Genomic DNA, 56,903 nt, shown 5'->3' with positions numbered 1-56,903 from the left:
CAGTACAACTACAAGTCGCATGACGAACTGCGCCGTGATGGGTGGACCGAGGCGGATCTGCGCGGCGACTGGCCGGGTGCCAGCGTCTTCCTGCGCCGCGATGACGAGGTATTCCACACCTACTCCACCTATGCGCGCGGTCTCGACCACACGTCGGTGGGCTATCCGTTCCTGGACCTGACCCCGTACGGCAGGCAGGAGCCGTGGGAGGACTCGCCGGCGGGTTGGCCGCAGCGCGGCGTGGCCGCCGGCATGCCCCATCAGTAGCGAACGGGTTCTGCCGTTCCCACATGTCAAGACACGTGTCGAGAGTGCCCGGATTGTCCGTTTTCGGCACACGTTGTCCATGTTCGGTTGTAGGACAACCGTCCGCCGGTGGCCGTCCCGCTACGGAATTTGCTGAAACAACAAATCTGGTACTCAGGTGTTCCGCTGTGGTTGGGGTCAACCCCTGGTGTGCCTGAGGCGATTGGTATCCAACTGGACTATTGCGATGTCAGTGACGGATGAAACGTATGTCGCGCCATCGGTGAATGGCACTCAAAAGATTTGCCACATCCGCAATTTCGGGAGCATTTTCTAAAATGCCAAGCTCGTAAATTATTTGCTGGAAACCGACCAGCTACGGTTTGCTGAGACCTTCAAATATTACTTCCGGGTAAGTTAGGCAAATTCCCGACGCTTCGGCTAATTTCCTTGCATTGTCGATCCCAGCAGGGTCGACGCCGAAACTCGAGAACTGGGTGGTCTTATGTGGAGTCTTGCTCCTCGGTCGGTGCGTGGTTTTGGCAACCGGATTGTTATTGGTCTGACATCGGCGGCTTTGGTGGCGGCAACCGGAAGTCAGTTCGCTATGCCGGAAATGAAACTGGTGGTGACCCAGGAAGTGGTCAATGTCGCTGCAATCGATGAATCGCCGTCCACCATCGGTATCGCTGATTCGAATATCTACTTCACCGACAGTCTCGACGAGGTCATCGAACATCTGAATTTGATCGAGTCGCTCGGCGTCAAGAATGTCCGTCTGCTGGTGCCGTGGATCTTCACGCAGCCCAACGATCCGATGGGTGGACCGGTCGACTGGGATCTGGACCTGAATTGGGCCAAGCTCGACCAGATCGTCGCCGAGGCCGATCGCCGGGGCATGGGCATCCTGGGTGTGCTGCAGTGGTCGCCGGCCTGGGCCACCGACGGGCCGGTCGGCAGCGGGCACCCCTCTGACGTACAGGATTTCGCCGACTTCGCCGCCGCCGTGGCCGATCGCTACCGTGACGAGATCACCGCCTACGAGGTGTGGAACGAGCCGAACGCCTCGTTCTTCTGGAATCCCGTCGACCCGGTCGAGTACACCAACCTGCTGAAGGCGACCTACAACTCGCTCAAGGCCGTCAACCCGGACATTACCGTGGTAGGTGCCGTCGTCAGTGCCACCCTGACCTGGGGTGACACCACCATGAATGCCGTCGATTTCGTCGAAGCCATGTACGCCGCCGGCGCCGACGGATTCTTCGACGCGCTGTCGTTTCACCCGTACAACTTCGACACCAAGTTCTCCGAGCAGGATGACCTCGACTGGCGCGAACTGATGCCGCTCTACCAGGTGTCCAAGATCCGCGAGTTGATGGACCTGCATCAGCAGCCGGGTGAGGAACAGCTCAAGATCTGGATCAGTGAGTACGGGTTGCCCACCAGTGTGGTGAGCCCGGAAAAGCAGCTGTCATTCATCACGGATCTGCTCACCGCGTGGCAGTCCTTTTCCGGTGGTGGTCCGATCTTCATGTACACCACGAAAGACGACTGGGCTGCCATTGGTGATGAACGATTCTTCGGCCTTTTTGATAAGGACGGGAATTTCAAAGGTAGCGAGCAGGCATTCAAGGATTTTGTGCGATTGATCGACTGCCTTGATGGTTGCTCACCGGTCAACCCGACCAACCCGCTGGCTTCGCTGGTGCAGCTGATCGGCCAGCTCGTCACCCAGGTGCTGAGCTTTGTACCGAACCTGATTGCCTCGGTGGTGTCCGCGGTGGCCGGTCTACTGGGCAACATCCTCGGTGGGTTGAGCGGCGCGACGTCACCGACCGTGGCCGGCGCCTCGCTGCGGGCGGCGGCGGTGGTCGATGACGAGGCTCCGACCGCCACGGTCGAGGAAACGGACCCGGCCACAGCGCTCGGCGCCGACGGGGTGCCGGCCGAGGGTGCGGACACCGGCGAGGTGCCGGCCGACGAGCTCGCCGAGGTGGTCGCCGAAGCTCCGGTGGAGGTGCCGGTGGATGCCGCGGTCGAGGAGCCGGTGGTGGAGCCTGTCGTCGAAGAGGTCCCCGTGCCGGTCGACGAGGTCGTCGATCCGGTGGTTGATCCGGTTGTCGAAGAACCGGTCGTGGAAGAGCCCGTCGTTGTTGAGGAGCCCGTCGTCGAAGAACCAGTCGTCGACCCGGCCGCACCCGTGGTCGTCGACGACACCGTCACCGAGGACGAGACGGTCACCGGTGAAGAAACGGTGACCGAGGAGCCCGTCAGCACGGATCCCGCGCCTGCTGCCCCGGAAGTGACCGAGTCCGAGGATGATTCGGCCAAGCCGGCGGTGGGAGCCGCGACCAAGGATGACAAGGAAGAGGCCTCCACACCGGCGCCGAAGCGCAGCGCGACCAGCGTCACCAAGTCGGGACCGCGCAAGGCCGAGCGGCCGGCGCCGAAGAAGGACCGCGTCAGCGCTTCCGGATAAAGATCGTCGCGATCGCAATGGTGTCCACCGGCCGCACCCGCTGACAGAGTGTGTTCTGCTGCGGGTGTGGCTGAGTGGCTAGGCACCGGCCTGCAAAGCCGTTTACACGGGTTCGAATCCCGTCACTCGCTCCAGCAGTCGCGTCAGGCTTGACGCGGCGACTTCCCGGGCGCACCGTGATACACATCACAACGGTGCGATACCGGGAGGGCTCATGTCGACCAGGGACAGGTACACCGAAATACCCGCACCGTTCTCGTGGCAGGTGCCCAGCGTCGGTGATGCACGCTTCACCTGGGAGTACGACGACGGTCGGGCTCGGCTGCTCTCGCTCTATCAAAAGGGCAAGGACAAGCAGTGGGACGCCCAGTCGCGCATCGACTGGAGCCAGGACGTCGATCCGCTGAATCCGATCGGCCTGCCCGACGAGTTCCACCCGTTGTTCGGCAGCCCGATGTGGGAGGCCGCCGACGACTCCCGCCGCGCCGAATTCCGCAGGCACTCGCAGTCCTGGCAGTTCTCCCAGTTCCTGCACGGCGAACAGGGCGCCATGGTGTGCGCGGCCAAGATCGTCGAAGTGGTGCCCGATATGGACGCCAAGTTCTACGCGGCCACCCAGACCATGGACGAGGCCCGGCACGTGGAGACCTTCGCGAAGTTCCTGCAGGACAAGGTCGGCATGGTCTACCCGGTAAACACCAACCTGACCGCCCTGCTGGAGGACACCCTGCGCGATTCCCGTTGGGACATGCCCTATCTGGGCATGCAGGTCCTCATCGAAGGCCTCGCGCTGGCCGCCTTCGGGGTGCTCCGCGACCTGACGCCGCCGGAATCGCTGGCCAAACAACTGCTCGCCTATGTCATGCAGGACGAGGCCCGGCACGTCGCCTTCGGTCGAATCTCGTTGAAGGACTACTACGCCGCGCTCACCACCGCCGAACGCGACGAGCGCGAGGAATTCGTCGTAGAGGCGTGTTATCTGATGCGTGACCGGTTCCGCGGCGAAGAGGTCTTCGAAACACTGGGACTGGACGTCAAGGAATGCTCCGAATGGGTCGAACACTCACCGCTGATGATCCAGTTCCGCTCGCATCTGTTCAGCCGCATCGTGCCGATCGTCAAGGACATCGGACTGTGGGGTGACAAGGTGCAGAAGGCGTTCGCCGATATGGGTGTACTCGATATGGCCACCTTCGACATCGACGCGTTGATGAAGGCCGACGAGGATCAGGCGGATGCGTTGGAGCAGGTGCACGCCGAGATGACCGCTCGGGTGGACGAGGTCGATCAGGCGATCGCGGCGGGCGCCAACTGAGCGGAAGCCCGTGTATCGGGCGATCATTGCGGTATGGCGGCGCCCATCTTGGAACTACGGCATATCGAGTGTGAGCCGACCGGCTCCTACCTGCCGACCCTGCAGAAGTACGGGCCGGTGCAGACGGTGCGACTGTGGCGGGAACCGATTCCGGCGCGAGTCTCCGATTTCGCGGCGATCGTGGTGATGGGTGGGCCGATGGGCGCCGACGACGGTCACCGGCTGCGCTGGATCGATGACGAGATCGCCTTCCTGCGCCGTGCCGTCGATGCCGGCATCGGGGTCTGGGGTGTCTGCCTGGGTGCCCAGTTGTTGGCGGCGGCACTGGGAGCGCGGGTGTACACCGGTGCGGTTCCGGAAGTCGGGATCACCGCGGTCGACTTCGCCCCGGCGGCCGCAACGGATCCGGTATGGGATATCGCCGAATCGGAAATATCGGTGCTGCAATGGCATTCGGATACCTTCGAGCTGCCTGCCGGTGCGACGCTGCTGGCGAGTTCGGCGGCATACCGGCACCAGGTGTTCCGGCACGGCAGCTCCTACGGTGTGCAATTCCACCTCGAAGCCGATCTGACGCTGGCGCAAGTTTGGTTGGCGGTACCCGAGTACCGTGCGGCGCTGGAGGCGGCCATCGGTGCCGGTGCGGTGCCTGACTTGATGGCGGCGATCGCAGCCGGTGAGGACGCCGCCAGGACCATCGCCGAGACCGTGATGGACCGGTGGTTGAGCATCGTCACCGCATGATCCCCGTTACGTGTCGCGCGTCACGTGTAACCCCGCGATGCGATGCGCCTTCCGTGCCCGTGTTGCCGTCTGTTGCATCACGACCGGGTATCCGGGACTGCCATTCCGGCTAACATCGTTACCTGAAGCAAGCCGGCGGGGCATGGCCCGACAACGCGGGTGTGGTGATTCGCACCCTCGGCCGTCGAGCAACGGGTTAGGGTTCCGGTTGGCCTTGGAAAAAGCTGGAAAATAGCTATCGATTCTGCAATCGACACTGGGAGGGCATGAATGAGCGCCTATCAGACCGTGGTGGTCGGCACGGACGGATCGGATTCGTCCTTGCGCGCGGTGGACCGCGCCGGAGAGATCGCCGCCGGGTCCGGGGCCAAGGTGGTCATCGCGACCGCGTATTTCCCGCAGAGCGAGGATCATCACGCCGCTGACGTCCTGAAGGACGAGGGTTACAAGACCACCGGTAACGCGCCGATCTACGCCATCCTGCGGGAGGCCACCGATCGGGCCAAGGCAGCCGGTGCCACCGAGGTCATCGAAAAGGCCGTCGTCGGCGCTCCCGTCGACGCCCTGGTCGACCTCGCCGAAGAGGTCAAGGCCGACCTGTTGGTGGTCGGCAACGTGGGGCTGAGCACCATCGCCGGCCGCCTGCTCGGATCGGTGCCCGCCAACGTGGCGCGCCGCTCCAAGGTGGACGTGCTGATCGTGCACACCTCCTGAGTCACCCCGCTTGATGCCGAGGCCCGGTGTTCGCCATCTTCGGCGGCGCAGGGCCTCGGCTTTTCCACGGCGCGATGCGCTTTACAAATAGTCGCTTGAATGTCACGGTACTCGAGTGGACTTCGCGCACGTGGACCTATCGGACGACGACCGGGCGTTCCGGGACGAGCTCCGGGCCTTCCTGGCCGGTATCGTCACCGAAGAGGTGCTGCGCCGGGATCGTGAAACCGGTGAGAACTTCGACGAGTCAGTGCATTTGGCCCTCGGCGCGGCAGGCTACCTGGCCGCCGACTACCGGTCGGCGGCCGACGGCGGATTCACCGCCGTGCGGCGCCGGATCTGGGAGCTGGAGATCGGCCGCGCTCGCACCCCGTGGTTCCATTGGGGCACAACCGCGATGGTCGCCAAGTCGGTCGAGTCGTTCGGTTCACCCGACCTGGCCGAGCGGATCATGCCCGGGGTGCTCAGCGGCCGGATCCGGCTGTGCCTCGGCTATACCGAGCCCGACGGTGGCTCCGATGTGGCAACCTGCAAGACCAGGGCCGTCCGGGAACCCGATTGCTCCGCGTGGATCATCAATGGCTCCAAGATGTTCACCTCCAACGCGCACAACGCGCAGTACGTCTTCCTGATCACCAACACCGACCCGGCGGCACCGAAACACCAGAGCCTCACCATGTTTCTGGTGCCGATGGACGCCCCCGGTGTGGAGATCCAGCCGATCCGCACCGTCGACGGCGACCGCACCAACATCACCTTCTACACCGACGTCCGCGTCGACGACGAGTACCGGATCGGAGCCGTCAACGGCGGCTGGGCGGTGCTGCGCGAGGCGCTGAACGCCGAGCACGGCACCTTCGAACGTGATGCCGGTGGCCTGCAGAAGATCGCGACCATGACCGAGCACATCCTGCTGACCGCCGAGGCTGTGGATGCAGTCGCCGGTGTTGCCGAACCCGACCAGCGGCTGGGCCGTGCGGTGGCACGTCTGGAGGCGGCGATGAGTGCCCCGGACATGTTCGGCCGGGTGTCGATTGCGCAGACGATGCGCGATATCGCACCGGATCTGATGGATCTGTTGGGCCCCGCGGGAGCGCTGCCGGTCGACACCGCGGGCAGCCCCGAATACATCTTCCGCCTCGCCGGGCCCACCGGGATCTACGGCGGAACGCTGGAAGTGTTCCGCAACATGATCGCCCAACACGCGCTCGGCCTGCCGCGGCCCACCTATGCCGCGCCGAAGGGAACCCGATGAAATTCGCCTTCACCCATCCGATGCACAGCCATCCCTACAACCCGGAGCTGGTCGGCGGGGCCGGGGTGGCAGCGGTGGCCGCGGCCGCGGAGGCCGCCGGATTCGCCGGTTTCGGGTTCACCGACCACCCGGCGCCCACCCAGAAATGGCTCGACGCGGGTGGCCACGATGCGCTGGATCCGTTCGTGGCCATGGGATTCGCGGCGGCCCACACCACCACGCTGCGGCTGATCCCGAACGTGGTGGTGCTGCCGTACCGCAACCCGTTCGTCGTCGCCAAGGCCGGCGCCACGCTGGACCTGTTGTCCGGCGGGCGCTTCACCCTGGCCGTCGGGGTGGGCTACCTCAAACGTGAATTCACGGCCCTCGGAGTCGATTTCGACGAGCGCGGCACGCTGGTCGAGGAGGCGCTGGCGGTCATCCGCAAGATTTGGGGTGGTGATGACATCAGCTTCGAGGGACGGTATTTCACCGCCGCCGGGATCACCGCGCACCCGCGGCCGACGGTTCCGCCGCCGATCTGGATCGGCGGGAACACCGCGGCGGCGCGGCGTCGCGTCGCCGAACACGGTGACGGATGGTGCCCGTTCCCGGCCGCCGGTGTGCTCGCCCAGACCGCGCGTACCGACCCGATGGACTCCCTGGACACCCTGGCGGCCGGTATCGCCGATCTGCGGCGCCGCCTCGATGAGGCCGACCGGGACCCGGCCGCGGTCGACATCACCTTCAGTAACCACACCCGCGGTGTGCCCGGAGAGCCGGATTTCGACGCCGCCGCCTACCTCGACGGGGTCGGGCGTCTCGCCGATCTGGGGGTCACCTGGATCCAGGTGCGGATCCCCGGCGACAGCCCGGCCCGTGCGACCGACGCCATCGCGCAGTTCGGCGAGCAGGTGATCAGCAAGGTCTGATCACCAGCCCATGGAACCCGGCACACCCTTGAACGGTCCCGCCACCGCGCCGGTGATCCAGCCGCCGTAGAAACCGCCGGGCTGCGGTACCACCGTCTCACCGTTGACGGTGCACCGGTCCACGGCGGCCGCCATCACCGCGACGGCCCCGGCGATCGGCTCGAAACCTCGGGTCGGTTCCGGATAGGTCCAGGCCGCACGCGCCGCGGTCGCCCCGTCGGTGACCAGATCGAAGTAGCTCGCCTGCCCCTTCCACTCGCACCAGGACGATCCGGTGGTGGGCCGCAGCACTGCGGGCGTGAACGCCTCGGTGGGCAGGTAGTACGTGGGCGGGTGGCTGGTCTCCAACACCCGCCACGCTCGGGTCGTCGTGGTGACCTCGGTCCCACCCAGTTCCACGGTGATCGAACCGCGGAACTCGTCGAGCCGGGGCGGGCGCGGGTAGTCCCACACCGACTCCTGACCGGGGCCGGGGGTCTCGGGTGTGGGGTGTCCGCTCACCAGCCGCGCTCGCGCCATTCGGCCAGGTGCGGGCGTTCGGCACCCAGCGAGGTGTCGTCGCCGTGGCCCGGATACACCACTGTCGAATCCGGATAGCGGTTGAACACCTTGGTCGACACATCGCCGAGCAACCGCTCGAAGTCGCCGTCCTTCCACGTCTTGCCCACCCCGCCCGGGAACAGGCAGTCACCGGTGAAAAGGTGCGTCGTCTGGCCGTCGGCGCCGGTCAGGGCCAACGCCACCGAACCCTCGGTGTGCCCCTGCAGATGGATGACGTCGAAGGTCAGCTCGCCGATCGTGATGGTGTCCCCGTCGGCGAGGATCCGGTCCGGCGTGACCGGCAGCGGATCGGCGTCCAGCGCGTGCGCGGCGGTGGGGGCGCCGGTGACCTTCGCCACCTGCTCGAGGGCCTGCCAGTGGTCCTGGTGCTGGTGGCTGGTGACGATCAGAGCGATATCCGGGGCGTGCGCCCGCACGAGCTCGACCAGCCGGTCGGCGTCATTGGCGGCGTCGATCAGCAGTGTCTTCCCGGTCGAGGAACACGTGACCAGGTAGGCGTTGTTGTCCATCGGGCCGACCGATGCCTTGACGATCGTCGCGGCGGGCAGCGTGCGGCGGGCGGCGGCACCGGCGTCGACGTGGCCGGTATAGGTCTCGGCTAGGGCTGTCATACCGCCACGGTATCGGGCTTGTCGGTGGGTACACCTAGCATGGGCCGTGAATTCTGTCTTGGGAGGAAACCCCGTTGTCTGACCGTCTGATCGTCAAGGGCGCGCGCGAGCACAACCTGCGCGGAGTCGATCTTGATCTGCCGCGCGACGCCCTGATCGTCTTCACCGGCCTGTCGGGCTCGGGGAAGTCCTCACTGGCCTTCGACACCATCTTCGCCGAAGGCCAGCGCCGCTATGTCGAGTCGCTGTCGGCGTACGCGCGGCAGTTCCTCGGCCAGATGGACAAACCCGATGTCGACTTCATCGAGGGCCTGTCACCCGCGGTGTCCATCGACCAGAAGTCCACCAACCGCAACCCGCGCTCCACCGTAGGCACCATCACCGAGGTGTACGACTATCTGCGTCTGCTCTACGCCCGCGCCGGCACCCCGCACTGCCCGGTCTGCGGTGAGCGCATCGCCCGGCAGACCCCGCAACAGATCGTCGACCAAGTGCTGGCCATGGAGGACGGCACCAAATTCCAGGTGCTCGCCCCGGTGGTGCGCACCCGCAAGGGCGAGTTCGTCGACCTGTTCGACAAGCTCAACAGCCAGGGCTACAGCCGCGTCCGCGTCGACGGCGTGGTCTATCCGCTGACCGAGCCGCCCAAGCTGAAGAAGCAGGAGAAGCACGATATCGAGGTGGTCGTCGACCGCCTGACCGTGAAGGCGTCGTCGAAGCAGCGGCTGACCGATTCGGTCGAGACCGCACTCGGGCTGGCCGACGGGATCGTGGTGCTCGACTTCGTCGACCGTGCCGAAACCGACCCGCACCGCGAACAGCGCTTTTCCGAGAAGCTGGCCTGCCCCAACGGTCACCCGCTGGCCGTCGACGATCTGGAACCCCGGTCGTTCTCCTTCAATTCGCCCTACGGCGCCTGCCCGGAATGCACCGGTCTGGGCATCAAGAAGGAGGTCGACCCGGACCTGGTGGTGCCCGACCCCGAATTGACGCTGTCGGAGGGGGCGGTCGCACCGTGGTCGATGGGGCACACCTCGGAGTACTTCACCCGGATGATGTCCGGGCTCGGCGACGAGATGGGGTTCGACGTCGACACCCCGTGGAAGAAGCTGCCCGCCAAGGCGCGCAAGGCGATTCTGGAGGGCTCCGACCACCAGGTGCATGTCCGCTACAAGAACCGGTACGGCCGCACCCGGTCGTATTACGCCGATTTCGAGGGTGTGCTGGCCTTCCTACAGCGCCGGATGGAGCAGACCGACTCCGAGCAGATGAAGGAGCGCTACGAAGGGTTCATGCGGGACATCCCGTGCCCGGAATGCTCCGGAACCCGGCTCAAGCCCGAGATCCTCGCGGTCACGCTGGCCGCGGGTGAGTTCGGCGCCAAGTCCATCGCCCAGGTCGCCGAACTGTCGATCGCGGACTGCGCCGACTTCCTGAACGCGCTGACCCTCGGGGCCCGTGAACAGGCCATCGCCGGGCAGGTGCTCAAGGAGATCCAGTCCCGGCTCGGCTTCCTGCTCGACGTCGGCCTGGAGTACCTGTCACTGTCGCGGGCGGCGGCGACGCTGTCCGGCGGTGAGGCCCAACGGATTCGGCTGGCCACCCAGATCGGCTCCGGTCTGGTGGGTGTCCTCTATGTGCTCGACGAGCCGTCCATCGGCCTGCATCAGCGTGACAACCGCAAGCTCATCGACACCCTGGTGCGGCTGCGCAATCTCGGCAACACGCTGATCGTGGTCGAACATGACCTCGACACCATCGCGCACGCCGACTGGGTGGTCGACATCGGCCCCTATGCCGGTGAGCACGGTGGTCGGATCGTGCACAGCGGCTCCTATCAGGACCTGCTGAAGAACGCCGAATCACTCACCGGTGCTTACCTTTCCGGTAAAGAGACCATCGAGGTACCGGCGATCCGCCGACCGGTCGACCGCAAACGTCAGCTGACCGTGGTGGGGGCGCGCGAGCACAATCTCAAAGAGGTCGACGTCGCGTTCCCGCTCGGGGTGCTGACCTCGGTCACCGGGGTATCCGGCTCGGGCAAGTCGACCCTGGTCAACGACATCCTGGCCACGGTGCTGGCCAACAAGCTCAACGGCGCGCGGCAGGTACCGGGCCGGCACACCCGGATCAACGGTATCGACCAGCTCGACAAGCTGGTGCGCGTCGACCAGTCACCGATCGGGCGGACCCCGCGGTCCAACCCGGCCACCTATACCGGCGTGTTCGACAAGATCCGCACGCTGTTCGCCGCAACCACCGAGGCGAAGGTCCGTGGCTACCAGCCCGGCCGGTTCTCGTTCAACGTCAAGGGCGGCCGCTGCGAGGCGTGCTCCGGTGACGGCACGTTGAAGATCGAGATGAACTTCCTGCCCGATGTGTATGTCCCGTGCGAGGTGTGCCACGGCGCCCGGTACAACCGCGAGACCCTCGAGGTGCACTACAAGGGCAAGACCATCTCCGAGGTGCTGGACATGCCGATCGAGGAGGCCACCGAGTTCTTCGAACCGATCTCCTCGATCCACCGGTACCTGAAGACGCTGGTCGATGTCGGGCTGGGCTACGTGCGGCTGGGCCAGCCGGCGCCGACGCTGTCCGGCGGTGAGGCGCAGCGGGTGAAGCTGGCTGCCGAACTGCAGAAGCGCTCCACCGGCGGGACCGTGTACATCCTGGACGAGCCGACCACCGGGCTGCACTTCGAAGACATCCGCAAGTTGCTCAAGGTGATCAACGGCCTTGTGGACAAGGGTAATTCGGTCATCGTCATCGAGCACAACCTGGATGTCATCAAGACGTCGGACTGGATCGTCGACATGGGACCCGAGGGGGGAGCGGGCGGCGGCACCGTGGTCGCCTCCGGTACTCCCGAGGATGTCGCGGCCAACCCGGGTAGCTACACGGGGCAGTTCCTGGCCGAGATGCTGGAACCGCCCGCCGCCCCGAAGACGACCCGCAAGCGGCGGACCAAGGTCAGCGCCTGACGGCTGCCGCCGGCCTCGTCCTGGCACCAAATGTTCCGCTGACAGCGGCGGCACGCAGATATCGACGTGGCGCCGCTGTCAGCGGAACATTGCGATCGTGAACCGGCCCGAGCGGTAGTCGCGCCGCCGGGTGGACTGCTAGATCTTCGTCAGCGGTGATGGGAACCGTGGCTTGATCCGGGTGCCGTCCAGCCAGTCGGTGAGTTCGTCGGCCTTGCGCTTCAACGCCTTCCGGGCCGCGCGACTGACATCGCCGATCACCTGCACCTCGACCCGGCCGTCATCGGACTGCCGCCAGCCGCCGACCACCCGCCCGTCGACCCACGCGGTCGGCCCGGCGTTACCGCGGTTGTCGAAGACCTGCTCGCGATGCCCGTCCAGGTACCAGTCGCGTTCGGTCCAGCCCATCGTCGTGACATCCAGCCCGGGCAGCAGCGCGCACCACGGCTCGGCATCCGGCTCGACGTCCAGGTCGTCGGCCAGCGCCACACCGGGCGTACCGTGCACATCCACTGCGACGGCACCGATATCGGCCAGCGCGCGACGCACCCAGCCCAGGGTGTGGCCGAACCACCACTTGATATCCGCGACGGTGGCCGGCCCGAACGCCCGCAACCACACGGCCACCAATTCGGCCGCCGCGGCGTCCGGATCGGCCGCCTCGACCGCGCCCAACCACGACCCGGTCGACGCCCACACCGGGCGCGACGACGTCCATCCACCCTGATTGCGGCCCCGCACGATATCGCCACGCACGTCGAGCACCGTCAACACCCGAGGAGCCAGGTGCGTGTCACCGCCCCAGGGCTTTCCCGGTGCCGGGTCCCAGGTACCCGCCAATTCCGGCAGTGCCGCACGCAACTCCGCGGCACCGGTCGGGCCGTGCTCGTCCAGGTGGCTCAGGACCGCCGCGCTCGCCGTCGCCAGCCAACGGGTTCCGTCGGCGGCGACCCCGGCCTTCTCCACATCGGCGATCAGTTTCCGGCTCTCGGTGTCGGCCACCCGGTCGCTGGCCGCGACCTGTACCGCCGACAGCCGCTCGGCCGGCACCATCCACAGCGTGCGCCGCATCGCCACCTGCCGGACCACCGACCGCTGTGTGTACAGGGCCGAACTCAGATCATCGCGGTCGAAGCCCGGGACCCGCGCCCACAGCGAGAGATATGGCGTCGTCGGGTCGGTGGCATGCAAACCGACCAGCGCCGCCGCCACGGCCTCCGTCGTCGTTCCCGAGGCGGCCAGAAAGTGTCGCCGGCCGAGCCGGGCACGTCGTTCGGCGACGGTGAACGAGCGCATTCAGCCCTGGTCGGGCTTCATCGACTCGCGGATCTGCGCCAGTCGGTCGGCGGCGGCCCGCTGCCGGGCGTCGTACTGTTCGGCCACCGAGCGGCCCTCGGGGGTGTCCTCGGCCAGTTCGGCCGCTCCGATCGCGGTACCCCAGCGGTTCTCGACCTTCTCGCGGACGTAATCGAGTGTCGGCACCCCGGACTCGGTGTAGTCGGGGTTCACCTGGACGGGCGCCGGGTCCGCCGGAACGAACTCGGCGTCGAGCGGCTCCTCGGCAGAAGACTGCTGCTCATCGGGCATGACGCCACCGTACCCGCACCGAAGTTTGGGATCGGTAGCAATCGTCCGCAGATGTACTTGTCTCACGACGGAGCCACTGGGGCTGCGGGCGAATGAAGGGGATAACAATGACGAAGAATCGCGTTCTGGCCGCCGGGATCGGGATGCTCGCCACGGCGGCCGTCCTGGTCGGGTGCTCCAGCGAGAAGCCGGCCGAGAGCAGTGAGCCCGCCGCTTCGGGCAGCAGCACCGCGCAGGTCGCCTCCGGCGGCAGCACCGAGGTCAAGGTGGAGGGGCAGGATCTGGCCGGGCTGGACCTGAACTCGGTGACCTGCGTCAAGGCCGGCGGCAAGATCAACGTCGCCAGCGGCGCCGTCGGCGGCCAGCAGGGCCTCGGCGTGGTGATGACCGACGAGGCCACCCCCAAGGTCGAATCGGTTGGCCTGGTGGTGGACGGCAACGCGCTGGCCGTGGCCTCGATGGCCGGTGCCAGCACCGGTTCTGCAGAGGTCGCCGTCGACGGCGACACCTACACCATCACCGGTGAGGCGACCGGCGCCGATATGAAGAACCCGATGGCCGGGATGATCACCAAGAAGTTCGAGATCAAGGTCAGCTGCAGCTGATCGACATCCCGAGACTGCTGCGGCGGGGGGCGCGGGAACGCGTCCGCCGCCTGACGGCGTCCTATGATGACGCCGTGTCGATCATCGATGCCCTGGACGAGGCTCAACGGCTCTCGTGGGCCTCGGACGAGCAGACCGCCAAGGACCTGCTGCTGGCCCAACTTCCGCTGATCGAGGCGGCTGATCGTGACGACTGGGCGTTGGAGGTGTTCGCCCAACTCGGTGAGATCTACCTGGTGCGGACGGCCTATGACGGTGTCTCCGAAGCCCTCAAACGCATCGACGACTGCTTGCAGATCTACCGGGGAATACAAGCGGGCAACGGGCCCGATGCGGCGGAGACCACCAATATGACGGGCATCCAGATCGAGCACATGATCTGCCGATACACCCGACGTGCCCACTTTCTGCGGACCGGGCTGGCCGCCGCGCACGGTGAGCATGAGACAGCAGCCGGCGCTCTGCGACTACTCGTCGAGGACCGGGAGGTCATCGACGATCTGACCGATGAGCATGCCCACCTGGTGACCCATGCTCGTATCCTGTGCGCTGCCGCGCTGTGCGACGACGATCTGCATGTCCAGTCACTTCCTTTGTGGGAGATGGTATTCGACGCGCTTGACGGCCCGGGTGACGGTAGTGTCGGCGATGACAGTCTGCGGGTCCTCGCCGGCATCGGTTATGGCCGGTTCTGTGTGGAGACAGGCAGGCTGACCGAGGCCGAACCGTGGCTACGCAGGGCGGGTGCGCGGGCACAGGCGCGTGATTGGCGTCTCGCCAATGCCAGAACGGAATTGGAGCGTGCCACCGCCGCATGGGCAGCCGGTGACCGCGCCCGTGCGCAGGATTTGGTGCACGGCGCCTATCCGGTCATCGCCGAGAACGCTCGCGCCCACGACGTTTCGCGGAGCTGGCTCTACTTCGGGCTGATCAGCATCTCGGTGGGAGCACTCGAGGACGCCGATGAGCGCTTCGGTCACGCCGAACGGCACTGGCGTGAGGTCGAAAAGCCACTGCACATCCACCGAATTCTTCTGCAGCGCAGTTGGGTCGACATCATGCGCGGTGACTTTGCCGCCGCCCACGACCGGGTCGCCGCCGCGCGCCAACTGCTCGACAGCTGGCCCAGGCACAGCTGGCTGCAATACGCCAGGCTCGACGATCACCACGGTTCCATCCTTCGTGCCGAAGCGCTCGCCGACCCGGCGACCGCCGAAGAAAAGTTTGCGCAGGCGGCCGAGCTCAAGGTTCCCGCAGCGCTTGCCGTGGACACCGTGCGTCACACGATTGCCGATGCAGACGCCCGCATGCGGTGGGCGACCCACGTATCGGCGCGGTTGCTGGCCGGAGCATTTGCCGTCGCATGGGAGTGGGGAAACTCGAATCTGGTCAGCGAACTCATCGAATACCATTGCGCACGAGGGGCATTCATCGTTCCGCGGACGCCTCAGCCAGTGGCTTGGGCAGACGTCGCGACGGCGGCGGTCCCGGTCGACGATGCCGAGGAGTACGCGCTCGTCGCCGCGGGCCCGGTGTCGGTGGCGGGCGGATCGTTGACCAGGCTGGGTGCACTGCCGCCGCTGCGGATGGACCCGACCACGGCACCGGTGCTGTCGCGCTACCGCGACCTGGCACAGCAACGCTACGGAATGGCCGTCACGTCGGCCGAAGCCGAATGGGCCACCTGGCCGTGACAGAACCGCTCACCATGGTGTTGCGCTACGCCGATGTCGGCGTCGCGACCTACGCCAGCCTGCGGATCATCGGGCAACCCGAGCGCACCGTCACGTGGGTGGTGGCCGAGACTGTCCTACTTGCCGTACTCGACGAACTCGTTGCGGCGCTGCCGGATCCGCACGGGGACGAGACCCCGGTAGGCGGTTTGGCTCGAGCCCTCTCTGTCGGTGCGTTCACCGCACCGACGACCGAACAGGCGCTGGCCTATCGCCTCGGAGCGCTGCTCATCGACGAGCGCGGATGGCAATTGCTGGCCGACTGTGAGGACTCGCCGCGGGCCAGGCTCTTCGTTGCGCCGAGCGCACGCCTGGGTCGTGTGCCGTGGGGATTGCTCGCCAAGCCCACGGTGTTCCCGATGATCGCCGATCAGCCGATGGATTCCTCGCAAATAACTTGGCCACGTGCTGATCTCGATCGACTCACCAACGGCTACCGGCTGATGGAACACGTCGATGTGCTGATGGCGGTACCCACCAATATCGCCGCATCGCGACGGCCGGCGGAGTCGGGGACCGGCGGGGACACGCTGCTGATCCTCGATCCGCGTGTTCCGGGCCAACGCCCGGATTCGGCTCTGGGGTCAGTGCTGGGTCGGCCCGATCCCGGTACAGTCCTGGCACGCCACTATGACGAACTGCTGCAACAGCAACCTGTGCTCCCGCGCGTCGACTCGGCGCTGGAACTCTTTCGGCGCACGGACACCGACCGTGCCTGGCTGGCCGGCATGCTCGCGCGGCGGCCCGGACGATTGGTATACGTCGGGCATGCCAGCGCCGCCGACCGCGACCTGGGGCATGCCGACCGCGCGGCGCTGCACCTGGCATGTCGCGCGACGATGACGGGTCTGGGCAACCCGGTAGGGGACCACCGACCGCTCCTGGCGGCCGATCTGATGGCCGCCGATCTGGTGTTCCCTCCCAGAGTGGCGTTGCTGGCCTGCGCCTCGGGCGGGGACTACCGATTCGACGAGGCCACCGGTCTGGTCGCGGCTGTGGTCCTGGCGGGCGCCGAGCTGGTGACCGCCGCGTTGTGGTCACTGCCCACCACGGCGGGATACCGCAAGTTCACCGGTGTCGACTCCGGTGACCCCATGGGTGAGACGATCGCGGCGGTCGACACCGCACACCAGGCGGGCACCGACATCGGCGCCGCGATCGCGGTGAACACCTGGCAGCGCGAGCAGATGCGACGCTGGCGGTCCGGGGATGGCGGGGCGAACCCGGTGTACTGGGCTGCGCTGGTCAGCTACGCATGTCAGGCCGGTGGGACGGCCACCGCAACGGCTGACTCGTCGCCGCGCCGGTAGTAGGCGTCGATGACACTGCCAGGATTCACCCGGTCCAACGAGGTGGCCGGGATCAGCGTGGTCTCGTGAGCCGGGAACTGCCCGCCCTCGGGCCGGCGCACCATCAGATCGAGCACCACCTCGCGGTAGTCCTCCCGGGCCGTGCCGGTGGGGCGGGCGGCCGTGACCACCCCGACACCCTTGACACCATGCCGGATGAGGTCCAGCTGGGTGTCGGTCACCAGTCCCTTGCCTACCAACATCCGGTCGAACGCGGTGCGGATGGCCGCCATATCGTCGGCCAGCGAAAGATCCTCGCGGGCATCGGGATCGAAGGTCACCAGCAGCACGACACCCGGGCGGATGGCGGCGGCCACCGGATCATCCGCGGTGCTCAGCAGTCGGCCGGTGAACTTCTGCCCGCACACGCTCTGCACCTCGACGGTGATGCGGTCGGTGCCCGCGGACACGCTGGCGACGGTGCCGATCCCGACCGCGGGGTGCACGGCCGACGGAGAAGCGGCCCGAGTCCGGGTCAGCGCGACGAGCGTCACCGCGCCGGCGATGGCGGCGACGGCGAACAGGAAGATGAGCAGGCTGTGCGACATGAAGTACAGACTCGCTCCGGCACCGCGCTACCGAACCCAACTTTGTCCGGCGTCGCTGCCGGGTTGTATGCCTATCCTGATCGGATGAGCACCGTCCCGGAGGCCGCGACCCGCGCCGCCGACGCTGCGCCGATGCAGCCGCGGCGGGCCGTCATCGATAGTGCCTGGCGAGCGCTCGGGCCGGGGGTCGAGGTGCTCAGCGCCGACGACGGCGGCCCGTTGAGCCGGACGATCAAGCGCATCCTGGACCCGTTGGTGCTGCGGCTGCGGTCCAACCCGCATTTCTCCGCGCCGGTGGTGCCCGCCGAGGTGGCCGACCAGATGCATGCCGCGATCCTGGGTCAACGCACAGAACTGTGCGCGACGGCCGCCTGGTTCGCCGTCCTGAAGGCGCAGCGTCGCAAGCTGCGGTTGACCACCGGAAATGCCCAGGAACTGTACTTCCCGGTCTGTTTCGAGCTGGCAGTCACCAAAGGTGCTCCCGTACCCGGTGATTCGGATACCGCGGTGACGGTGCTGCGCGGCATCCACGACGATCGGGATCGCAACGCCATCGAGGTGCTCAACCGCTATGTCGCCGATGATCGTACGGTCGCCGGGCTGTCGGCCCAACTGTGTCGCAGCTGGGCCGATGTCGAGGCAGGCGATACCATCACCGATCCGTTCCTCGCCGGCCTGGAGACAGTGCTGGGTGCTGCCGCCACGCACGGGGAATCGACTGCCCGGCAACGGGTCTGGTCCGCCCTGGTGGCCGATGCGACGCCGTACAATCTCGGGGCCCGCGCCCGCCGCCCGCCGGTCGAATTGCCCTGGTCACTGACCGCTGTCGGGCTCAGTGCGGCCATCCCGCAGAAACCACCGCCGGTACACGGCGGCGACGGCGACCGACCGCTGGACCGCAGTGTCGTGGACCGGGTGCGGGCCACCCTGCGCCGTGCGTTGGATCGTGACGAGCTGCCCGACGTTCCGCTGCTGTGTGCCGAGGAGGTCGACCGGGCCTGCGCACCATGGGGTCTGCTGGCCGAGGACATCCAGGCCACCCTGGTCGCCGGTATCGCGGTCGCCGTCGAACTGGCCCCGCTGGACGAGACGGCAACCCCCACATACCGGCTGGCCGGCCAGATCCAGGCGCGGCTGCGCAAGGAGGCCTATGTGCTGCACGCGCGGCGCTACCTGGCGGCCGGTGCGGTACTGCATCCGCGCCAGCAGCAGGTGACCGATGAGCTGGCGACCTTTGCCCGGCCCTACCTGAGCCGACTGTGGGCGCGCCTGCACGGGCGTGATGTCTGGCAGGAGAGCTGCGCCGACGTCGACGAGATGCGTGCCTTGTTGGAGGGGGTGGCCCGGTCGGTGAGCCTGGATCACCGGCAGCGCATCAAGGCCATGCTCGAACTGGAGGCGGTGCGATGAGGCTGATCGCCGAGGCCGGGCTGTGGCGCACGGATACTCCGGTGCCGGACCCACCCGCCGTCGCGGTGCTGGAGGTAGCCGGCGCTGTGCTCGCCTGGACCGTCGACGATCCTTCGGCGCCGGTTCAACTCACCGTCACCGATATCGAGGCCGCGGACTGGTTGTGGCGGGTGACCGGCCCGGCCGGACATGTCGCGATGGTCGAGGCGGTGAGTGGCATACCCGTACACGGCAGCATCGACATCCCGGATCTGCAGCTGGATGTGCAGGCGCTGGCGCCACTGCGCCGACTGGCGGTCGGGCACTGGCTGCGGCGCTGGTGGCCGGCCAGCCTGGGGGACTCGATCGTCGATCTGGACGCAGCGGTACTCGACGCCGAGATCGCGATGCTGACGGCCGCGACGCAGGAATTCTTCGCCGAGGACACCCTGGACTCGGATATCGATTCCCTGTTGCAGCCGCACCGCGACACCCTGCTCGGCTACCGGCGTGACGGTGACCCCCGGGTGGCCGAACTCGCCGCGGCCTGCGCGGATTTGGCCGACTGGCCGACCGCGGCCGACGACGCCGTGCCCGCCCAGCGCCGGCGCGACGATTACGCGCTGGCCGCCGGCGCCGCCGAAACCGCGGCGACCGGCGCCATCGCCGGTGGTGCGACATCGATCAGCTGGAGCGCGGTGCCGCCCGCGGTGTTCGACGCCGCCGAGGACACGGTCGACTGGTCGGTGCGCACCGTTCCCGGCGGCAACGTGGTGGCGACGGTGCGCGCCGCGGTGAGCGCGCCCGCCGGCGGTATCGCAGTCCGGTTACGCAGCGGTGCCGTCGCCGCCGAGGGTGTCCTGGCCGCCGACGGCACCGCGACGCTGACGCTACCGGTCTCGGAATCGGCCGCCTGGAACCACGATTGGTCGAACACCACGGTGGCCATCGGTGCAGGCAAGGGGGAGGACCGCGCCGCGCGGGACCGGGTACGGGCGTTCGCTCGGGCACGGCTGGGCGGTACCGCGGATACGTTCCTGGCCGAGGTGCTGGCCGCCGAGTCGGACTACTGACCCTGTCGCCACTGCGCCACCGCCACTGTGGCAGGCCCGGTCGGGGCACCCGGTAGCGCGGCGGCCGGGACGTCGGGAGTGTGGATCCGCCCGGCCAGCCAGGGCAGCGCCTCGGCGAATGCCGTTCCGGCAAAGGGCCAGTCATGTTTCCCGGGTCTGCTGACCACCGCGCAGGCGATACCGTGGCCGGTCCCGAGGGCACACAGCGACCTGGCCGCGGCGGCCTGCGGCGGCGGTGGCGCCACCCCGGCGCCGTTGATGGCGAACCAACCGGCGATACCGTCGTAGTGGCCGTGCCGGTTGATGACGGTGCCTGGGTCGAAATCGGCGTAGGCGGCGGCGTTGCCACCGAACAACCGGTCGATGGTCTGGGCCGGTGTCCCGGTGTTCGGGGCCAGATCGCCGGCGATGTCCTCGAATGTCGAGAACTCTTGCGGGTGCATCACGGTCAGGTCGACGGCGCAGGTGCCGCCCATCGAGAAGCCGACCACTCCCCAGTTGTCCGGGCTGACGCCGAACCTGGAGACGATCGCGGGCACAACATCTTTGGTCAGATGGTCGGCGACCCGGCCACGTACGCCGTTCACACACTCGGTGTCATTGCTGAACGCCCCGGCCACATCGGCGAACACCAGCACCGGCGCATTGCCGTGATGTTCTGCGGCGAAGGCATCGGCCGCCTGCACCGCGCCGCCGGCCCTGGCCCAGTCCTGCGGCGTGTTGAGTTCCCCGCCGATCATCAGCAGGGCAGGCAGTCGTGGTGGCGGATCGGTGGCGAACCAGGCCGGCGGGAGATAGACCAGTTCGCCGCGGTGTTTGAAACCGGAGCCGGCATCGCCGGTGTCCACCGAGACCAGGGAACCGTTGCGCGGCAGGGCATGTCCCACCTGAAACGCAGTGACGGCGGCCATATCGGTCTGGTCCGGCAGCGGTCCGTCGGTGAACTGACCCCATGCCGAACCCATGGTGGGGAAGTAACCGGTCCACAGATTCAACGCCAACGCGGCGCACAGTGCGCACAACGGGACGGCGACGACGGCCGCGATCCTTGTCGTGCGTCGCCGGGCGGTCCGACCCGATACCATTGCGCAGCAGGCGAACCCGGTCAGTCCGATCCACACCCACAGTCCGGCCGGGGCGGGGTCACCGGCCAGGCCTTGGCTGTTCACATACCAGCGGGCGGCGGCCGCGACACCGATGCCGACGGCGGTCGCAGCGATCAGTCGGCGCACCCCGATCCTGCGCACCGCGAACAGCAGGACCGCTGCGGAGATCACCTGCACGGTCACCGGAACCCAGCCGTGGGTGAGCGACATCAGCGTTGGTGCGGTCACGCCACCATGGTGGCGCGACTTCCTGGTAAGCGGCTGTGACGGCTCAGCGCGGCTTGGCCAGCGGGAACGGCAGTGTCTCGCGGATGCTGCGCCCGGTGATCAGCATGACCACCCGGTCGACACCGACACCCAGACCGCCGGTCGGCGGCATTGCGTATTCCAGCGCCTGCAGGAAGTCCTCGTCGAGTTCCATCGCCTCCGGATCGCCTCCGGCGGCCAGCAGCGACTGCTCCTGCAGGCGTCGTCGTTGCTCCACCGGATCGGTGAGTTCGCTGTAGGCGGTGCCCAACTCGACACCCCAGGCCACCAGATCCCACCGCTCGGCCACACCGGCGATGCTGCGGTGTGGACGGGTCAGCGGTGACACCGAGGTCGGGAAGTCCTTGTAGAACGTCGGGTGCTCGGTCTGCCCCTCGACGAGGCGTTCGTACAGTTCGAGCACCACCGCGCCGGCGTCCCAGTGCGTCAGGTACGGCACACCGGCGCCGTCGCACAGCGCACGCAGGGTGGTCAGGCCGGTATCGGGGCCGATCTGTGTCCCCAGGGCCTCGGACACCGCACCGTGCACCGTCTTGACCGGCCACTGCCCGGAGATGTCCACGGCGACCAGCCCTTCGCCGTCCGGTCCGGGACGCATCACCACCTGTGCGCCGTTGGCGGCCTCGGCGGCGTTCTGGATCAGTTCCCGGCAACCATGCAGCCACACGTTGTAGTCGGCGTGCGCCTGGTAGGCCTCCAGCAGCGTGAATTCCGGGTTGTGACTGAAGTCCACACCCTCGTTGCGGAATGCCCGGCCCAGTTCGAAGACCCGCTCCACACCGCCCACACACAACCGCTTCAGATACAGTTCCGGCGCGATCCGCAGGTACAGGTCCAGGTCGTAGGCGTTGATATGGGTGACAAACGGGCGGGCGTTCGCCCCACCGTGGATCTGCTGCAGGATCGGGGTCTCCACCTCGAGGAAACCCTTGTCCACCAGGGTTTCCCGGATGGCGTGCAGAATGCGGCTGCGGGCGGTGATCAGGTCCCGGGCCTCGGTGTTGATCGCCAGGTCGACATACCGGGTGCGTACCTTCGCCTCCGGGTCGGTCAGCCCTTTCCACTTGTCGGGCAACGGGCGCAGGCACTTGCCGATCAGCCGCCACCGGGTCACCAGCAGCGACCGGGTGCCGGTGCGGCTCTGCCCCATGGTGCCGGTCACCTCGACCAGATCACCCAGATCGATGGATCCGGTGAAATCGGCGTTGCTGCCCTGGGTCAGTCGCGAATCATCGAACAGCAGTTGCACTTCGCCGGACCAGTCGCGCAGTTGGGCGAACAGCACCCCGCCGTAGTCGCGTAACCGCAGGATCCGGCCGGCCACCGTGACCGTCTCGTCGGCTGCGGTGACATCGAGGGCCTGTGCCACGGTGTGGCTGGGTGCCTCACCCACCGGATAGGCGTCGACCCCGTTGTCCTGCAGGGTTTTCAGCTTGGCCATCCGGACCCGAACCTGCTCGGGCAACCGGTTCTCATCGGCGCCGGGCAGGTCGTCGGCGAGTGCGCTGACATCGGGTGCGCTGCCGTCACCGTGCAGCAAGCCACTGTCCACCAATGCTTTCGGTGCCGCGACATGCTCGCCGGTATGTGCCTTGCGCCGCGAGAACGGCAGCACCAGGAAGCCCTCGGCGATCACCGAGGCCACCCCGACGCGGGGGATCTCGCGGGTCTCCTCGTAGCAGGCGTACCGCGGCACCCATTCCGGCTGGTATTTCATGTTCGAGCGGTACAGCGTCTCCAACTGCCACCACCGCGAGAAGAACACCAGCAGCGCCCGCCACAGCCGGGCCACCGGGCCGGCTCCGAGCGCCGCGCCCTGCTCGAAGGCCGACCGGAACATCGCGAAGTTCAGCGAGATCCGGCTGATGCCCAGATCCTCGGCCTGTAGGCACATCTCGCTGACCATCAGCTCGATCGTGCCGTTGGGTGATTGCGGCGAACGCCGCATCACATCCAGGGACGCTCCGTTGGCACCCCACGGCACCAGCGACAGCATGGCCACCACCTGCTCGTCACCGGACACGGCCTCCACCAGCAGGCAGTCGCCGTCGGCCGGATCGCCCAACCGGCCCAACGCCATCGAGAAACCGCGCTCGGTCTCGGTGTCGCGCCACTCGTCGGCCCGGGCGATCACCATCGCCATGGCATCGGTGGTCAGATCCCGATGCCTGCGGATGCGCACCGTCAGCCCCGCCCGCCGGGCCCGGGTGACCGCCTGACGCACCGGCTTCATGTCCGGGCCGGACAACTTGAACCGATCGGGGTACAGGATCGCCTCGTCGCCGAGTTCGATGGCGTTCAGGCCGGCATCCCGGAACGCTTCTGCGGCAGCGACGCTGGCACCCATCACCCCGGGTGCCCAGCCGTAGGTCTCGCACAGTTTGAGCCAGGCGCCGATCGCTGCCGGCCAGGCCTTGGGGTCGCCCACCGGGTCACCGCCGGCGAGGCACACGCCGACCTCGACCCGGTAGGTGATGGCGGCCCGGCCGCTCGGTGCGAACACCACGGACTTGTCCCGGCGGGTGGCGAAGTACCCCAGCGAGTCGTTCTTGCCGTACAGCTCGAGCAGGCCGCGGATGGCCGATTCGTCGGGGCCGGTCAGGGCGTTGGTGGCGCGCTGCGAGCGGAACAGCACGATGGCGGCCACCATCAGCGCCAGTGCGCCGAACAGGCCGAGCAGTGCGTTGACGAGGACACCGGGATGCTGACCGTCGAATACCGCGGCGTCGACGCCGGCGAAGGCGACGACCCGGTTGGCGGCATAGGCGAGCCGGTAGTCGCGCTCGAGGGTGCCCGGGAACAGTTCCAGCAGGCCCCAGCCGATCAGGATGCCGACCGCCATCGCGGCCAGCAGGGTGGCCACCGCCTTGAACAGGGCACCGCGACGCACCTTGGCCCAGAACTCACGCCGGGCCAGCAGCAGGAACCCGATCGCGGCCAGATGGAAGACCAGGCCGATGACCTCGCCGAACTCCTCGGCGATGGTCTCGTCGCCGGTGACCAGATCGGCGATGTTCACCGCCACCGCGGCCACCATGTAGAGCACCAGGATCCACCAGGCGATGCTCTTGCGGGCCGCCAGCGCCGCCGCCAGCAGCGCCAGCACGAAGGCCCAGGCGAAGCTGGTGTCGGGGAAGTTGAAGATGTAGTCGTTGACGAACTCGCGGGGTACCTTGATCGCCGACCGGACGAACGGCGAGATGCTGGCCACCAGGGACAGCGTCGCGATGACCCCGACGATCCAGCCCGCCGCGGTGGGCACCCACGCATAACCGGATGGGCGCCTCGGCTTCGAGGCGGGCGCCGTCGAGGGCTTCGAGGAGGACCCAGCGGTGGTGGCCGTCATGGGCCGGAGAATATGCCTTTACCGGCTCTGACGGGTGTTTCTGCGCTTCCCGCGCGGCGTGTGTCGGGCCCGGTTCACCAGACCGGGCCGGTGTATTTCTCGCCGGGCCCGTGGCCGGGTTCCTCGGGTGCGACGCTGGCCTCCCGGAACGCCAGTTGCAGGCTCTTGAGGCCGTCGCGCAGCGGGCCGGCGTGCAGGCCCAGGTACTCCGCAGAAGCCGTGACCAGCCCGGCGAGTGCGGTGATCAGGCGGCGTGCCTCGTCGAGGTCGCGGTGCGGGCTGTCGTCGGGGTCGGCGGCTCCCAGGCCGAGCTTTTCGGCGGCGGCGCTCATCAACATGACCGCCGATCGGGTGATCACCTCGACGGCCGGGATCTCGGCGAGGTCCCTTACCTGCGGGTCTGCATCGGCCGGCGTTTTCTGATCATCGGTCATGCCTGATAGAGTGGCACGATCGACCGTCCCGGCGAACGCCAGGGACAGTAAGTGGAGTCCCGCTCCCACCGCTGACCGTACCGGTCCAGCGGTCCGGTCACAGGTATCTGCGGATGCCCTGTTCTGCGCATGCGCAGGCGGCGAAAGCCGTGATCGGTCGGCATCGGGCCTCGCTATATGCGAGGCCTTTCTGTTCGGAAGAACAGAGCTGCTGATGGCGTTGGTATCCCTGCTGGCCCGGCCTTCCATACGGTCGTGGCACGAGCAGACAACGTAGGAGGCCCCATCAGCACTGAGACCCGCATCAACGAGCGTATCCGCGTACCTGAAGTTCGCCTGATCGGACCGAACGGCGAGCAGGTGGGCATCGTTCGCATCGAAGATGCTCTCCGCGTCGCCGTCGACGCCGATCTCGACCTTGTCGAAGTGGCCCCTGACGCCAAACCCCCGGTTTGCAAGATCATGGACTACGGCAAGTTCAAGTACGAGACGGCCCTCAAGGAGCGCGAGTCTCGCAAGAACCAGCAGCAGACCGTCGTCAAGGAGCAGAAGCTCCGGCCGAAGATCGACGATCACGACTACCAGACGAAGAAGGGCCACGTGGTCCGCTTCCTGGAGGCCGGGTCCAAGGTCAAGGTCACCATCATGTTCCGCGGTCGCGAGCAGTCCCGGCCCGAACTGGGTTACCGGCTGCTGCAGCGCCTCGGAGCCGACGTCGCTGACTACGGTTTCGTCGAGACCTCGGCCAAGCAGGACGGCCGCAACATGACGATGGTGCTGGCACCGCACCGCGGCGCGAAGACCCGCGCCAAGGCTGCGCACGACGCGGATGCCCCGACACCACGGTCCGGGGGAGAGGCGAAACCCGCCGAGCCCACCGAGACCCCGCAGAACTAGTTACTTCACACGAACTGAGGACATATGCCCAAGGCAAAGACCCACAGCGGCGCATCCAAGCGCTTCCGCGTCACCGGAAGCGGCAAGGTCGTCCGCCAGAAGGCCGGTAAGCGCCACCTGCTCGAGCACAAGCCGAGCAAGCAGACCCGTCGCCTCGACGGCCGCGCCGTGGTGGCCGCCAACGACACCAAGCGCGTCAAGAAGATGCTGAACGGTTAATTCCGTTCCCTACCGACTTTCACCCCGTTAGACAAGGAACACTCACATGGCACGCGTGAAGCGCGCAGTCAACGCCCAGAAGAAGCGGCGCACAGTTCTCAAGGCGTCCAAGGGCTACCGCGGACAGCGTTCGCGGCTCTACCGCAAGGCCAAGGAGCAGCAGCTCCACTCGCTCACCTACGCGTACCGCGATCGTCGCGCCCGCAAGGGTGAGTTCCGCAAGCTGTGGATCTCGCGTATCAACGCCGCGGCCCGCGCCAACGACATCACCTACAACCGTCTGATCCAGGGCCTCAAGGCCGCAGGCGTCGAGGTGGACCGCAAGAACCTGGCCGAGATCGCCGTCAGCGATGCCGCCGCGTTCACCGCGCTGGTCGAGGTCGCCAAGGCCGCGCTGCCCGAGGATGTCAATGCGCCGTCGGGTGAGGCCGCCTGAACACTCCGCTGACGGAGCGGGCAGACCGGGTAGCCGCAGCGATCAAGCTGCAGCGACCTGCCGAACGTCGCCGCGCCGCACGCTTTCTCGCAGAGGGACCCAACCTCGTCGAGTCAGCGCTGCGGCGCGGTCTCGTTTCCGAGGTGTTCGTCACCGAGGACGCATTGGTCCGGTTCGGCCCCCTGCTGGGTGACACACCGACCTACGTTGTCACCGACAAGGCCGCGAAGGCGTTGTCGGACACGGTGACCCCGGTCGGGCTGATTGCCGTCTGCCGGATTCCCGAGGTGACGCTGGCCGAGGTGTTGCAGAAGCCGCGGCTGGTCGCGGTGGCCGTGGAGACCTCCGATCCGGGCAATGCGGGCACCCTGATCCGGCTGGCCGACGCGATGGGCGCCGATGCGCTGATCCTGGCCGGGAACAGTGTCGACCCGTACAACGCGAAATGCCTACGGTCCTCGGCCGGGAGCATCTTCTCGGTACCGGTGCTTTCGGCTCCCGACACGCTCGAGCTGATCCGGGACCTGGTGTACGCCGAACTCGTGGTGACGGCCACAACTCTGGACGGCGAACGATCGCTGGCCGATCTGGACCTGGCGGTGCCGACCGCCTGGCTGTTCGGTTCCGAGGCGCACGGACTACCTGCCGAGGTGGCGGCAGCCGCCGACGTGCGGGTGACGATCCCGATGGCCGGCGGGGCGGAGAGTCTCAATGTGGCTGCCGCCGCGGCGATCTGCCTGTACCAGAGCTCCCGGGCGTTGCGGTCTAGCTGAGCAGCCCCCGTGCCACGTGGGTGATCTGCACCTCGTTGGAACCGGCGTAGATCATCAGCGACTTGGCATCCCGGGCGAGCTGCTCGACGCGGTACTCGGTCATGTAACCGTTACCGCCGAACAGCTGAACCGCCTCCATCGCCACATCGGTCGCGGCCTGCGAGCAATACCACTTCATCGCCGAGGCCTCGGCCAGGCTGATCGGAGCGCCCTGCTGCGCCGACTCGATGACGCGGAACAGCATGTTGCGCACGTTCATCCGTGCCACCTCCATATTGGCCAGCTTGAGCTGGATCAACTGGAACTGGCCGATCTCCTTGCCCCACAACACCCGGGTCTTGGCGTAGTCGACGCTCAACCGCAGGCATTCCTCGATGACGCCGAGCGCCATGGCCGCCACGCCGATGCGCTCGGCCGAGAAGCTGGACCGGGCGCTGTCCCGGCCATCGCCGGAGGCATTGTTCTCGGTTTCGCCGAGCAGCCGGTCCCGGCCGAGGCGGACGTTGTTGAAGAACAACTCACCGGTGCGGGAGGAATGAATCCCCATCTTGTGGAACGGTTTCGACTGGACGAACCCTTCCATCCCGCGGTCGAGCACAAACGTCAGCACCTTGCGATCGCGTTTCTCGACGCCGGGTTCGTCGAGCTTCGCGTACACCACCACGACGTCGGCGTCGGGTCCATTGGTGATGAACGTCTTCTGCCCGTTGAGGATGTAATCCTCGCCGTCGCGCGTGACGTAGGACTTCATGCCGCCGAACGCATCCGAACCCGAATCGGGCTCGGTGATCGCCCAGGCGCCGATCTTCTCGTAGGTCACCAGGCCCGGCAGCCAGCGTTCCTGCTGGGCCGGTGTGCCGCGGCCCTGGATGGTGGGCACCGTCAGACCCAGGCTGACGCCCATGCCGGTGACCAGCCCCATCGACACCCGGCACAGTTCGCTGATCAGGACAAAGCCCATCCCGGCCTGGTCGGGCCCGCCACCGAACATCCCGCCCGAGGACTTTGCCTCTTTCGGGGCGCCGCCGTCGCGCAGCCGGGACAGCCTGCGTTCCAACGATTCCCGTGCCATGACGTCGATACCGAAGGTGGCGAACAGCTTTCGGATGATCGGGTAGGGCTCCATATCGCCGCTTTCCAGCGCGTCGATATTCGGGCGGATCTCCTTGTCGATGAACTCGCGTACCGCATCACGAACGGCGATATCGACATCGGACCATTCCAGCATCGGGTCAGGCAGCCTTTCTGTTGGACCGGCCCACGCCGGCCAGTGAAAACGTGGTGTGCAGCAACGAGCCCGCGCGGTCCAACAGGGACTTGTGCGGGGGTTGGTAGTGCATGGGCAGCCCGCGCCGGTCGGCCGGTGGGGCCATGAAGCCCGGCGCCTCGACCAGGGGAGCGTCGACGGGCGTGCGGCCGGCGGCGCGCCGATAGGCCGATACCGCCCGCGGGTGCAGCCGGATCTCCTCGGGCACCGCGACGAAGGCGAGTTCGACGGCCTTGCCGAGCAGTCGCAGGATGATCTCGTCACCCGGGGTCCAGCGCATGCCGGCCTTTTCCCGTAACGCGGGGTCGAACACCCCGGCAGCCACCCAACGCTGGGCGCCGACGAGCGGGCGGAAGATCTGGTCCCAGACCGGGGTGGGCATCAGCACGAACCACGGCTTGGGAATGCGGATGGTGAAGATGTCCAGCGTGGCCCGGTTGATCTCCAGCTCGTCGCGGCACTTGTGCTCCCAGTACTCGCAGAACTCTTCCCAGGAGCCGGGAACCGGCCGCATGCTCATGCCGTACATCCGGTACCACTGCACGTGCTCGTCGAACAGTTGATGCTTCTCGGCTTCGGTGAGGCCACCGCAGAAATACTCGGCGGTCTTGATGATCAGCATGAAGAACGTCGCGTGTGCCCAGTAGAACGTCTCGGGGTTCAGCGCGTGATAGCGCCGTCCCTGACCGTCGACACCCTTGATGTCGTGGTGGAAACTCTTGATCTGCTCGCCGGTGTCCGCGGCGCGGTCACCGTCGTAGACCACTCCCATGATCGGGTACACCGATCGCGCCACCCGTTGCAGTGGTTCACGCAGCAGGATCGAATGGTTCTCGACGCCGGCGCCGAGCTCGGGGTACATGTTCTGGATCGAACCGATCCACACACCGAGCAGTCCGGTGCGCAGGTCGCCGAAGTATTTCCAGGTGAGCGAATCCGGGCCGAGCGGGATCGGCTTGGGCAGCGTGGTCGGGTCGGGGCCGGATGATGCAGCAGTCATGGCGTCCTCGTTGAGCCTTGAAAACTACGGGTGTCCGGCCACCCTATGCGTGACAACGGGTGTTGTCTACGTGCCCCGGCGGTGCGGCGCCAGGCTGTTATGTGTCGGCGATCAGTGCTCCACGTGGCTGTGACGCGTGGTCAGGCACGGTCACAAGCGGGCGTCACACTGCCCGCATACGACGGTGCGCCGCACGAGGAATCGTGCGGCGCACCGAGGCGTTCAGCCACCGGGTGTGGTCACCAATCGCCGATGGGCGCACCCGCGGTGAACTGCCCGTTGTGTTCGACGGCGAACGGAGCGGACGTGGTACCCGGCACGGCTTTGACGCTGTCGCGCCCCTCGCCCTGCGCGTGCACGATGCCGGATTCCGCCGAGCGGGTGTCCAGGAAGCCGCGCGCCTGGCCATAATCGGCCACTCGTAGGGCGTCGTCGGAGATCAGGATCGCCTGACGACTGGTGACGTAGGGCGCGGGTGCGGATTCCTGCACCTCCGCATGTGCGGCCCCGGCGCCGAGAAAGGCCAGTGCCGCCGGTGCCGCGAGCGCCAGGCCCGCCACTGTCGCCCGGTGGCGTGTCCCGCCAATCCGCTTCATTCATTCTCCATTCGTCGGACGCCGGCATCTTGCCGCGCGTGCGTTCTGTGACCGGCAGTGGGTCAGAACCGCACTGCCGGTGTGGGATTGGTGATTCGTGGAGTCTTCGGCTACGACGTGGTCATCGCCGGAATCGCGAGAAGTGCTCTGCCGCGAGTACATTGACTTCGGTTGTGGTCGGGCTCCAGCAAGGCGGACAGGACGGGTGCATGTTCACCGACCTCCCTACTTCTGTTGTGCCTGACCCGAATTCACGTGATGGTCGCCGCGCCTGCGAGGCGAGGATGTTGTCGGTCACCCTGCCGCAGCTGATCTTGATGTGTGAGGCTTCGGATCGCGCAGATTCTTTGTGCCGGCCAATGTCGCAGTAGGCGGTGCCGTCGGTTGGTATGACGTGTGTCACTACGGTCATCGGATGTGTCGCACCCGGTGCGGACCGGGGAATCGCGGCCTCGAATGGGTCTTCGTGGGTCGTCATTGCCGGTACCGGGAGTGCCGCATAAGGTGGCCGTGTGGAGGCCGAATCGTTCGAGGAGCGATCCGCACGCACCGGGCAGCGCCAACCCGCTGACGTCCCGCGCTCCGCCGGCCCACTCGGATGGCTGACGGCCACCAATCACAACGCCGACGTCGTCGCGATGATCCGCCGAGCGCGGCGCGCCCTGCCCGGGGATCCGGAATTCGGTGACCCGCTGTCGGCGGCCGGCGAGGGTGGCCCACGCGCCGCTGCCCGGGCCGCCGACCGCCTCCTGGAGCGCGAGGCGGCATCCCGTGAGATCAGCCTCGGCGCCCTGCAGGTCTGGCAGGCGCTCACCGAGCGGGTCTCGGGCAAGCCCGCCAACCGGGAGATGACGCTGGTCTTCACCGACCTCGTCGGCTTCTCGGCTTGGTCGTTGCGGGCCGGTGACGACGCCACCCTGCGGTTGCTGCGCCGCGTGGCCCAGGTGGCCGAGCCTCCTCTGCTGGCCCAGGGTGGCCATATCGTCAAACGCATGGGTGACGGCGCCATGGTGGTGTTCTCCGACCCCGCCACGGCCATCCGGGCGGTGCTCGCCGCCCTGGATGCCGTCAGCACGGTCGAGGTGGACGGCTACACACCACGGATGCGGGCCGGCATCCACACCGGGCACCCGCAGCGCATCGGTTCGGACTGGCTCGGTGTCGACGTCAACATCGCTGCCCGGGTGATGGAACGGGCCACCAAGGGCGGCCTGATCATCTCCCACACGACGCTGGAGGCGATCGACCCCGAGGACTTCGACGCGCTGGGGGTCAGCGCCAAACGGGTGCGCAAGCAGCTGTTCGCCACCAGGCCGAGCGGTGTGCCGGAGGACCTGCAGATGTACTGGGTGAAAGCGCTGCCCACCGTGCGGGACGCGGGGGCTGTCGCCGGCGGCGACGCGGGCGCCGCCGAGGGTGCGTGACGTCGCTCTCATCTGCGCATCACCTATGATCGCCGGGTGACGGAGCTCTCAGAAGACGCCCTGATCAGCGCAGTTGCCGCGGCCCGGCAGGCCTTTGATGAGGCCGCCGACCTGGATGCGCTGGCCCGGGCGAAGACCGAACACCTCGGTGACCGTTCCCCGATCGCGCTGGCGCGCCAGGCCCTGGGCACGTTGCCCAAGACCGAGCGCGCCGACGCGGGTAAGCGGGTGAACGTCGCGCGCACCGAGGCGCAGCAGAGCTACGACGATCGGCTGGTGGCGCTGCGCGCCGAGCGGGATGCCGCGGTGCTGGTGGCCGAACGTATCGATGTGACACTGCCCTCGACGCGGCAGCCCGTCGGCGCCCGACACCCCATCACCCTGCTCGCCGAGCGGATCGCGGACACCTTTGTCGCGATGGGCTGGGAACTGGCCGAGGGGCCCGAGGTCGAGACCGAGCAGTTCAACTTCGACGCGCTGAACTTCCCGCCGGACCATCCGGCCCGCAGCGAGCAGGACACCTTCCAGATCGCTCCGGACGGGTCGCGCCAGGTGTTGCGCACCCACACCTCGCCGGTGCAGATCCGTGCGCTGCTGGAGCGCGAGTTGCCGGTCTACATCATCTCGTTGGGGCGCACGTTCCGCACCGACGAGCTCGACGCCACCCATACGCCGGTCTTCCATCAGGTGGAGGGACTGGCGGTGGACAAGGGCCTGACGATGGCCAATCTGCGCGGCACGCTGGACGCGCTGGCCCGCGCCGAGTTCGGCGCGAGCGGCCGTACCCGGTTCCGGCCGCACTTCTTCCCGTTCACCGAACCGTCGGCCGAGGTCGACGTGTGGTTCGAGAACAAGAAGGGCGGTCCGGGCTGGGTGGAATGGGGTGGTTGCGGCATGGTGAATCCGAATGTGTTGCGCGCCTGCGGAATCGATCCCACCGAGTATTCCGGCTTCGCCTTCGGTATGGGATTGGAGCGAACTCTGCAGTTCCGCAACGGTATTCCGGATATGCGTGACATGGTCGAGGGTGACGTGCGGTTCTCCCTGCCGTTCGGGGTGGGTGCCTGATGCGTGTTCCCTACAGCTGGCTGCGGGATACCGTCCGGCTCGGCACGCCCGACTGGGATGTGTCGGCCGACGAACTCGAGCAGATCCTGATCCGCCTCGGCCACGAGGTCGAGGAGATCATCCCGGTGGGGCCGGTCACCGGACCGCTGACCGTCGGCCGGGTCACCGAGATCGAGGAACTCACCGAATTCAAGAAGCCCATCCGGGCCTGCAAGGTGGATGTCGGTGAGGCCAATGTTGACGGGCTGCCCCGCGACATCGTCTGCGGCGCCACCAACTTCGCCGTCGGCGACCTCGTGGTGGTGGCGCTTCCCGGCACGGTCCTGCCCGGCGATTTCACGATCGCCAAGCGCAAGACCTACGGCCGCACCTCCGACGGCATGATCTGCTCGGCCTCCGAATTGAACCTCGGCGGTGACCATTCCGGCATCATGGTGCTGCCGGCCGGTACCGCAGAGCCGGGTGCGTCGGCCATCGACGTCGTCGGTCTCGACGATGTGGTGTTCCACCTCGCGATCACCCCGGACCGGGGTTACTGCCTCTCGATTCGCGGTCTGGCCCGCGAGATCGCCTGTGCCACCGACCTGGAGTTCGTCGACCCGGCCGATATCGCGCCGCTGCCCGTCGAGGGTGAGGCGTGGCCGCTGACGATCCAGCCGGGCACCGGCGTGCAACGGTTCGGGCTGCGCCCGGTCACCGGGATCGACCCGGCCGCGGTGTCACCGTGGTGGCTGCAGCGACGGCTGCTGCTGTCCGGGATCCGGGCCATCTCACCGGCCGTCGATGTCACCAACTATGTGATGCTCGAGCTCGGCCATCCGATGCACGCGCACGACCGGTCGCTGATCACCGGCGCCTTCGACGTGCGGTTCGCCGGGGCGGGGGAGCAGGTCACCACCCTCGACGATGTCACCCGCACGCTCAACGACACCGATGTGCTGATCGTCGACGATGTGGCCACCGCGGCGATCGGCGGTGTGATGGGTGCCGGCACCACCGAGGTGCGCGCCTCGACCACCGATGTGCTGCTCGAAGCCGCGGTGTGGGATCCGGCCGCGGTATCACGGACCCAGCGCCGGCTGCGGCTGGTCAGTGAGGCGGGACGGCGCTACGAGCGCACCGTCGACCCGGCCATCTCGGTGGCTGCGCTGGACCGCTGCGCGACACTGCTCGCCGAGATCGCCGGTGGCACCGTCGATCCGACGCTGACCGACTGGCGGGGCGATCCGCCGCGCGAAGACTGGTCCCCGGCCGCGGTGAGCATGCCGTCGGATCTGCCCGACCGGGTCGCCGGTGTCACCTACCCGGCCGGTGTCGCGGCGCGTCGGCTCACCCAGATCGGGGCCGAGGTCACCGAGACCGAGGGCGTGTTGACTGCGACACCGCCGAGCTGGCGGACCGACCTGCGTGAGCCGGCCGATCTGGTCGAGGAGGTGCTGCGTCTGGAGGGGCTGGACGCCATCCCGTCGGTGCTGCCGCTCGCCCCGCCCGGGCGCGGTCTGACACCGGTACAGAAGCGTCGGCGTGCGCTCGGAAAGTCGTTGGCGCTGGACGGTTTTGTCGAGGTGCTGCCGACCCCGTTCCTACCGGCCGGGGTGTTCGATCAATGGGGCCTCGACCCGGAAGACCCGAGGCGATCCGTCGTCACGCTGCTCAACCCACTGGAGTCCGACCGGCCATTCATCGCCAGCACCTTGCTGCCCGGTCTGCTGGAGGCATTGGCCCGCAACGTCTCCCGTGGCGCGGTGGACACCTCGTTGTTCGCCATCTCGCATGTCGCCGTGCAGACATCGGAGACCAGGGCCGTGGACCGCATTCCGACCGACCGGCGGCCCACCGATGCCGAGATCGCCGGACTGGACACCTCACTGCCACGCCAGCCCGAACACGTCGGTGTGGTGCTGGCCGGGCTGCGTGAGCCCGCCGGACCGTGGGGTCCCGGCCGCAAGGTCGAGGCCGCCGACGCATTCGAGGCGGTCCGTGTTATCGGCCGCGCCGCCGGTATCGAGCTGACCTTGCGCACCGCCGCGCACCTGCCCTGGCATCCCGGACGATGCGCCGAGGTGCTCATCGGGGATGTCCCGGTGGGGTATGCCGGGCAGCTGCATCCGGCCGTGATCGAGCGTGCCGGGCTGCCTGCGGGCACCTGCGCCGTGGAGCTGAACCTCGATGACATCCCCATCGTCGATCGGCTGCCCGCACCCGCGGTGTCCCCGTTCCCGGCGGTGTTCCAGGACATCAGCCTGATCGTCGCCGATGATGTGGCGGCCGGCGCCGTCGTCGACGCCGTCCGGGATGGCGCCGGTGAGCTACTGGAGGATGTCCGGTTGTTCGACGTCTACACCGGCCCGCAGATCGGGGACGGCCGCAAATCGCTGACCCTGGCGCTGCGGTTCCGGGCCGCCGACCGGACGCTGACCGAAGACGAGGCCAGCGCTTCGCGTGATGCCGCCGTCGCTGCGGCAGCCGAGCGGGTGGGTGCAATCCAGCGGGCCTGAGCTGCTCCCATGGCGCGAGCGACCGTGTCTGTACACCGACACGCCGACCCGGCGGACGCTTTGCGGTCGCTCGCGACGAAGTCGTGATTAATGAGTTTGCGTATCGCTGCATAACAATGCAAAGATCGGTGTATGACTTCCGTAGCTGTCGCCGGCGCCAGCGGGTACGCGGGCGGGGAGATTCTGCGCCTGCTGCTCGGCCACCCCGCCTACGCGGACGGCCGACTGACCATCGGCGCGCTCACCGCCGCGGCCAGCGCCGGCACGACCCTGGCCGAGCATCATCCGCATCTGCTGCCGCTGGCCGACCGGGTGCTGCAGCCCACCGATGCCGCACTGCTCGCCGAGCACGACGTCGTATTCTTGGGCCTGCCGCACGGACATTCGGCCGAACTCGCCGCACAACTCGGCGACACCGTCATCATCGACTGCGGCGCCGACTTCCGGCTGACCGAGGCCGCCGACTGGGAGAAGTTCTACGGCAGCGCGCACGCCGGCACCTGGCCCTACGGCCTACCGGAGCTGCCCGGTGGCCGCGACGCGCTCAAGGGTGCCACCCGCATCGCCGTGCCAGGCTGCTACCCGACCTCGGCGCTGCTGGCCCTGCTGCCTGCCGTCGCCGCCGACCTGGTGGAACCGCAGGTCACCGTCGTCGCCGTCAGCGGTACCTCCGGCGCCGGCAAGTCGGCCAAGGTGGACCTGCTCGGCGCCGAGGTCATCGGATCGGCGCGCGCCTACAACGTCGGCGGCAAGCACCGGCACACCCCGGAGATCGCGCAGGGCCTGCGCAAGGTCACCGAGAAGCCGGTGACGGTGTCGTTCACGCCCGTGCTCATCCCGACCTCGCGTGGCATCCTGGCGACCTGCACCGCGCCGACGACGGCCACCGAACAAGAGGTCCGCGCGGCGTACGAGAAGTTCTATGCCGACGAACCCTTCATCCATGTGTTGCCCGAGGGGCAGTTGCCCAAGACCGGCTCGGTGATCGGCAGCAACGCGGCGCAGATCGCGGTGGCCGTCGACGCCGAGGCGAAAACCTTGGTGGCGCTGTGCGCCATCGACAACCTCACCAAGGGGACCGGCGGCGCCGCCGTGCAATCGATGAACCTGGCGCTGGGCTGGCCCGAGACCGAAGGACTTTCGACCGTGGGAGTGGCGCCGTGAGCGGAGCGAACCATCAGACCCCGAAACTCGTTCGGACGCAGGGCGTCACCGCCCCGGCGGGCTTCCGGGCCACCGGGATCCCGGCCGGCATCAAGGCCTCCGGCGCGCTCGACCTGGCACTGGTCTTCAACGAAGGCCCCGATCACCACGCCGCGGGCGTGTTCACCCGCAACCAGATCAAGGCCGCCCCGGTGCAGTGGTCGCAGCAGGTGCTCACCACCGGTCGACTGCGTGCCGTCGTCCTGAACTCCGGCGGCGCCAACGCCTGCACCGGCGCCGGCGGTTTCCAGGACACCCACGCGACCGCCGAAGCCGTCGCCGCCGCGCTGAGTGACTGGGGCACCGAGACCGGCGCCATCGAGGTCGCGGTGTGCTCGACCGGGCTGATCGGCGACCGGCTACCGATGGACAAGGTGCTGGCCGGCGTCACCGAGATCGTGCACGAGATGGCGGGTGGGCTGACCGGTGGGGAAGAGGCCGCGCGGGCCATCATGACCACCGATACCGTGCCCAAACAGGTTGCGCTGCACAATGACAACTGGACGGTCGGCGGGATGGCCAAGGGCGCGGGCATGTTGGCCCCGTCGTTGGCGACCATGCTGGTGGTCATCACCACCGACGCCGCCGCGGATGCGACCGCGTTGGACACCGCGCTGCGGCGGGCGACCGCCAAGACCTTCGACCGGCTCGACGTCGACGGCAGCAGTTCCACCAACGACACCGTCCTGCTGTTGTCCTCCGGCGCCAGCGAGGTCACCCCGAGCCAGGACGAACTGGATGCGGCGGTCTTCGCGGTCTGCGACGACCTGTGCGCCCAGTTGCAGGCCGACGCCGAGGGCGTTACCAAACGTGTAGTCATCACCGTCGAGGGCGCGGTCGACGAGGACGAGGCCCTGACCGCCGCACGCGTCGTTGCCCGGGACAGTCTGGTCAAGACGGCGCTGTTCGGATCCGATCCGAACTGGGGCCGGGTGCTCGCCGCCGTCGGGATCGCCCCGGTGACGCTGGACCCCCAGCGGATCAGTGTGTCGTTCAACGGTTTCCCAGTATGCGTCGACGGCGCCGGCGCCCCCGGTGCGCGCGAGGTCGATCTGTCTGGTGACGAGATCGCGGTGGTGATCGACCTGGCCTCCGGCGATGCCGCCGCCTCGATCCGCACCACCGATCTGTCGCATGCCTACGTCGAAGAGAACTCGGCCTACAGCTCATGACGATCACTGACACCAAGGCGGCAGTCCTGGCTGCGGCGCTGCCCTGGCTCAAACAACTGCACGGCAAGATCGTCGTCGTGAAGTACGGCGGCAACGCCATGACCGACGACCGGCTCAAGGCCGCCTTCGCCGCCGATATGGTGTTCCTGCGCAACTGCGGTATCCGACCCGTCGTCGTGCACGGCGGCGGCCCGCAGATCAGCGCCATGCTCAAGAAGCTGGGCATCGCAGGCGATTTCAAAGGTGGCTTCCGGGTCACCACACCCGAGGTGCTCGACGTCGCCCGCATGGTGTTGTTCGGCCAGGTCGGCCGCGAACTCGTCGGCCTGATCAACGCACACGGCCCGTACGCGGTCGGTGTCACCGGCGAGGATGCCGCCCTGTTCACCGCGGTACGGCGCAGCGTCACCGTCGACGGGGTGGCCACCGATATCGGCCTGGTCGGCGACGTCGAACACGTCAACGCCGGATCGCTGCTGGATCTGATTGCCGCCGGCCGTATCCCGGTGGTCTCGACCATCGCCCCCGACGTCGACGGGGTGGTGCACAACATCAACGCCGACACCGCCGCCGCCGCGCTGGCCGAGGCGCTCGGCGCCGAGAAGCTGTTGATGCTCACCGATGTCGAGGGCCTCTACACCGACTGGCCCGACCGCACCTCGCTGGTCAGCGAGATCGACAGTGCCGCACTGACCCAACTGCTGCCCCGGCTGGAATCGGGCATGGTGCCCAAGATCGAGGCCTGCCTGCGGGCCGTCGACGGCGGTGTGCCCAGCGCACATGTCATCGACGGTCGGGTCGAACACTGTGTGCTGGTCGAGCTTTTCACCGACGAAGGAACCGGAACCAAGGTGGTACCCGCATGACACTGCAGACCCGCTGGGAAGCGGTGATGATGAACAACTACGGCACCCCGCCGCTGGCCCTGGTCAGTGGGGACGGTGCGGTGGTCACCGACGAGTCCGGCAAGACCTACCTGGACCTGCTCGGCGGTATTGCGGTCAACCTGCTCGGCCACCGTCACCCGGCGATCATCGAGGCCGTCACCGCACAGCTCAACACGCTGGGGCACACCTCGAATCTGTATGCCACCGAACCCGGTATCGCGCTGGCCGAAAAACTGGTCGGGCAGCTCGGCTACCCCGCCAGGGCCTTCTTCTGCAGCTCCGGCACCGAGGCCAACGAGGTCGCGTTCAAGATCACGCGGCTCACCGGACGGACCAAAGTCATTGCCGCCGAAGGCGGTTTCCACGGCCGAACGATGGGCTCGCTGGCGCTCACCGGCCAGCCCGCCAAACGCGCCCCGTTCGAACCGCTGCCCGGCCAGGTCACCTTCGTGCCCTACGGCGACGTCGCAGCCCTCAAGGACGCCGTCGACGATCAGACTGCCGCGGTGTTCCTGGAACCGATCATGGGGGAGGGCGGCGTCGTCGTCCCACCACCGGGCTACCTGGCCGCCGCCCGTGAGATCACCACCGCCGCAGGCGCTCTGCTGGTGCTCGACGAGGTGCAGACCGGGATCGCCCGCACCGGTGCCTTCTACGCCCACCAGCACGACGGCATCACCCCCGATATCGTCACCCTGGCCAAGGGGCTGGGCGGCGGCCTGCCGATCGGCGCCTGCCTGGCCATCGGTGCCACCGCCGACCTGCTCACCCCGGGTATGCACGGCAGCACCTTCGGCGGCAACCCGATCAGCACCGCGGCCGCCAACGCGGTCCTGGACACCGTGGCCGCGCAGGACCTGGTCGCCCGGGCCGGGGCGGCCGGCAAGACCATCAGCACCGGTGTCGAGGCACTGGATCACCCACTGGTCGACCATGTCCGCGGCAAGGGTTTGCTGATCGGTATCGCGCTGAACCAGGACGCGGCCAAGTCCGTGGAGGACGCCGCCCGGGCCGCCGGCTTCCTGGTCAACGCCGCCGCGGCGAACCTGGTCCGGTTGGCGCCGCCGCTGATCATCACCGACGACCAGATCGATCACTTCCTCACCGCCCTGCCCGCGGTGCTGGACAAGGGAGCGCCATGACACTCAGGCATTTTCTGCGCGACGACGACCTCACCCCCGAGGAACAGGCCGAGGTGCTGGCGCTGGCCGCCCAACTCAAGTCCGCACCGTTCTCGCGACGGCCTCTGGAGGGTCCGCGCGGTGTCGCGGTGATCTTCGAGAAGAACTCGACCCGCACCCGGTTCTCCTTCGAGATGGGCATCGCCCAGCTCGGCGGGCACGCTGTCGTCGTGGACGGCCGCAGCACCCAACTAGGCCGTGAGGAAACCCTGGAGGACACCGGGGCGGTGCTGTCGCGCTATGTCGACGCCATCGTGTGGCGGACCTTCGCTCAGGAACGGCTGGCCGCCATGGCGTCCGGGTCGACGGTCCCAATTGTCAACGCACTGTCCGACGAGTTCCACCCGTGCCAGGTGCTGGCCGATCTGCAGACCCTGGCCGAGCGCAAACCGAAGCTGGCCGGTCTGAGGATGACCTACCTCGGCGACGGCGCCAACAACATGGCGCACTCGCTGATGCTGGGCGGGGTCACCGCGGGCATCAATGTCACGATCGCCGCGCCGAAGGGTTTCGAGCCGGACCCGCAGTTCGTCGACGCCGCCCGCCGGCGGGCCGCCGAGACCGGGGCAACGGTCACCCTCTCAGCCGACCCGAAGGCCGCCGTCGACGGGGTCGACGTGCTCGTCACCGACACCTGGACCTCGATGGGGCAGGAGAACGACGGCCTGGACCGGGTCCGCCCGTTCCGGCCGTTCCAGGTGAACAGCGATCTGCTCAAGCTCGCTGATCCGGAAGCCGTTGTGCTGCACTGTCTTCCAGCGCATCGCGGGCATGAGATCACCGACGAGGTGATCGACGGACCGCAGAGCGCGGTCTTCGACGAGGCCGAGAACCGGCTGCACGCCCAGAAGGCGATGCTGGTCTGGTTGCTGGAACGGGCATGAGTTCTCCCACCCGCGTCGGCCGCCAGGCCCGGATCGTCACGTTGCTGTCCGCAAAACAGATCAGCAGCCAGACCGAGCTGGCGACACTGCTGGCCGCCGAGGGCATCGAGGTCACCCAGGCCACCCTGTCGCGGGATCTGGAGGAGCTCGGTGCGGTGAAGCTACGCGGTGCCGACGGCGGTGTCGGGGTGTACGTCGTCCCCGAGGACGGCAGCCCGGTGCGCGGGGTGTCCGGTGGCACCGAGCGGCTGAGCCGGCTGCTCGGCGAGCTGCTGGTCTTGACCGATGCCAGCGGAAACCTCGCGGTCCTGCGCACCCCGCCGGGGGCTGCGCACTACCTGGCCAGCGCCATCGACCGGGCATCGTTGCCCCAGGTTGTCGGCACCATCGCCGGAGATGACACCATCTTCGTGATGGCACGTGAGCCGATGACGGGCGCCGAGCTGGCCGCCATGTTCGACAACTTGAAATAAGCAAGCACTAACAAGGAGAAGTACGAATGTCCGAGCGCGTCATCCTGGCGTATTCCGGCGGTCTGGACACCTCGGTGGCCATCAGCTGGATCGGCAAGGAAACCGGCAAAGAGGTCGTCGCCGTCGCCATCGACCTCGGCCAGGGCGGCGAAGACATGGATGTCGTCCGCCAGCGTGCCCTGGACTGCGGCGCCGTCGAGGCCGTCGTCGTCGACGCCCGCGACGAGTTCGCCGACGAGTACTGCCTGCCGACCATCCAGTCGAACGCGCTCTACATGGACCGCTACCCGCTGGTCTCGGCGATCAGCCGGCCGTTGATCGTCAAGCACCTGGTCAAGGCCGCGCGCGAGCACAAGGGTGGAATCGTCGCGCACGGCTGCACCGGCAAGGGCAACGACCAGGTCCGCTTCGAGGTCGGATTCGCCTCGCTGGCACCGGATCTGCAGGTGCTCGCCCCGGTCCGGGACTACGCCTGGACCCGGGAGAAGGCCATCGCGTTCGCCGAGGAGAACGACATCCCGATCAACGTCACCAAGCGCTCGCCGTTCTCCATCGACCAGAACGTGTGGGGCCGCGCCGTGGAGACCGGGTTCCTGGAGCACCTGTGGAACGCCCCAACCAAGGACGTCTACGACTACACCGAAGACCCCACCATCAACTGGAGCTCACCCGATGAGGTCATCGTCGGATTCGACAAGGGTGTGCCGGTGTCCATCGACGGTCGCCCGGTCACCGTGCTGCAGGCCATCGAGGAGCTGAACCGGCGCGCCGGCGCGCAGGGTGTCGGTCGGCTCGACGTCGTCGAGGACCGCCTGGTCGGTATCAAGAGCCGCGAGATCTATGAGGCGCCCGGCGCCATGGTGCTGATCACCGCGCACACCGAGCTCGAGCACGTCACCCTGGAGCGCGAGCTGGGCCGCTACAAGCGCGGCACCGACCAGAAGTGGGGCGAGCTGGTCTACGACGGCCTCTGGTACTCGCCGCTCAAGCGCGCGCTGGAGTCCTTCGTCGCGCACACCCAGGAGCACGTCACCGGTGAGATCCGCCTGGTGCTGCACGGCGGACACATCGCGGTCAACGGCCGGCGCAGCCCGACCAGCCTGTACGACTTCAACCTGGCCACCTACGACGAGGGCGACAGCTTCGACCAGTCCAGCGCCAAGGGCTTCGTGCACGTGCACGGCCTGAGCTCCAAGATCTCGGCCAAGCGCGACCTGGGTCTCTGAGGCCCATGAGCACCACCAACGAAGGATCGCTCTGGGGCGGCCGGTTCGCCGACGGGCCCTCCGATGCCCTTGCCGCGCTGAGCAAGTCCACCCATTTCGACTGGGTGCTGGCGCCCTATGACGTCACCGCGTCCAAGGCACATGCCCGGGTGCTGCACCGCGCCGGGCTGCTCACCGACGAGCAGCGCGACGGTCTGCTGGCCGGCCTGGACAGCCTCGGCTCAGACGTCGCCGACGGCAGCTTCGGTCCGCTGCCCAGCGACGAGGACGTGCACGGCGCGCTGGAACGCGGGCTGATCGACCGGGTCGGGCCCGAGCTGGGTGGCCGGTTGCGGGCCGGCCGGTCGCGCAACGACCAGGTGGCCACCCTGTTCCGGATGTGGCTGCGCGACGCGGTCCGCCGGGTCGCCGACGGTGTCCTGCAGGTTGTCACCGCCCTGGCCACCCAGGCCCAGACACACCCGACGGCGATCCTGCCGGGCAAGACGCACCTGCAGTCCGCACAGCCGGTGCTGCTGGCCCATCACTTGTTGGCCCACGCCCATCCGCTGCTGCGCGACGTCGACCGCCTCGTCGACTTCGACAAACGGGCGGCGGTGTCCCCGTACGGTTCCGGCGCACTGGCCGGATCCTCGCTGGGCCTGGATCCCGATGCCATCGCCGCCGAACTCGGATTCGCCGCGGCGGCGGACAATTCGATCGACGCCACCGCCGCGCGCGACTTCGCGGCCGAGGCCGGGTTCGTACTCGCGATGATCGGTGTCGACCTGTCCCGGCTCGCCGAGGACCTGATCCTGTGGAGCACCACCGAATTCGGGTACGCCACCTTGCACGACGCCTGGTCCACCGGCAGCTCGATCATGCCGCAGAAGAAGAATCCGGATATCGCCGAGCTGGCCCGCGGCAAGTCCGGCCGACTGATCGGCAACATCACCGGCCTGTTGGCCACCCTGAAGGCGCAGCCGCTGGCCTACAACCGGGACCTGCAGGAGGACAAGGAACCCGTCTTCGATTCGGTGGCGCAGCTGGAGCTGCTGCTGCCGGCGATGGCCGGGCTGGTGGGCACGCTGACCTTCGACACCGACCGGATGGTGGCGCTGGCTCCGCTGGGTTACACGCTGGCCACCGATATCGCCGAATGGATGGTCCGCCGCGGCGTACCGTTCCGGGTCGCCCACGAGGCCGCCGGTGCCGCGGTGCGCGCGGCCGAGGTCCGCGGCGTCGGCCTGGAGGATCTGACCGACGCGGAGTTCGCGCAGATCCATGACGAACTCACCCCCGAGGTGCGCGACATCCTCACCGTCGAGGGCTCGGTGAACTCCCGCGACGCCCGGGGCGGGACCGCACCCACCCAGGTTGCCAAGCAGCTCAACGTCGTCCGCGACACCACCGATCGACTCCGGATCGCGTTGCGCTAGGTACTATCCCCAGCATGGAACCGGCTCGGGGGAGCGCCGCCATCACCGTCACCGCACGCTTTCGTAACTGGCTGGCGGGCTGGGGATTCAAGGAGTGGCGCCGCGCCGGCCTGGTGGCGGTGCTGGTTGCCACCGCGGCGTTCGGCGGTCTGGACACCGTCGACAAGAAGGTAACCGACATCAAGGCCGGCGAACAGTTCGACACCGGACGGTTCGAGATGACGGTGCTGCGCGCCACCCTGGTCGACGAGGTCCGTGCCGGGCAGCGGCGATTGTTCGCACCGAAGCCGGGTCGCCGCTATCTCGGGCTGGTGGTGAAGGTGCACAACACCAGCACCCTGCCAGGCCCGGTGGCACAACCGGTGGAACTCGTCGACCAGTCCGACGCAATCGAACTGGCGGCAGTTCGACTGGCCGACGGCACCCTCTCGATGCGCCTCGGACCTGGCCTGACCGACGAGGTGGTGCTGCTGTGGGAGGTTCCGGCCGATGCGGTGGCGGTCGGCGCGCAACTGCCGCTGTGGATCAGCAAGGAAGTCCGCAAGATCAACGCGACCGTCGGGCAGGGCTGGGTGCCCAGCATGACCGACTATGCACAGCTGCGCGTTACGGTCGGCGGCAAGGGATGAGGCGCCCGCTGACGGCGTTGCTGACCGCCGCGGTCGTCGCGGCCGCTGCCTGGATGTGGCACAGCCTGCCCATTCCCGACGAAGTCTTCGCCCCCTTCGATGTCGAGGTCGCGATGGGGCAGCAGGCCACCGGCGCGGCGATCACCGCGCAGGTCGACGGCGTCCGGATCGGGCCCCGGGTCGACAAGACGCAGTACCCGCCGGGCACGGTCGACGCGGTCGGTATCTGGGTCGCCGTCGACGGCGCGGCGATGACGACCCGCCGCGACCAGGTGCCCTCGGTCGAACTGATCGTCGGGTCCAACACCTATGTGCCCACCAGCCGGCTCGGCCTCATCCCGGTCACCGGGGCGCTGGTCCCCGGGATCCGGCTGAGCGGGTCGTGGGTGTTCGACGTGCCGCCCGATCTCGTGGCACCGGACCGGGGCCGGATCGCACTGCGGATGTGGGTCGGCGACTGGCGGCTGAATTCGCGGCTGGTCGTCGACATCGATCTGGCCGACGCGCGGGTGCAGCGCACCGATCTGATCGACATCGGCCCGGGCACGCAGGTCGGGACATGAAACTCTGGCAGCGCAATCTGATCGGCACCGCCGTCGCTGCCGCGGCGGCGATCACCACCACCGTGTTCATCCTGGAACCGGAATGGGCCGACTACCGGCACACCGTCGTGCCCGCGCACACCGCCGCGCCGCGGCAGTCCATCGAGGTGGACGGGCAGATGTGGTCGGTCCGCAATGTCAGCCGCACGACGACCAAACCCGGGTCGGCCCTGCCCGAGGGCACCGTCCAACTGAACGTGCTCATCGAGCGATCCGGCACGGCCACCGAGGAATTCGGCTGCGTGGGCTATCTGATCGAGGGGGAGCGTTCGTGGCGTGGCAACGGTCCACCGTGCGGTGCGGAGCTGTCGCTGCCGTGGACGTTCCTGGTGCCGGCGACGACGGAGCCGACGGCGGTGGACGTCAGGAGACCGGACGGCTCGATTCTGCTTCGGCTGGAGCTGTAGCGGCAGAGCGCTGTACGCACCAGGCCAGCGCGGTGGCCACCAGGCAGATCCGCAGCGGCTCGATGATCGAATGCGATATCAGCGCCATCAGATCCCAGGTGGCGAACCAGAACTCGATGTCGTGCGGTCCCATCAGCCAGGCCATGCCTCGGAACAGGTAGCCCGGCCCCAACTGCGCGCGGTAGAAGCTGCCGGCCATGTCCAGCCAGGCCAGACCGAGATAGCCCAGCACATACACCGACAGCGCGAGCAGGCCGCCGGCGGCGATGACATGGGCCGAGTCGGTGATCGGTTTGAACTTGCCGATCTGGCCGGTCAGCTGATCGCGCACTTCGGTGCGGACCTTGCCGGGGACGCGTTTCCATCCGGTGCTCAACTGGGTGCGTCGCGCCTCCGAGCGCTGCATCCACCGGTCGACCCGGTCACCACCGATTCGTTGGGCCTCGGCGCGCCAGTCGGCCTTGGCGGTGGCGCCGTAGACGATGCAGGCCACCGCCAACCAGATCAGCGGTACCGCCGCGCCGCCGAAGACGGTGCTGATGGCCCACGTCAACCCGTCCCACATCTTCTGCAGGAACTGCACGTGGGAGAACAGACTCTCGCGGGTGTCGTTGAACCACACGATGATCCGTCGTTCGGCAATCCAGGCCGACGGGTTGATCAAGATGGTGAGCCCCTGGCTGGCCGAGTACGTCAGCACCAGGAAGACCCACAGCGTGTCCAGGTAGACCTGAACCGGTAACAGCCAGGCGGGTGTGCGGTCCTTCAGTCGGCCCAGGGCGAACCTGGCGATCAGCGCCAGGCCGATGATGACGAGGGTGACGGTGCCGACCGGCAGCATGCTCGGGTGCAGGGTGGACGCCTCCGGTGACATCATGGCCGCGCCGGCCCGGTACTGCATCGCGCGATACTCGAACGACAGCCAGTCCTCCCGAAACATCTGCCACGCCAGATAGATTGCGAAGAACGGCACGATGATGGTCGCGAAGATGTCGATCTGCCGGGCCGGTCGCCGCGCCAGTCCCGCCAGCACCGGGATGCCCGGCCGGATCACCAGGAACATCGCCACATAGGAGCCCAGCCGGGCCATACCGGCCAGTGGCATGATCAGCGAGGCCCACACATAGTTGTCGTACCCGGCCCAGGCGGCCCATTCGATCGCGCCGATCCGGCCGAGATAACCGAGCAGATAACACGCCACCAGCTGCGGGAAATACCGAATGCACAGCGTCAGCGGCGCCAGCACGTATCGCACGGCAGTCATCGTAACGGCCCCCCCGACCCAATTCCCTGATCAGCCGAGGCTTTCGGACAGCTCCAGCCATTTCTCCTCGAGCTCGGCGACCTCGGCCTCCAACTCGCGGAGCGCCCCGGTAAGTCGTTGCAGCCCTTCGAAATCGCCCTGATCGTGCTCGGCAAGCTTCTGGTGTGCGGTGCCGATCTGGCCGTCCAGCTTCTGCAGCCGGCGCTCGATCGACGTGACCTCCTTCTGCGTCGCCCGCAGATCCGACCCGGACAGCCCCGGTGCGCCGCCGGCGGCAGGGCGCGCGGCGGCCGGGCCCGTCTCCGCGGCGTGCTTGGCCCGCAGCCGCAGATATTCGTCGACGCCGCCGGGCAGATGACGCAGCCGCCCACCGAGGATTCCGTACTGCTGGTCGGTGACCCGCTCCAGGAAATAGCGGTCATGGCTGACCACGATCATGGTGCCCGGCCAGGAGTCCAGCAGGTCCTCCATGGCCGCGAGCATGTCGGTGTCCAGGTCGTTGGTGGGCTCGTCGAGGATCAGCACGTTGGGCTGCTCCAGCAGGATCAGCAGCAGCTGCAGTCGGCGCTGCTGGCCGCCGGACAGATCTTTCACCGGCGTCGACAGTTGCGCGCTGGCGAACCCGAGCCGCTCCAGCAACTGGCTGGGGGTGAGCTCCTGGGCCTTGGAACCCGTGCCGAAGCTGTAGGTGGTGGCCAGGTGGCTGAGCACGATGCGCACCGGGTCGTCGAGGTGTTCGGCGAGCCTGTCCACGCCCTGGGTCAGCGTCGCCACCTTGACCGTCTTACCGCGCTTGACCCGGCCCGAGGTCGGCTCCACCGAACCGTCGATCAGGCCCAGCAGCGTCGACTTGCCCGCGCCGTTGACACCGAGGATTCCGGTGCGTTCGCCCGGTGCGATCAGCCATTCGACCTCGTGCAGCACCTCGCGATCGCCGTAGCTGACCGAGGTGTCGAGCAGGTCGACGACCTGCTTTCCCAGCCGGGTCACCGCCAGCGACTGCAGCGCGACCTTGTCCCGGATCTCGGGGACGTCGGCGATCAGCGCGTTGGCCGCGTCGATGCGGAACTTCGGTTTGGAGGTGCGGGCCGGCGCGCCGCGGCGCAGCCAGGCCAGTTCCTTGCGGGCCAGGTTCTTGCGCCGCTCCTCGATGGTGGCGGCCTGCCGGTCCCGCTCGACGCGCTGCAGGATGTAGGCGGCATAGCCGCCCTCGAATGGTTCGACGATCCGGTCGTGCACTTCCCAGGTGACTGTGCAGATCTCGTCGAGGAACCAGCGATCGTGGGTGACCACCAGCAGCCCGCCCGAGGTCGGGCTCCAGCGTCGCTTCAGATGTTCGGCCAGCCAGGTGATCGCCTCGACGTCGAGGTGGTTGGTCGGCTCGTCGAGTGCCAGGACGTCGTGGTCACCGGCGAGCAGCTGGGCCAGCGCCACCCGGCGGCGCTGGCCGCCGGACAGCGTGCCCAGCTTCGCGTGCCAGTCCAGATCGCCGAGCAGGCCGGCAATGACATCGCGGCCGCGCGGATCCCCGGCCCATTCGTGTTCGGGGACGTCGCCGACGACGGCGTGGCCGACGGTATCGGTCGGGTCCAGCGTGTCGGCCTGGTCGAGCACACCGACGCGGACGCCGCCGCGCACGGTCACCCGGCCCCCGTCGGGCTTCACCCGTCCGGCCAGCATGGCCAGCAGGCTGGACTTGCCGTCGCCGTTGCGGCCGACGATGCCGATCCGGTCGCCCTCGTTGACACCGAGTGAGACGGAGTCGAAAACGACCTTGGTGGGGTATTCCAGATGGAGGGCCTCGGCCCCGAGAAGATGCGCCATGTCCCCACCAGGCTAGTGCTGAACATTCTCAGCGGGCGACCAGCGGCGCTGTGCCATGATGTCGAGGCAATCGGGGGATCGGGAGCCACTTTGCGGGCTCACACGGCAGGGGAGTTGCGCGTTGGTGGATTTCTCACTGATCACCGGTCCGGTGAGCCGCTTGTTGGCCACCGCGCAGAACGGCATCGAGGTGCTGCGCTACGGCGGTCTGGAAACCGGTGCGGTGCCCTCGCCTTATCAGATCATCGAGAGCGTGCCGATGTACCGGCTGCGCCGGTATTTCCCGCCTGACACCCGGCCGGGCGCGACACCGCCGGGGCCGCCGGTGCTGATGGTGCACCCGATGATGATGTCCGCCGATATGTGGGACGTGACCCGCGAGGACGGCGCCGTCGGGATCCTGCATGCGGCGGGCATCGACCCGTGGGTCATCGACTTCGGGTCACCCGATGAGGTCGAGGGCGGCATGCAGCGCAACCTGGCCGACCATGTGGTGGCGCTTAGCGACGCCATCGACACCGTCAAGAAGCTCACCGGCAGCGATGTGCACCTGGCCGGCTACTCCCAGGGCGGCATGTTCTGCTACCAGACCGCGGCCTATCGGCGGTCCAAGGACCTGGCCAGCATCATCGGATTCGGGTCGCCGGTGGACACCCTGGCCGCGCTGCCGATGGGGATTCCGCCCAACGTCGGCGCGGTCGCCGCCAATTTCATGGCCGACCATGTGTTCTCCCGCATCGACATCCCGGGATGGTTGGCCCGCACCGGATTTCAGATGCTCGACCCGCTCAAGACCGCGCAGGCCCGGCTGGATTTCCTGCGCCAGCTGCACGACCGCGAGGCGTTGTTGCCGCGCGAACAGCAGCGCCGGTTCCTGGATTCCGAGGGCTGGATCGCCTGGTCCGGGCCGGCGATCTCGGAGCTGCTCAAGCAGTTCATCGCACATAACCGGATGATGTCCGGCGGATTCAACATCCACGGCGAACTGGTCACGCTCGCCGATATCAAATGTCCGGTGCTGGCGGTCATCGGCGAGGTCGACGATATCGGCCAGCCCGCAGCGGTACGCGGTATCAAGACCGCCGCGCCGCAGGCCGAGACCTACGAATACCTGATCCGTGCAGGGCATTTCGGCCTGGTGGTGGGTTCCAAGGCGGCGACGCAGACGTGGCCGACGGTGGCGTCCTGGGTCAAGTGGCGCAGTGGCGACGGCCCGCTGCCCGAGGATGTGGGCCCGATGGGTGCCCATGCCGCCGAATCCGCCGACGGCGGTGTCGCATTGGCCTCGCGGGTCGCCCACGGCGCGGCGGCCGCTTCGGAGATGGCCTTCGATCTGGCCCGGTCGGCGGCCGGTGCCGTTGTCGCGACCAACAAGTCGGCCCGGACCTTGATCGTCGAGACCGCGCGCACGCTGCCCCGGTTGACGCGACTGGGGCAGATCAACGACCACACCCGCATCTCGCTCGGCCGGATCATGACCGAACAGGCGATGAGCCATCCCGACGGTGAGTTCCTGCTCTTCGACGGCCGTGTGCACACCTACGAGGCCGTCGACCGCCGTGTCAACAACGTGGTGCGCGGACTCATCGAGGTCGGGGTCCGACAGGGTGTGCGGGTCGGTGTGCTGATGCAGACCCGACCCAGCGCCCTGGTGGCCATCGCGGCGCTGTCGCGCCTGGGCGCGGTCGCGGTGCTGATGCCCCCGGACGCCGATCTGGCCCAGGCCGCCCGGCTCGGCGGGGTGGTGGAGATCCTCACCGACCCGGCGAACCTGGAGGCCGCGCGTACCTTGGACCGCCGGGTGCTCGTGCTCGGTGGTGGTGAATCGCGTGACCTGCACCTGCCTGCCGACGCCGACGTGGTCGACATGGAGCAGATCGATCCGGACCGGGTGCAGCTGCCCGGCTGGTACCGGCCCGACCCGGGGTTCGCCCGCGATCTGGCATATGTCGCGTTCGCGACCATCAACGGTGAGCTGGTGGCCCGCCAGATCACCAACTACCGGTGGGCGCTGTCGGCGTTCGGCACCGCCTCGGCGGCCAACCTCGGCAACCGGGACACCGTGTATTGCCTGACCCCGCTGCACCATCCGTCCGGGTTGCTGGTGAGCCTCGGCGGCGCGGTGGTCGGCGGTGCCCGCATCGCGCTGTCCCGCGGGTTGGCGCCCGATCGGTTCCTGCACGAGATCCGTCAGTACGGCGTCACGGTGGTGTCCTACACCTGGGCGATGTTGCGTGAGGTCATCGACGATCCGTCGTTCGCACTGAACGGGACGTTGTCGGTGCGGCTGTTCATCGGCGCGGGTATGCCGGTCGGTTTGTGGCGGCGGGTCTCCGAGTTGTTCGCCCCGGCCCATGTCGTGGAGTTCTTCGCGACCACCGATGGCCAGGCGGTGCTGGCGAACGTGGCCGACCTCAAGCCCGGCAGCAAGGGTCGGCCGCTGCCCGGCGGCCCGTTCGTCGAGTTGGCCGCCTACGACGTCGACGATGATCTGATCCTGGAGGACGACAGTGGCTTCGTGCTGCGCGCCGAGCCGGGCCAGGTGGGTCTGCTGCTGGCCCGGCCGCGTGGTCCGATCGACCCGACGGCGTCGGTCAAGCGCGGTGTCTTCGCCCCCGCGGACACCTGGGTATCCACCGAACAGCTGTTCCGCCGTGACGAGGACGGCGACTACTGGCTCGTCGACAACCGCGGTTCGGTGATCCGCACCCCGTCGGGTCCGGTGTTCACCGCGGCCGTCAACGACGCGCTCTGCCGGATCAGCGCGGTCGATCTCGCGGTCACCTACCGCCTGGACGTCGAGGGCAAACCGTTGGTGGTGACGGCGGTGGCGCTGCGCCCCGGTGGCAGCGTGCCCAGCGCGGAGGTGACCGAGGCAGTGGGCACGCTGCCGGTGGGCCGCGGGCCCGATGTGGTCTACGTGGCACCGGCGCTGACCCTCGGTGCGTCCTACCGCCCCGAGGTCGGGCCGCTGCGGGCGGCGGGCATCCCGAAGTCCTCGCGTAACGCCTGGTACCTGGACACCGATACGACTCAGTACAAGCGCATGACGGCCGCGGTGCGGGCCGAGCTCGGTGATCTGTGACGAGCCCGGTCCGCAGTGCGCTGTTAGGCTCCCGGGCTAGGAGGATCGTGATGACATCTTTGACCCGCCGTTCGCTGGCGGCCGCCGCGCTGGCAGCCGGGATGATGCTGGCCGGTGGTACGGCCACGGCGAACGCCGACGTCCTGGACGCGCTTGCCGACGAGTACGGCCGCAGCGCCAGCGGTGGTCAGGTCGCCAACCTGGTCGACGACGCGCTGAACCTGCGCGCGCAGGGCATCCGGCCGACCCCGGGTGCATTGGCCGCCATCACGGCGGCGCTGGACAAGCGCCCCAACCTGATTCCGCTCGCCGATGCGTTGCGCGCCACCGTCGCCCAGCAGCGCCAGGTGCAGGCCCGCGGCGGTGCGTCCGCCGGCACGCCTGGCGGCACCTCGGCCCAGCCGTGGGTTCCCGACACCGGTGACGATCCGGGTCCGCTGATCCCGCCGGGCTGGGGCGGTCGCGCTTGGTAGCGCAGTTGGATCCCAAGCTTCTCGACATCGTGGTGTGCCCGCAAGATCACGGGCCGCTGCGGTACGTGCCGGGCGACTGCCTGTACAACCCGCGGTTGCGGCGGCGCTACCCGATCGTGGACGGCATCCCGGTGCTGCTGATCGACGAGGCGGTCGCGGTCGACGACGATGCCGAGCATGAGCGGTTGATCAGCTCAGCTCAGGCAGATCCCCGGTGAGATAACGCTGCAGATTCGGTGCGATGGTTTTGGCGACCACGTCCGGCGGTAGTGACGCGAACGGCTCGAGTTCCAGGATGTAGCGGGCGACGACGACACCCACCAGTTGCGATGCGACGAACTGCACCCGGTAGGGCCCGGACCCCACAGGGTTGTCCACCCGGGAGCCGATCTCGACGGTGATGACCTCCTGCAGGAATGAGCGCACCAGGTTGACATCGCCGCCGCCGAGGATCGAGCGAAGGGTGGCGATGAATCCCTTGCCGATCTCGGAATCCCACAGCGGCAACAGCAGTGCGGGCAGCACGGAACCGATCTCGTCGACCGGGGTCTGCCGCAGTGGACCGATGATCTGCATCGGGTCGATCGGGATCGCGATGGCGGCGGCGAACAACTGTTGCTTGGTGCCGTAATAGTGATGTACCAGCGCGCCGTCGACACCTGCCGCGGTGGCGATCGCGCGGATCGACGTCTTGTCGAAGCCATTGCGCGAGAACAACTCCCGGGCATGTTTCAGGATGCGTTCGCGGGTGTCCGACGCCCCGGGTGGGCGCCCGGGGCGTTTGCGGTCGGTGTCGTCGGTCAAGATCTGCAGTATTCCTAGGGGGTTCGACGGCGCAGTGTCGCCGCAGCCAGGGCCATGGCCACCACCGCGAAACCGATCACGACGGCGATGTCACGTATCGCGATCGTCGTGGGTTCGGCGTGCGCACCGACCTGTTGCAGCGCCTCCAGAGCGTAGCTGGCCGGCAGCACGTTGCTGATCCACTGCAGCCATTCCGGGAGTGCAACGCGGGGAGCGATGATGCCGCACAGCAACAACTGTGGGGCGATCACCAACGGCATGAACTGCACGGCCTGGAACTCGGTGCGGGCGAACGCGCTGCACAACAGTCCCAGCCCGACACCCAGGACCGCGTTGACGATGGCGATGCCGAAGACCAGCGCCGGACTACCGGCCGTCTCGAAACCCAGCAGCCAGAACGCGACGACACAAGCGAACGTCGCCTGCACCGCCGCGGCGATGGAAAAAGCGGTGCCGTACGCGGCGAGCAGGTCGAATCTGCGCAGGGGGGTGGTCAGGATCCGCTCCAGGGTTCCGGACACCCGTTCGCGTTGCATCGTGATCGAGGTGATCAGGAACATCACGATCAGCGGGAAGACGCCGAGCATGATCAGGCAGGCGTTGTTGAACGGCGACGGACTGCCCGGCGGGTGCGGGATATCGCGAAACATGAAATACATCAGCGTGATGATCAGCGTCGGGACCACGACGATCATCACGACGCTGCGGTGGTCGCCGGCGAGCTGACGCAGGATGCGGCCGGTGGTGGCCGTATAGCCCTGCAGTCCGAGCGAGCGGGATCTCACGCTGCGGTGCTGCGCCGGATGACCGACAGAAACGCGTCCTCCAGTGACGAACATCCGGTGTCCTTTCGTAGTTGGGTGGGGCTGGTGTGGGCCAGCAGGTGGCCCTCGCGCAGCAGTAGTAGGTCACCGCAGTGGTCGGCCTCGTCCATGACATGGCTGGACACCAGCAGGGTGGTCCCGCCCCGGGCGAGTTGATGGAACTGTTCCCATAGGTCGACGCGCAGCACCGGGTCCAGCCCGACCGTCGGCTCGTCGAGTACCAGCAGTTCGGGTTGGGCCACCAGGGCGCAGGCCAGCGACACCCGGGTGCGTTGACCACCGGACAGATTGGCGCACAACGCCGTTCGATGGTCGGTCAGGCCGACGGCGGCCACCGCATCGTCGGCGGCGTGCGCGGTGCGGCCGTACAGCGCGGCGAAATAGCGCGCGTTGTCGATGACGCGGAGGTCCGGGTAGATGGTGGCGTCCTGGGTGACATAGCCGACCCGGCTGCGCAACGGAGCGCTGCCGGCCGGATGCCCGAGCACGGTGACGGTGCCCGACGACACGATCTGGGTGCCGACGATGGACCGGATCAGTGTCGTCTTGCCGCACCCGGAGGGGCCCAGCAGTCCGGTGATCGAGCCGCGTCGGATGCGCGCCGAAACATCCTGCAGGGCGGTGCGCGCACCCCGGATGACGTGCAGATTGTCGATCGCAACGGCGGTTTCGTGGGTCGTTGCCGATAATTCATCACTCGATGAACTCATCATGTGATGAATAGTGCGCCCGCGTGTCGGGGGTGTCAAGGGGTTGGGCAGAATCTCCGCTGTGGGAGTACGGGCGCTGGCGGTCGATCCGGTGGCCGCCGCGCGCCGCCTGCTCGGCGCGCGACTGTATGGACGTGCCGTCACCGCCACGATCGTGGAGGTGGAGGCCTACGGTGGGCCACCGGACGGACCGTGGCCCGACCCGGCATCGCACTCCTATCGCGGGCCGCGGGTCCGCAACACGGTGATGTTCGGCCCGCCCGGTCGGCTCTACACCTATCGCAGCCACGGCATCCATGTCTGCGCCAACGTGGTGTGCGGCAGTGACGGGACCGCGGCCGCGGTGCTGCTGCGGGCGGCCGTGATCGACGACGGTGAGCCGGTGGCGCGGCATCGGCGCGGTCTGGTGCCTGCCCCACGTGCCCTGGCCCGGGGTCCGGGAAATCTCTGCTCGGCGTTGGGAATCACCATGGAGGACAACGGAATCGACCTCTTCGATGCCGACAGTCCGGTCCGGCTGGTACTCGGTCGTGGGGCGGATGCGGTCGACGGCCCGCGTGTCGGGGTGAGTACGGCCGCAGATCGGGCCTGGCGTTTCTGGCTGCCGGGTGTGCCGGAGGTGTCGGCCTACCGACGCAGTCCGCGGGCACCGGCACCGGACGACAGTGACTGATGCAGGAAGATGGGCAGGGTGAGTACGGGCATCCTCGATGAACTGGAATGGCGCGGCCTGATCGCGCAGTCGACCGACCGGGACGCGTTGGGTGACGCGCTCGCCGACGGGCCGGTGACGGTCTACTCCGGTTTCGACCCGACCGCGCCCAGCCTGCATGCCGGCCACCTGGTTCCGCTGCTCACACTGCGGCGATTTCAGCAGGCCGGGCACCGGCCGATCGTGCTGGCCGGCGGCGCCACCGGCATGATCGGTGATCCCCGGGACAGCGGGGAACGCACCATGCAGACCGCCGACACCATCGCCGACTGGGCCGGCCGGATCCGCGGACAGCTGGAGCGATTCGTCGAATTCGACACCTCGCCGACGGGCGCCATCGTGGAGAACAACCTGACCTGGACCGGCGAGCTCTCGGCGATCGAGTTCCTGCGTGATGTCGGCAAGTACTTCTCGGTGAACGTCATGCTCGACCGCGACACGGTGCGCCGTCGCCTGGAGGGTGACGGCATCTCCTACACCGAGTTCAGTTACATGCTGCTGCAGTCCAACGACTACGTGCAGCTGAATGAGCGCCACGGATGTGCGCTGCAGATCGGCGGTTCCGACCAGTGGGGCAACATCGTGGCCGGCGTGCGATTGGTCCGGCAGAAGCGCGGAGCGGTGGTGCATGCGTTGACGACGCCGCTGGTCACGGACTCGAGCGGCAAGAAATTCGGCAAGTCCACCGGCGGCGGCAACCTCTGGCTCGATCCCGAGCTGACCAGCCCTTATGCCTGGTACCAGTACTTCGTGAACACCGCCGATGCCGATGTGCTGCCCTACCTACGGTGGTTCACGTTCCTTGCTAAGGACGAGATCGACGAGCTGGCCGAGGCCACCGAGACGCGGCCGCATGAGCGGGCGGCGCAGCGCCGGCTGGCCCGCGAGCTGACCACATTGGTGCATGGCCAGGGGGCCACCGATGCCGTTGAACTGGCAAGTCAGGCGTTGTTCGGGCGTGCGGAGTTGTCGGCGCTGGATGAGTCGACGCTGGCCGCCGCCTTGCGTGAGGCCAGTGACGGCGAGGTCGCCGAGCTGACCCCGGGTGGTCCCGACGGCATCGTCGACCTGTTGGTGGCCAGCGGACTGGTGGCCAGTAAGGGTGCCGCCAAGCGGACGCTCGCCGAAGGCGGGGTGTACGTGAACAACGTGCGAATCGAAAGCGACGAGTGGATACCACAGACATCGGACTTTTTGCACGATCGTTGGCTGGTGTTGCGACGTGGCAAGCGCAACATCGCGGGAGTGGCCCGGGTGGCCGCCGGTGACTGACTCGCCGGTGCCGCTGACCTGCGGCAATCCGCCGCTGACCAGGCGATTTGACTCGCTGTTAGCCCTGCCGTAACTTATTGCGAGTCAGAGCGACACGGCCTCAAGCCGGAGAGCGAAGACCAAATCCGAGAGAGAAACCCTTAACCGGGGAGTACCTCATTGCCCGCACTCTTGCCCGCGGCTTTTAGCCGCGGACTTGTTGCGCGGTCAGGATCGGGTGTGTTGTTTGAGAACTCAATAGTGTGTTTGGTGGTTTTTGTTTGTTGTTTTTTGCCATCTTGGTGGGGGACTCCCCGTCTTCCTGCCACGTGGGATGGTTTGTTTTTTTGATGCCAGTTTTTGGTGTCTTTTGTTTGTGATCGGATTTTTCTGATTCGAATTCTGCCTGGGCTTTGGTCTGGGGGTTTTTGTTTGGAGAGTT

General features: G+C 67.7%; 53 protein-coding genes and 1 tRNA gene (1 of these 54 running past the window's edge). 37 read left to right on the top strand and 17 right to left on the bottom strand.

Annotated elements, in window-relative coordinates; translation table 11 throughout:
- The 8 genes from ACLBYA_RS23915 to ACLBYA_RS23880 form a co-directional block, all read left to right on the top strand.
- Positions 1–267, top strand: the 3' portion of a protein-coding gene (locus ACLBYA_RS23915) for a DUF899 domain-containing protein (protein WP_447711940.1). The gene continues 486 nt to the left of window position 1, outside the view; 267 of the gene's 753 nt are visible here — the last part of the coding sequence; its start codon lies off the left edge, out of view; the stop codon is at positions 265–267.
- A 586-nt stretch (positions 268–853) separates the two neighbouring features.
- Positions 854–2,725, top strand: coding sequence for a cellulase family glycosylhydrolase (locus tag ACLBYA_RS23910; RefSeq protein ID WP_447711939.1), 1,872 nt, complete (start codon positions 854–856; stop codon positions 2,723–2,725).
- A 60-nt stretch (positions 2,726–2,785) separates the two neighbouring features.
- Positions 2,786–2,859: transfer RNA gene (locus ACLBYA_RS23905), tRNA-Cys, on the top strand.
- Positions 2,860–2,939: 80 nt separating this feature from the next.
- Positions 2,940–4,040, top strand: coding sequence for a ferritin-like domain-containing protein (locus ACLBYA_RS23900; RefSeq protein WP_447711938.1), 1,101 nt, complete (start codon positions 2,940–2,942; stop codon positions 4,038–4,040).
- Between the two features lie 33 nt (positions 4,041–4,073).
- On the top strand, positions 4,074–4,784 hold the full coding sequence (locus tag ACLBYA_RS23895; RefSeq protein WP_447711937.1) for a type 1 glutamine amidotransferase: 711 nt from the start codon (positions 4,074–4,076) through the stop codon (positions 4,782–4,784).
- 270 nt (positions 4,785–5,054) lie between these two features.
- Positions 5,055–5,498: a universal stress protein gene (locus ACLBYA_RS23890; protein ID WP_447711936.1), complete on the top strand. Its 444-nt coding sequence runs from the start codon at positions 5,055–5,057 to the stop codon at positions 5,496–5,498.
- 115 nt (positions 5,499–5,613) lie between these two features.
- On the top strand, positions 5,614–6,753 hold the full coding sequence (locus ACLBYA_RS23885; protein ID WP_447711935.1) for an acyl-CoA dehydrogenase family protein: 1,140 nt from the start codon (positions 5,614–5,616) through the stop codon (positions 6,751–6,753).
- The gene (locus tag ACLBYA_RS23880) at positions 6,750–7,664 is read left to right on the top strand and encodes an LLM class F420-dependent oxidoreductase (protein ID WP_447711934.1); all 915 of its coding nucleotides are present in this window, start codon (positions 6,750–6,752) and stop codon (positions 7,662–7,664) included. Before ACLBYA_RS23885 ends, ACLBYA_RS23880 begins: the two co-directional genes overlap by 4 nt.
- Here ACLBYA_RS23880 and ACLBYA_RS23875 read toward each other — a convergent pair whose 3' ends face one another.
- On the bottom strand, positions 7,665–8,183 hold the full coding sequence (locus ACLBYA_RS23875) for a DUF427 domain-containing protein (protein WP_447711933.1): 519 nt from the start codon (positions 8,181–8,183) through the stop codon (positions 7,665–7,667).
- A complete protein-coding gene (locus tag ACLBYA_RS23870) occupies positions 8,162–8,836 on the bottom strand; it encodes an MBL fold metallo-hydrolase (RefSeq protein WP_447711932.1) in 675 nt (224 codons plus the stop codon). Before ACLBYA_RS23870 ends, ACLBYA_RS23875 begins: the two co-directional genes overlap by 22 nt.
- 74 nt (positions 8,837–8,910) lie before the next feature.
- Between ACLBYA_RS23870 and uvrA the strand changes: the two genes are divergently transcribed.
- Positions 8,911–11,817 carry an excinuclease ABC subunit UvrA gene (uvrA, locus tag ACLBYA_RS23865; protein ID WP_447711931.1) on the top strand — a complete coding sequence of 969 codons (2,907 nt, stop codon included), beginning with the start codon at positions 8,911–8,913 and terminating at the stop codon, positions 11,815–11,817.
- Between the two features lie 138 nt (positions 11,818–11,955).
- On the opposite strand, the gene ACLBYA_RS23860 is transcribed toward uvrA, so the two are convergent.
- Together ACLBYA_RS23860 and ACLBYA_RS23855 are read right to left on the bottom strand one after the other, a co-directional pair.
- A complete protein-coding gene (locus ACLBYA_RS23860) occupies positions 11,956–13,113 on the bottom strand; it encodes a winged helix DNA-binding domain-containing protein (RefSeq protein ID WP_447711930.1) in 1,158 nt (385 codons plus the stop codon).
- Positions 13,114–13,404, bottom strand: coding sequence for a hypothetical protein (locus ACLBYA_RS23855; protein WP_447711929.1), 291 nt, complete (start codon positions 13,402–13,404; stop codon positions 13,114–13,116).
- A 107-nt stretch (positions 13,405–13,511) separates the two neighbouring features.
- On the opposite strand from ACLBYA_RS23855, the gene ACLBYA_RS23850 reads away from it, so the two are divergent.
- The 3 genes from ACLBYA_RS23850 to ACLBYA_RS23840 all read left to right on the top strand — a co-directional run bounded on the left by ACLBYA_RS23850 (position 13,512) and on the right by ACLBYA_RS23840 (position 17,052).
- Complete coding sequence (locus tag ACLBYA_RS23850; protein ID WP_447711928.1) at positions 13,512–14,009, top strand: lipoprotein LpqH; 498 nt, start codon at positions 13,512–13,514, stop codon at positions 14,007–14,009.
- Between the two features lie 74 nt (positions 14,010–14,083).
- On the top strand, positions 14,084–15,703 hold the full coding sequence (locus ACLBYA_RS23845; RefSeq protein ID WP_447711927.1) for a hypothetical protein: 1,620 nt from the start codon (positions 14,084–14,086) through the stop codon (positions 15,701–15,703).
- Entirely contained in the window at positions 15,685–17,052 is a 1,368-nt protein-coding gene (locus ACLBYA_RS23840; protein ID WP_447711926.1) for a CHAT domain-containing protein, read from the top strand. The genes ACLBYA_RS23845 and ACLBYA_RS23840 overlap by 19 nt, the downstream gene beginning before the upstream one ends.
- On the opposite strand, the gene ACLBYA_RS23835 is transcribed toward ACLBYA_RS23840, so the two are convergent.
- Positions 17,001–17,639 (bottom strand): hypothetical protein, encoded by a 639-nt coding sequence (locus ACLBYA_RS23835; RefSeq protein WP_447711925.1) that lies wholly within the window; start codon positions 17,637–17,639, stop codon positions 17,001–17,003. The genes ACLBYA_RS23840 and ACLBYA_RS23835 overlap by 52 nt on opposite strands.
- An 84-nt stretch (positions 17,640–17,723) precedes the next feature.
- On the opposite strand from ACLBYA_RS23835, the gene ACLBYA_RS23830 reads away from it, so the two are divergent.
- Positions 17,724–19,049 (top strand): hypothetical protein, encoded by a 1,326-nt coding sequence (locus tag ACLBYA_RS23830; protein ID WP_447711924.1) that lies wholly within the window; start codon positions 17,724–17,726, stop codon positions 19,047–19,049.
- A complete protein-coding gene (locus tag ACLBYA_RS23825; RefSeq protein WP_447711923.1) occupies positions 19,046–20,101 on the top strand; it encodes a hypothetical protein in 1,056 nt (351 codons plus the stop codon). The genes ACLBYA_RS23830 and ACLBYA_RS23825 overlap by 4 nt, the downstream gene beginning before the upstream one ends.
- Here the strand turns inward: ACLBYA_RS23825 and ACLBYA_RS23820 are convergent.
- The 3 genes from ACLBYA_RS23820 to ACLBYA_RS23810 all read right to left on the bottom strand — a co-directional run bounded on the left by ACLBYA_RS23820 (position 20,095) and on the right by ACLBYA_RS23810 (position 25,254).
- The gene (locus tag ACLBYA_RS23820; RefSeq protein WP_447712044.1) at positions 20,095–21,417 is read right to left on the bottom strand and encodes an alpha/beta hydrolase; all 1,323 of its coding nucleotides are present in this window, start codon (positions 21,415–21,417) and stop codon (positions 20,095–20,097) included. The genes ACLBYA_RS23825 and ACLBYA_RS23820 overlap by 7 nt on opposite strands.
- 61 nt (positions 21,418–21,478) lie before the next feature.
- Positions 21,479–24,820 (bottom strand): bifunctional lysylphosphatidylglycerol synthetase/lysine--tRNA ligase LysX, encoded by a 3,342-nt coding sequence (lysX, locus tag ACLBYA_RS23815; RefSeq protein ID WP_447711922.1) that lies wholly within the window; start codon positions 24,818–24,820, stop codon positions 21,479–21,481.
- A gap of 74 nt (positions 24,821–24,894) precedes the next feature.
- A complete protein-coding gene (locus tag ACLBYA_RS23810) occupies positions 24,895–25,254 on the bottom strand; it encodes a DUF1844 domain-containing protein (RefSeq protein WP_447711921.1) in 360 nt (119 codons plus the stop codon).
- 285 nt (positions 25,255–25,539) lie between these two features.
- Between ACLBYA_RS23810 and infC the strand changes: the two genes are divergently transcribed.
- Genes infC through ACLBYA_RS23790 form a run of 4 tightly spaced genes read left to right on the top strand, consistent with a single transcriptional unit; the run spans position 25,540 to position 27,579 of the window.
- The gene (gene infC / locus ACLBYA_RS23805) at positions 25,540–26,151 is read left to right on the top strand and encodes a translation initiation factor IF-3 (protein ID WP_236440474.1); all 612 of its coding nucleotides are present in this window, start codon (positions 25,540–25,542) and stop codon (positions 26,149–26,151) included.
- Positions 26,152–26,175: 24 nt separating this feature from the next.
- Positions 26,176–26,370 carry a 50S ribosomal protein L35 gene (rpmI, locus tag ACLBYA_RS23800; protein ID WP_447711920.1) on the top strand — a complete coding sequence of 65 codons (195 nt, stop codon included), beginning with the start codon at positions 26,176–26,178 and terminating at the stop codon, positions 26,368–26,370.
- A 46-nt stretch (positions 26,371–26,416) separates the two neighbouring features.
- Complete coding sequence (gene rplT / locus ACLBYA_RS23795) at positions 26,417–26,806, top strand: 50S ribosomal protein L20 (protein WP_011560372.1); 390 nt, start codon at positions 26,417–26,419, stop codon at positions 26,804–26,806.
- Positions 26,803–27,579, top strand: coding sequence for a TrmH family RNA methyltransferase (locus tag ACLBYA_RS23790; RefSeq protein WP_447712043.1), 777 nt, complete (start codon positions 26,803–26,805; stop codon positions 27,577–27,579). Before rplT ends, ACLBYA_RS23790 begins: the two co-directional genes overlap by 4 nt.
- Here the strand turns inward: ACLBYA_RS23790 and ACLBYA_RS23785 are convergent.
- The 3 genes from ACLBYA_RS23785 to ACLBYA_RS23775 all read right to left on the bottom strand — a co-directional run bounded on the left by ACLBYA_RS23785 (position 27,572) and on the right by ACLBYA_RS23775 (position 30,442).
- A complete protein-coding gene (locus ACLBYA_RS23785; protein WP_447711919.1) occupies positions 27,572–28,807 on the bottom strand; it encodes an acyl-CoA dehydrogenase family protein in 1,236 nt (411 codons plus the stop codon). The genes ACLBYA_RS23790 and ACLBYA_RS23785 overlap by 8 nt on opposite strands.
- Positions 28,808–28,811: 4 nt before the next feature.
- The gene (locus ACLBYA_RS23780) at positions 28,812–29,846 is read right to left on the bottom strand and encodes an oxygenase MpaB family protein (protein ID WP_447711918.1); all 1,035 of its coding nucleotides are present in this window, start codon (positions 29,844–29,846) and stop codon (positions 28,812–28,814) included.
- Between the two features lie 239 nt (positions 29,847–30,085).
- Positions 30,086–30,442, bottom strand: a complete 357-nt coding sequence (locus ACLBYA_RS23775; RefSeq protein ID WP_447711917.1) for a hypothetical protein — start codon at positions 30,440–30,442, stop codon at positions 30,086–30,088.
- Positions 30,443–30,954: 512 nt separating this feature from the next.
- On the opposite strand from ACLBYA_RS23775, the gene ACLBYA_RS23770 reads away from it, so the two are divergent.
- From ACLBYA_RS23770 to ACLBYA_RS23705, 14 genes are all read left to right on the top strand, one after another.
- Positions 30,955–31,866: an adenylate/guanylate cyclase domain-containing protein gene (locus ACLBYA_RS23770; RefSeq protein ID WP_447711916.1), complete on the top strand. Its 912-nt coding sequence runs from the start codon at positions 30,955–30,957 to the stop codon at positions 31,864–31,866.
- Between the two features lie 36 nt (positions 31,867–31,902).
- Complete coding sequence (pheS, locus tag ACLBYA_RS23765) at positions 31,903–32,934, top strand: phenylalanine--tRNA ligase subunit alpha (RefSeq protein WP_447711915.1); 1,032 nt, start codon at positions 31,903–31,905, stop codon at positions 32,932–32,934.
- Positions 32,934–35,432, top strand: a complete 2,499-nt coding sequence (gene pheT / locus ACLBYA_RS23760; RefSeq protein ID WP_447711914.1) for a phenylalanine--tRNA ligase subunit beta — start codon at positions 32,934–32,936, stop codon at positions 35,430–35,432. Before pheS ends, pheT begins: the two co-directional genes overlap by 1 nt.
- 132 nt (positions 35,433–35,564) lie before the next feature.
- Positions 35,565–36,596 carry an N-acetyl-gamma-glutamyl-phosphate reductase gene (argC, locus tag ACLBYA_RS23755; protein WP_447711913.1) on the top strand — a complete coding sequence of 344 codons (1,032 nt, stop codon included), beginning with the start codon at positions 35,565–35,567 and terminating at the stop codon, positions 36,594–36,596.
- Positions 36,593–37,807 carry a bifunctional glutamate N-acetyltransferase/amino-acid acetyltransferase ArgJ gene (gene argJ, locus ACLBYA_RS23750; RefSeq protein WP_447711912.1) on the top strand — a complete coding sequence of 405 codons (1,215 nt, stop codon included), beginning with the start codon at positions 36,593–36,595 and terminating at the stop codon, positions 37,805–37,807. The genes argC and argJ overlap by 4 nt, the downstream gene beginning before the upstream one ends.
- On the top strand, positions 37,804–38,673 hold the full coding sequence (gene argB, locus ACLBYA_RS23745; protein ID WP_447711911.1) for an acetylglutamate kinase: 870 nt from the start codon (positions 37,804–37,806) through the stop codon (positions 38,671–38,673). The genes argJ and argB overlap by 4 nt, the downstream gene beginning before the upstream one ends.
- A complete protein-coding gene (locus tag ACLBYA_RS23740) occupies positions 38,670–39,836 on the top strand; it encodes an acetylornithine transaminase (protein ID WP_447711910.1) in 1,167 nt (388 codons plus the stop codon). The genes argB and ACLBYA_RS23740 overlap by 4 nt, the downstream gene beginning before the upstream one ends.
- The gene (gene argF, locus ACLBYA_RS23735; protein ID WP_447711909.1) at positions 39,833–40,759 is read left to right on the top strand and encodes an ornithine carbamoyltransferase; all 927 of its coding nucleotides are present in this window, start codon (positions 39,833–39,835) and stop codon (positions 40,757–40,759) included. Before ACLBYA_RS23740 ends, argF begins: the two co-directional genes overlap by 4 nt.
- Positions 40,756–41,232, top strand: coding sequence for an arginine repressor (locus ACLBYA_RS23730; RefSeq protein WP_447711908.1), 477 nt, complete (start codon positions 40,756–40,758; stop codon positions 41,230–41,232). Before argF ends, ACLBYA_RS23730 begins: the two co-directional genes overlap by 4 nt.
- Before the next feature lie 26 nt (positions 41,233–41,258).
- Complete coding sequence (locus ACLBYA_RS23725) at positions 41,259–42,458, top strand: argininosuccinate synthase (protein ID WP_447711907.1); 1,200 nt, start codon at positions 41,259–41,261, stop codon at positions 42,456–42,458.
- 5 nt (positions 42,459–42,463) lie between these two features.
- Complete coding sequence (gene argH, locus ACLBYA_RS23720; RefSeq protein WP_447711906.1) at positions 42,464–43,876, top strand: argininosuccinate lyase; 1,413 nt, start codon at positions 42,464–42,466, stop codon at positions 43,874–43,876.
- 14 nt (positions 43,877–43,890) lie between these two features.
- Positions 43,891–44,505: a hypothetical protein gene (locus ACLBYA_RS23715; RefSeq protein WP_447711905.1), complete on the top strand. Its 615-nt coding sequence runs from the start codon at positions 43,891–43,893 to the stop codon at positions 44,503–44,505.
- The gene (locus ACLBYA_RS23710; RefSeq protein WP_447711904.1) at positions 44,502–45,068 is read left to right on the top strand and encodes a hypothetical protein; all 567 of its coding nucleotides are present in this window, start codon (positions 44,502–44,504) and stop codon (positions 45,066–45,068) included. Before ACLBYA_RS23715 ends, ACLBYA_RS23710 begins: the two co-directional genes overlap by 4 nt.
- On the top strand, positions 45,065–45,514 hold the full coding sequence (locus ACLBYA_RS23705) for a hypothetical protein (protein ID WP_447711903.1): 450 nt from the start codon (positions 45,065–45,067) through the stop codon (positions 45,512–45,514). Before ACLBYA_RS23710 ends, ACLBYA_RS23705 begins: the two co-directional genes overlap by 4 nt.
- On the opposite strand, the gene ACLBYA_RS23700 is transcribed toward ACLBYA_RS23705, so the two are convergent.
- Both ACLBYA_RS23700 and ACLBYA_RS23695 read right to left on the bottom strand, forming a co-directional pair.
- Positions 45,471–46,778, bottom strand: a complete 1,308-nt coding sequence (locus tag ACLBYA_RS23700; RefSeq protein WP_447711902.1) for a hypothetical protein — start codon at positions 46,776–46,778, stop codon at positions 45,471–45,473. The genes ACLBYA_RS23705 and ACLBYA_RS23700 overlap by 44 nt on opposite strands.
- 30 nt (positions 46,779–46,808) lie before the next feature.
- A complete protein-coding gene (locus ACLBYA_RS23695) occupies positions 46,809–48,602 on the bottom strand; it encodes an ABC-F family ATP-binding cassette domain-containing protein (protein WP_447711901.1) in 1,794 nt (597 codons plus the stop codon).
- A 121-nt stretch (positions 48,603–48,723) separates the two neighbouring features.
- Here ACLBYA_RS23695 and ACLBYA_RS23690 point away from each other — a divergent pair, with 121 nt between their 5' ends.
- The 3 genes from ACLBYA_RS23690 to ACLBYA_RS23680 are packed head-to-tail and all read left to right on the top strand — an operon-like array spanning position 48,724 to position 52,378.
- Positions 48,724–51,687 (top strand): acyl-CoA synthetase, encoded by a 2,964-nt coding sequence (locus ACLBYA_RS23690; protein ID WP_447711900.1) that lies wholly within the window; start codon positions 48,724–48,726, stop codon positions 51,685–51,687.
- A gap of 50 nt (positions 51,688–51,737) precedes the next feature.
- The gene (locus ACLBYA_RS23685) at positions 51,738–52,160 is read left to right on the top strand and encodes a hypothetical protein (RefSeq protein WP_447711899.1); all 423 of its coding nucleotides are present in this window, start codon (positions 51,738–51,740) and stop codon (positions 52,158–52,160) included.
- A gap of 5 nt (positions 52,161–52,165) precedes the next feature.
- Positions 52,166–52,378 (top strand): Trm112 family protein, encoded by a 213-nt coding sequence (locus ACLBYA_RS23680; RefSeq protein WP_447711898.1) that lies wholly within the window; start codon positions 52,166–52,168, stop codon positions 52,376–52,378.
- Here the strand turns inward: ACLBYA_RS23680 and ACLBYA_RS23675 are convergent.
- The 3 genes from ACLBYA_RS23675 to ACLBYA_RS23665 are packed head-to-tail and all read right to left on the bottom strand — an operon-like array spanning position 52,350 to position 54,501.
- On the bottom strand, positions 52,350–52,964 hold the full coding sequence (locus ACLBYA_RS23675; protein ID WP_447711897.1) for a TetR/AcrR family transcriptional regulator: 615 nt from the start codon (positions 52,962–52,964) through the stop codon (positions 52,350–52,352). The genes ACLBYA_RS23680 and ACLBYA_RS23675 overlap by 29 nt on opposite strands.
- Positions 52,965–52,978: 14 nt before the next feature.
- Positions 52,979–53,803, bottom strand: a complete 825-nt coding sequence (locus tag ACLBYA_RS23670) for an ABC transporter permease (RefSeq protein WP_447711896.1) — start codon at positions 53,801–53,803, stop codon at positions 52,979–52,981.
- Complete coding sequence (locus ACLBYA_RS23665; protein ID WP_447711895.1) at positions 53,746–54,501, bottom strand: ABC transporter ATP-binding protein; 756 nt, start codon at positions 54,499–54,501, stop codon at positions 53,746–53,748. Before ACLBYA_RS23665 ends, ACLBYA_RS23670 begins: the two co-directional genes overlap by 58 nt.
- A gap of 58 nt (positions 54,502–54,559) precedes the next feature.
- Between ACLBYA_RS23665 and ACLBYA_RS23660 the strand changes: the two genes are divergently transcribed.
- Together ACLBYA_RS23660 and tyrS are read left to right on the top strand one after the other, a co-directional pair.
- Positions 54,560–55,171, top strand: a complete 612-nt coding sequence (locus ACLBYA_RS23660) for a DNA-3-methyladenine glycosylase (RefSeq protein WP_447711894.1) — start codon at positions 54,560–54,562, stop codon at positions 55,169–55,171.
- Positions 55,172–55,189: 18 nt separating this feature from the next.
- The gene (tyrS, locus tag ACLBYA_RS23655; protein ID WP_447711893.1) at positions 55,190–56,482 is read left to right on the top strand and encodes a tyrosine--tRNA ligase; all 1,293 of its coding nucleotides are present in this window, start codon (positions 55,190–55,192) and stop codon (positions 56,480–56,482) included.
- Between the two features lie 184 nt (positions 56,483–56,666).
- Here the strand turns inward: tyrS and ACLBYA_RS23650 are convergent.
- The coding region (locus ACLBYA_RS23650) for a hypothetical protein (RefSeq protein WP_447711892.1) at positions 56,667–56,903 on the bottom strand (237 nt) is incomplete at its 5' end.

The organism is Mycobacterium sp. C31M (assembly GCF_053345865.1).
This window is presented reverse-complemented; position numbering and strand designations above follow the sequence as displayed.

What these genes read in the sequence shown, in the direction of transcription:
- ACLBYA_RS23705 (WP_447711903.1), top strand. Translation starts at nt 45,065, where the DNA reads ATGAAACTCTGGCAGCGCAATCTGATCGGCACCGCCGTCGCTGCCGCG.
- rplT (WP_011560372.1), top strand. Translation starts at nt 26,417, where the DNA reads ATGGCACGCGTGAAGCGCGCAGTCAACGCCCAGAAGAAGCGGCGCACA.
- ACLBYA_RS23730 (WP_447711908.1), top strand. Translation starts at nt 40,756, where the DNA reads ATGAGTTCTCCCACCCGCGTCGGCCGCCAGGCCCGGATCGTCACGTTG.
- pheT (WP_447711914.1), top strand. Translation starts at nt 32,934, where the DNA reads ATGCGTGTTCCCTACAGCTGGCTGCGGGATACCGTCCGGCTCGGCACG.
- ACLBYA_RS23875 (WP_447711933.1), bottom strand. Translation starts at nt 8,183, where the DNA reads ATGGCGCGAGCGCGGCTGGTGAGCGGACACCCCACACCCGAGACCCCC.
- ACLBYA_RS23850 (WP_447711928.1), top strand. Translation starts at nt 13,512, where the DNA reads ATGACGAAGAATCGCGTTCTGGCCGCCGGGATCGGGATGCTCGCCACG.
- ACLBYA_RS23855 (WP_447711929.1), bottom strand. Translation starts at nt 13,404, where the DNA reads ATGCCCGATGAGCAGCAGTCTTCTGCCGAGGAGCCGCTCGACGCCGAG.
- argH (WP_447711906.1), top strand. Translation starts at nt 42,464, where the DNA reads ATGAGCACCACCAACGAAGGATCGCTCTGGGGCGGCCGGTTCGCCGAC.
- argF (WP_447711909.1), top strand. Translation starts at nt 39,833, where the DNA reads ATGACACTCAGGCATTTTCTGCGCGACGACGACCTCACCCCCGAGGAA.
- ACLBYA_RS23810 (WP_447711921.1), bottom strand. Translation starts at nt 25,254, where the DNA reads ATGACCGATGATCAGAAAACGCCGGCCGATGCAGACCCGCAGGTAAGG.
- ACLBYA_RS23715 (WP_447711905.1), top strand. Translation starts at nt 43,891, where the DNA reads ATGGAACCGGCTCGGGGGAGCGCCGCCATCACCGTCACCGCACGCTTT.
- ACLBYA_RS23860 (WP_447711930.1), bottom strand. Translation starts at nt 13,113, where the DNA reads ATGCGCTCGTTCACCGTCGCCGAACGACGTGCCCGGCTCGGCCGGCGA.
- argC (WP_447711913.1), top strand. Translation starts at nt 35,565, where the DNA reads ATGACTTCCGTAGCTGTCGCCGGCGCCAGCGGGTACGCGGGCGGGGAG.
- ACLBYA_RS23780 (WP_447711918.1), bottom strand. Translation starts at nt 29,846, where the DNA reads ATGACTGCTGCATCATCCGGCCCCGACCCGACCACGCTGCCCAAGCCG.
- ACLBYA_RS23825 (WP_447711923.1), top strand. Translation starts at nt 19,046, where the DNA reads ATGAGGCTGATCGCCGAGGCCGGGCTGTGGCGCACGGATACTCCGGTG.
- ACLBYA_RS23895 (WP_447711937.1), top strand. Translation starts at nt 4,074, where the DNA reads ATGGCGGCGCCCATCTTGGAACTACGGCATATCGAGTGTGAGCCGACC.
- lysX (WP_447711922.1), bottom strand. Translation starts at nt 24,820, where the DNA reads ATGACGGCCACCACCGCTGGGTCCTCCTCGAAGCCCTCGACGGCGCCC.
- ACLBYA_RS23910 (WP_447711939.1), top strand. Translation starts at nt 854, where the DNA reads ATGCCGGAAATGAAACTGGTGGTGACCCAGGAAGTGGTCAATGTCGCT.
- ACLBYA_RS23820 (WP_447712044.1), bottom strand. Translation starts at nt 21,417, where the DNA reads ATGTCGCTCACCCACGGCTGGGTTCCGGTGACCGTGCAGGTGATCTCC.
- ACLBYA_RS23785 (WP_447711919.1), bottom strand. Translation starts at nt 28,807, where the DNA reads ATGCTGGAATGGTCCGATGTCGATATCGCCGTTCGTGATGCGGTACGC.
- ACLBYA_RS23870 (WP_447711932.1), bottom strand. Translation starts at nt 8,836, where the DNA reads ATGACAGCCCTAGCCGAGACCTATACCGGCCACGTCGACGCCGGTGCC.
- ACLBYA_RS23835 (WP_447711925.1), bottom strand. Translation starts at nt 17,639, where the DNA reads ATGTCGCACAGCCTGCTCATCTTCCTGTTCGCCGTCGCCGCCATCGCC.
- ACLBYA_RS23710 (WP_447711904.1), top strand. Translation starts at nt 44,502, where the DNA reads ATGAGGCGCCCGCTGACGGCGTTGCTGACCGCCGCGGTCGTCGCGGCC.
- ACLBYA_RS23830 (WP_447711924.1), top strand. Translation starts at nt 17,724, where the DNA reads ATGAGCACCGTCCCGGAGGCCGCGACCCGCGCCGCCGACGCTGCGCCG.
- ACLBYA_RS23840 (WP_447711926.1), top strand. Translation starts at nt 15,685, where the DNA reads ATGGGCCACCTGGCCGTGACAGAACCGCTCACCATGGTGTTGCGCTAC.
- ACLBYA_RS23685 (WP_447711899.1), top strand. Translation starts at nt 51,738, where the DNA reads ATGACATCTTTGACCCGCCGTTCGCTGGCGGCCGCCGCGCTGGCAGCC.
- ACLBYA_RS23890 (WP_447711936.1), top strand. Translation starts at nt 5,055, where the DNA reads ATGAGCGCCTATCAGACCGTGGTGGTCGGCACGGACGGATCGGATTCG.
- rpmI (WP_447711920.1), top strand. Translation starts at nt 26,176, where the DNA reads ATGCCCAAGGCAAAGACCCACAGCGGCGCATCCAAGCGCTTCCGCGTC.
- ACLBYA_RS23775 (WP_447711917.1), bottom strand. Translation starts at nt 30,442, where the DNA reads ATGAAGCGGATTGGCGGGACACGCCACCGGGCGACAGTGGCGGGCCTG.
- ACLBYA_RS23695 (WP_447711901.1), bottom strand. Translation starts at nt 48,602, where the DNA reads ATGGCGCATCTTCTCGGGGCCGAGGCCCTCCATCTGGAATACCCCACC.
- ACLBYA_RS23740 (WP_447711910.1), top strand. Translation starts at nt 38,670, where the DNA reads ATGACACTGCAGACCCGCTGGGAAGCGGTGATGATGAACAACTACGGC.
- ACLBYA_RS23665 (WP_447711895.1), bottom strand. Translation starts at nt 54,501, where the DNA reads ATGATGAGTTCATCGAGTGATGAATTATCGGCAACGACCCACGAAACC.
- ACLBYA_RS23700 (WP_447711902.1), bottom strand. Translation starts at nt 46,778, where the DNA reads ATGACTGCCGTGCGATACGTGCTGGCGCCGCTGACGCTGTGCATTCGG.
- argB (WP_447711911.1), top strand. Translation starts at nt 37,804, where the DNA reads ATGACGATCACTGACACCAAGGCGGCAGTCCTGGCTGCGGCGCTGCCC.
- ACLBYA_RS23880 (WP_447711934.1), top strand. Translation starts at nt 6,750, where the DNA reads ATGAAATTCGCCTTCACCCATCCGATGCACAGCCATCCCTACAACCCG.
- ACLBYA_RS23725 (WP_447711907.1), top strand. Translation starts at nt 41,259, where the DNA reads ATGTCCGAGCGCGTCATCCTGGCGTATTCCGGCGGTCTGGACACCTCG.
- ACLBYA_RS23670 (WP_447711896.1), bottom strand. Translation starts at nt 53,803, where the DNA reads ATGTTCGTCACTGGAGGACGCGTTTCTGTCGGTCATCCGGCGCAGCAC.
- ACLBYA_RS23900 (WP_447711938.1), top strand. Translation starts at nt 2,940, where the DNA reads ATGTCGACCAGGGACAGGTACACCGAAATACCCGCACCGTTCTCGTGG.